Origin of the sequence: Pseudoalteromonas sp. T1lg122, assembly GCF_002964825.1 — a bacterium.
Lineage (GTDB): Bacteria > Pseudomonadota > Gammaproteobacteria > Enterobacterales > Alteromonadaceae > Pseudoalteromonas > Pseudoalteromonas gelatinilytica.
Map to the genome: position 1 here is coordinate 123,133 of NZ_PQCG01000031.1, position 57,671 is coordinate 180,803.

The following is a 57,671-nucleotide window of genomic DNA, read 5'->3' on the forward strand; positions in this document are numbered from 1 at the left end:
TTGACCGTCTAGCATCCAAGGTAGTTCCGTAAAATAAAGGCCATCTAAATCGCCTTTATCGGTTCTATCGATTTGTTTACTGTGGCTTTTTGAGCTGGCATAAAGCGGAATACGCTCAGCAAAAGTACTCACGTTAACGTCTAAATAAGGTTTGATTAAGCGCGTTTCGGTTGCATCACCTAAAATATAAATCACATCAACATCGCTGCGAGAGCGAGTTTCGCTTTCAACTTCTTGCTTAAATAAAGACTTAACTACATTGATGCGCTCTTTACTTTGGTCTACTTCTAATAAGCCCGTAATGGTTTTTGGCATATCTTCTTTGCCAGCGTAAAAGCCAATTTGCGGTTTTACTTCGCTGTAACGTTGCCATTGTGTATTGAAGTATTCAACTAAGCGTTGCCCATTACTGTTATTTGGGGCCAATAGCATCGGCTTTTGATAGCCTGCCGTTAAAAATCGCTCTAATGCTTGCTGAACTTCATGTTCAGGACTTAAAGCGAAGAAAAAGTGCTGCTGTGAAATACGCTCACCATCAAAGGTGTTTAAATGCATTACCGGGTAATCAACCAGTGTTTGTGCGCTAGTCAGCTTTTCGATATTGCTTTTTAGTAGTGGGCCAATAACAAAATCAGCATTAAATTCACTGAGCTTAAGTGAAATTTCAGCGGCTGATAGCGACTCATCAATAAATAATGTTTGCTCTAATGACTGTCCATCTAGGGCCGCAAGCACACCGGCTTTTAAGGCATCACCTAAACGTTCATTAGCGCCAGATTGAGGAATAAGCACAGCTAAACGGTTTACATTTAATGGCTCAATCTGAACTAGCTCAGTTACTTTTTTTGGCAGTACTTCAGCAGCTGGGTGGCCTGGATAACGACGCAGCCAGTTATTCATTGCTTGATGAAGCTCAACAGGCGCACCTAAATACACTTGATGATAAAGCGCTAGGTTAACCCAACCTTGCTGCACAACAGAGCCACGATTAAAGCGCTCAAGTGCATACGAAGAAAGTTGAGTTAGGCTTTGCCATAAATCTTTGTTTAAATTCGCAACGGTAAAGTTATTTTCGCTGCTAAGTGTTGATGCTTTAAAGAAAAAAGGCATCGCTTGTTTTGGCATCCCTTGCGAGGCATAAACGCGCGCGGTTAAGTATTGGTGCCAAGCTTGATGCTCAGGTTGGCTCAATTGTGGCTCTAGTTGTTGTAACTGAGCTAAAGCTAAGTCGCTTTTGCCTTGATGCTCTTGCGCAAGGGCAATGTAAAGCTTGTTTTGAATTTGGTCGACACTAGGAGTCGCTTCAAGCTCAAGGCAAATTTTTTCGAGTAGCGGCCAACGTTCTTCACTAATTGCTGCATCACGTGCAGTGTATAAAAGCTGGATTTTATCGGCGCCTTGTCGATTTAGCGCCGCTTGGTACATAGATTGTGCGTCGGTTAGCTGTGATAGCGCAATACTCGATTGGCTCGATTGATTTTCTGCACTATTTCGAGGTTTTTCGGTTGTGCTACAAGCCGATAACCCTGACAATACAATTAATAGACTAACAAGTTTAAGTCGCACAATGATTTCCCGATACGTTAACGCGATTTGCTTATATTACTGACTGACGCAGGAGACCTCAATGTTAAATGAGGACAATTCAGATAAAATCGGCACTCTTTACATTGTTGCCACGCCTATTGGTAACTTTGATGACATCAGCCAGCGTGCCATCCAAACCCTATCTGAGGTTGACTTAATAGCCGCTGAAGATACTCGTCACACAGGAAAGTTGTTAAGCCATTTTAATATCAAAGCAAAAACCTTTGCTTTACATGACCATAACGAGAAACAAAAAGCGCAACAAATTGTTGATTGGTTAGAGCAAGGAATGAATATTGCGCTGGTATCTGACGCCGGCACGCCACTGATTAGCGACCCAGGTTATGCGGTGGTTAATTTATGCCGTGAACAAGGCGCGCATGTTACTCCGGTGCCGGGAGCATGTGCTGCAATTACCGCTGTGTGCTGTTCTGGTTTGCCGACTGATCGTTTTCAGTTTATTGGTTTTACACCAGCAAAGAGTAAAGCAAGACAGAGCTTTTTTATCGAAGCGGTAAACTCAGGTATTACTAGCATCATGTATGAAAGTACCCACCGTATCATGGCGAGCCTTGATGATTTAGAAGAAGCACTCGGTGCAGAACAGCTAGTAGTGTTTGCTAAAGAACTGACTAAAACTTTCGAAACCTTTTTCAATGGTACGGTTGCCGAGTTAAAACAGTTTTTAACGGATGATCCAACTAAGCAACGCGGTGAAATCGTATTGATGCTACCGGGTAAAGCGAAGCAAAGTGACGATATTCCAGAAGATGCGCGCCGCATGCTCGGTTTACTCGAGGCCGAAATGCCACTGAAAAAAGCTTGTGGTGTTGTGGCTGAGTATTTTGGTTTGAAGAAAAACGCACTTTATAAAGCAATTATTGACGAAAAAGGCTAATTCTTTACTGCATAGACGTGCGCGCTCAGGTATACTGCGCGCCGAGTCAGCCGAGATAATCGCTGCCTGCAACGAAAATGCGCAGGGGGAGGAAAGTCCGGGCTCCACAGGGCAGGGTGCCAGCTAACGGCTGGGGGGCGCGAGCCTACGACAAGTGCAGCAGAGAGGAGACCGCCAACTTCGGTTGGTAAGGGTGAAAGGGTGCGGTAAGAGCGCACCGGGCCACTGGTAACAGTTGGTTGCAAGGTAAACTCCACCCGGAGCAAGACCAAATAGGGTTCCTTATGGCGTGGCCCACGTTGGAACCGGGTAGGTTGCTTGAGCCATAGAGCGATTTATGGCCTAGACGAATGATTATCCACGACAGAACCCGGCTTATTGGCTGACTCACCAAATTACTCAAGAGCCTCGGTAAATACCGAGGCTTTTTGCTTTCTAAACCTTTACGTAATTAAGAAAACCCACTCCGCTCATACAAAACAGCGGCTTATTGGCTGACTCATCAAATTAAAGAAAGCCCACAGTGAAAACTGTGGGCTTTTTGCTTTTTAGGCGGAGAAAATCCACTCCGCGCATATAAAACAGCGGCTTACTGGCTGACTCACCAAACTACATAAAAGCCTCGCAGCAATGCGGGGCTTTTTGCTATCTACATGGACACAAAATTAAGAAAATCCACTCCGCGCATATAAAACAGCGGCTTATTGGCTGACTCACCAAATTACATAAAAAGCCTCGCAGCAATGCGGGGCTTTTTGCTTATTGCATGGACACAAAATTAAGAAAATCCACTCCGCTCATACAAAACAGCGGCTTATTGGCTGACTCACCAAATTAAAGAAAGCCCACAGTGAAAACTGTGGGCTTTTTGCTATCTGCATGCTTTGCTACTTAAGACTGAGCTCGATTCTCCAGACATATTCAAAATGAGGAATTATGAGCAGTCGTTGTTAATAAACTTACGGCTGATATCTATGAAATCATCGAAATTACTTCAAACCATTTACTTCTAATAATAAAGAAGGTTGATTTAGTTTTTGAGCTCAACTGTTTGATTAGCCGCCTTTCTTAAGGGAGTCTTCGCTTGCTTTTTGGGAGCGAACTAATTTTTTATATTGCCCAGGTGTTTGGTCAGAATGTTTCTTAAATTCGGTATAAAATGAAGATTTACTATTAAAGCCTACCTCATATGCAATATCGATTATTGCCATGTCAGTTTCACTTAAAAGGCGCTTGGCTTCCGTTATTCTAAACATGTTTACTAACTCATAATAGTTCCCTTGAGTTTGCTGATTAATTATTTGTGATAAGTGGTGCGTAGTTAGGTTGAGCTTTGACGCAAGTAGCTTTAATGAAATGGTTGCATCTTTATAAATTCCGGTTTCCAGCAGGGCTGTTAAATCACAAATAACCTCAGATGCCTTTTTATTTGTTACTGAAGAACGGTATGGTTTATTTAGTTTCGAGCCTTGTTCCGTTGATTGAAAGTCATTGATGTTGTGATGTTCTTTATATGACTTGTTTGTAGAAGCTTGTGACCATGGGTGTCCCCAAATTGGTAGGTATTCATAGATAATAATTGCCAGAATAAGCATGGCAATGGTGACTATAGATAAAGCCCAAGTGAATTCACCTGGCAGCCTGATAAGGAAAAAAACAAATACGAGGGAAATGCACACACACATACTAATAAGTGCAGTTTTTAACTTGGTAATTTCCCTAAGCACATCCGTTTTCTTTTGATTTAGTTTGGTGTTTAGCTCCCGCCAGATTAATTGGAAGTAGAAAACTCCAATAGTCGCGATAATCCCAAAACGAGTAAAGCGCATTGGCGTCATTGAAAGTAGCCAGGATCTGTTCGTATTATCTAAAAATTCTATTTTTTCGTGATAATCAAGTACGTTATAAGGCAGCATAAGTGCAAGGTAAATCAATGGTAACAATAAATGCTTTAAGTCATTCTTATTGAATTCACTGTTAAGCCTAACGGATGATTTAAAAAATAAATAAAAAAATATCGGAATAGAGGCTGACAAAGGCCCAGAGAAAGAGAGAACGTATACTTTCCACTCCCTTATATTTTCTTCGAATAAAGCAAGCTCCAGCAGCAGGCTAATAAAGCCTAGCATCATCATCGTAAACATGGCTTTGGCTTTACTATTTTGGTGCGTACTTACTATTGCTCTTGCAATCATAAAGCAGCCAACGGCAATAGCTAGACATAAAATTATGGTTATTAGCTTCATCGTAGTTCAGCACGCTTATGCATTCTAATGCCTGTTTGATTAATGCTCATTTTGTGTCGTTTATAAATAGTTACTAAGGTCTGAATTTATCGGGGTGGTTCAACACTTTGTTTTTAAAGTGAATTTACTTGGTGTTTGCCGATTGAAACGGTCGAGTATTTTACTTCACCTTTATAAGATAACTGAGCTGTATTTAAAATAAAAGTGTGATAATTAATGAATAGTAATCTGAATTCGTCTAAAAATTTTACTTGGTTGTTTTCTGTGCTAATGATAGTGCTGGCTATTTTTGTGGCGTTCTCTGCACAATTGCCTTCGGCGGACAATTACCAAAGTGGCAATGAAAAAGAGTTCTCCCAGCAAAATGCATTGAAGCATCTTAAAGTTATCAGTGCCGAGGCACATTATGTCGGGGCACCTGCTCATACTAAAGTGCGTAAATACTTAGTGGATGAATTAGAAGCACTTGGCTTAGAGGTTGAAACTTTCAAGCACCTATCGACCCACGGTCGCAGAACTGTTGCTGCATATACTAATAATATTATTACTAAAATTAAGGGTACTACTGAGGGGAAAGCTCTCGCACTTGTATCACATTATGACTCTGGTACTCACTCATCTTTAGGTGCCAGTGACGCAGGGAGTGGTGTGGTAACTATACTCGAAGCTGTTCGTACCTTTCTTGCCAATGGAAAACAACCAACTAACGATATAATCATCGTTTTGACAGATGCAGAAGAGCAAGGCTTATTGGGTGCTGGTGCCTTTGTTAATTTTCATCCTTGGGCGAAAGATATCGGCTTAGTGCTTAATTTTGAAGCCAGAGGGTCAGGTGGACCAAGCTATATGCTGATCGAAACCAATGGTGGTAATAAAAGGCTTATCCAAGCGTTTAGAGAAGCTGATATTAACATACCCGTCGCTAATTCTTTGATGTATGCCTTGTATAAGTTGTTACCCAACTCGACTGATTTAACGGTATTTAGAAAACAAGCGGATATTGATGGTTTAAACTTTGCCTTTATCGATGATCACTTCGATTATCATACAGTCCAAGACTCTTGGGAAAGAATCGATAGGGAGAGCCTTAATCATCAAGCTGATTACTTGATGTCATCACTCAACTACTTTGCGTATGCAGATCTTAGCCAGTTGAAATCTGAACAAGACATGGTTTATTTCAACTTCCCTGGCTTAAACATGGTGATATACCCTAATTCATGGGTTACACCTATGTTGTTATTTGCAACACTGTTATTTGTATTACTCTGCTATTACGGATTTAAACAAAATTCGCTAACGATTAAGCAAGTGGCCCTTGGCTTTGCGCCTCTTTTCACATCATTGGTCCTCGCAGGTTCTATAGGATATTTTGGTTGGCAATTACTATTGTCGCTTTTTCCTCAGTATGCCGATATTCCACACGGCTTTACTTATAATGGCCATTGGATTTTAGCCTGTTTTGTCACTTTCACCTGCGCTACAACACTTTTCATTTATCAACTGTTTAGTAAAAAACTGTCGAGTAGTAACCTGTTCGTTGCCCCTTTAGTGCTTTGGCAATGCGTGAATGTAATGATTGCTCTTATGCTACCTGGCGCAGGATTTTTTATTCTGCCACTCTATTTAGCTCTAGCCTGCTTTGGATTAAATATTTTTAGTCAGATTGAACGACCTAAGCAGCTCATGTTAGCAACTTTATTAGTAATACCTTCAGTTATGCTTTTAGCTCCTTTGATTCCTCTACTTGTTATTGGGTTAGGACTAAAGATGAGTGTGATAGGTACCCTACTAACCAGTATGACTCTTATTTTACTGGGACCGGTTTTTTGCAACTACCCTAAAGGGAATAGACTAGCCATTGTTTTTAGTATGTTATCTCTACTCTTTTTAGTTATATCGGTCGCTCAGTCTGATTATACAGAGGAACGCAAAAAGCCAAATAGCGTGAATTATGTCTATGATCAAGATACCGATAGTGCCTTTATGATCAGCTACAATCGTACCCTAGATGCATTTACAAACCAGTTTTTTGATAAAGAGTCATCAGCAACAACTTGGGATGAATCGATCTATCCACAAAGCAGGCGAACAAAGGTGCGCTTTTACCAAGCAACGGACAAACTCGACGTTAAGGCAGCTAAAGTTGAAGTTATAAAGGATGAACTTACCGATAAATCACGAAAATTAGAGTTATTAATTAGCCCACAGCGAGAGGTTAATATTATTCAACTTGCCAGCAATAACGAAATGCCTATAAGTAAGTTGTCGGTTAATGGCCAAGCATTTAATAGCCAAGCTTTCAGTAGCGAACCAGGAGCAGTAAAAGAAATTAAAAAAGGCTTTTTCTTTAAGTATGTATTAACTCACTCTCATGAAAAAGTAAGTGTAGAGCTCGTTGTTCCTAAAAATACAGAGGTATCATTAAAGGTATTCGAAACATCATTCGATTTGCTTGAGAGACTAGATGATGTTCAAGCAAGGGATTCAATATATATGCCAGAGCCTTTTGTGATAAATGATGCCGTTATTATTGGCCAGTCTGTGAAAATTTAAACTTAAGATATTGAAAAATTTATTTTAAATTATTTTGATAGAAGCTGTTAATGGGTTGGTTTACTCACTAATTTTCAAAGAAGCCTCGGTATTTACCGAGGCTTTTTGCTTTCTAAAAGAACTATGCTTAGCGAAACCTTCAAACCAAGTCGAAATTTTTGCTCTTTATTTTGTGAGGGCACTCTTAAGTTGTTTGATTATTATTTGCAAACTAGGAATTTTTCTTAGCCACACTAAGAAAGTCACTCATTACCATAACGGCTTGTTCTTTATATCCTTTAAATCTAATTTACTTATACTTAAAGGATTAAAAATGAGTGTTATTGAGGGAAGTACTAAGGAATTTGGCAATACCACTATTCTACTTCATAGCTTGGGCTCTTCTTGTTACAGAATTGAATGGTATAGCCGAATGACGGGGGCATCGACGAGTTTAGCAAGGCTCAAGCAAGACAAATACGTTGTTATTCGAAAATGGGCGCAAGTTAAAAATATGGCTGATGTCTCGAGTGAATTTAGTAGTCGAAATAGCGCCTTGATACATTTTCTAAATAACGTTGATATTGTTAAATCCAATGATGACTGGATCAGTGCCGCTAAGCAGCATTGTCTTAACTGTTTGTTGAAAATGAAGGACTAAAGCCAGTAACTAAAGCGAGCTTCCCTAAACCGAGGTTACAAGGGGCAATTGGTAAAGAAGTTGTAGTTAAATCAAAGTTGGGAGAAAGGGAGATAGCGCATGGCTTGTTGTTACAGCTTATAGGCAATCAAGCTGAAATACAGCTTGCGAACATTAAGAAAAAATATCTTACCAAGCAGGTTTATTTAAGGTAACTAGTTGTATTCAAATATCAAAATACACTTCAATTTTAAATCCATCTATTTCAGTAATTGTGTATGTACCGCCAAGAGCAATAACTCGCTCTTCAATAAATGATAACCCGTAACCACCAGACTCCTGCTGTGTGGTCTTGGTTTTTCCATTATCCATAATCGTAAGGCGAATATAACGTTCGTGAGCCGCCAATCTGAGCCTTAGCTCTGTGGCTGTACTGTGTTTGATGCAGTTTGTGACCGCTTCTTGGCAAATTCTGTAAACAGCTGTTTGATGTTCATCTGATATTGCTGAATTTAAGTTTATTTCAGCTACGTATTTGATCGATGCTTTACTTAGCAGAGACTTAAAGCGTCCTTCTTTAAGAGCTTGTTCTAGCCCAAGCTCATCAAGCTCTCTAGGTCTTAGGTGATGCATAATTTGATAGACAGAGTCATACATCGCTTTTGCATTTTCTTTTAGGCCTTCAACGAGGGCATTTTCATTATTTCGTTGCGCTATCGAAAGCACTGTCAGATCAGTTTTAAGTGCAGTTAGATTTTGGCCTAATTCGTCATGGAGTTCTTGAGATAAGTACTTTCGCTCATTTTCTTGAACAGTCACCATACGTTTAGCGAGCTGCTTATTTTTCTTAAGCAGCGCCGTTAGTTTTTCGTTGCTGGCTTGTAGCTGATTATTTTTGATCTTTAATTCGTTAGTGGCGGTGCCGATTAGCAAGCCAGTTACGGAATTAGCTAAGATAAATAATTGGCTAATGTAAGTATTGGTCGCATCTTGTGTGAGGCCTGCTTGTGCAACGATCAGCACATTACTTACCAAGGCACTTGCTATCGCCCCTTTAATGCCAAATTTATAAGAGAACCAAATTACCGGCAGAAGGGAGCATAGGCGTAGCAAGGGGTAAAGATCTGAGTGATTTAGGTAACTCACTATGTAAATAAGCGCCAGTGCGAATAAGCTTAATAAAATAACCGCATGATGCCGAGAAAACATACGGCTATAACTTTGGCTAAGTAACAATAATGCTGGAGCGACTAACAATGTACCCGTCAGGTCACCTAAAGTCATATTGAGTTGATATTGTAATACTTGCTTGCCTTTCAACCAGGTTGTGAATTCAAAAGCGCTCGAGAATAAAAACCATTTAAAAGAAGCTGAAATAACGGCAAGTAAAATTAGCGACAATGCACCTGAATTAGAGGTCACTTTTGGCGGCCAGCGGCTTTTCTTAAAGCTGTAGACAATAGCCATATAGGTTAATTCTTGGAAGAAGCCGTGAAATAAATCAAAGCTCCATCCGCCATTGTAATAGACACTTAAATACGACGCATAAAGTCGAGAAGCAATCCAAAGCATTGGCCATAATCGCACAGGCAAAATTACAAAGAATGCAAGCTTCACCCCCGCTGGCAGGTAAATAGCGCTACTTTGGGTGACGGTTTCTAAATGATTACTCACCCAAGAGGATAAATATAAAGCAAGAAAGTAAAGCGCAAACACCAATAACTGGTTAAATACTTCAGTTAAAAAACTACGTGAAGCGTACTCTTTTGAGACGAGCTTATGCCAGTTCATCAAGCGTGATCATCCCGGAATCTATGGCAATTTTTAATAATTCAAATGAATTACTGACTTCAAGTTTGTTGTATATATTCGTTTTATGTACGTGGGCTGTTTTTGGCATCATATCAAGTTGTTGGGCAACTTGTTTAGCATTTAACCCTTTAGCAAATAAGGGGAGTGCTTCTTTCTCTCTTGGCGTTAAGAAAGAAAGTTTGCTTGCTGGGGAAGTGGTATTAAATTTCACATCTTCACTGATATAGCGCCCTCCATTGATGACGGCATTAACCGCATCAATCAAAGCATCAGATGCTGAGCGTTTAGATACATAACCTTGAGCACCGAGTTTTAATGCGTTGCTAACATAAGGTTCGTAGTCATACATAGAGGCGACGATGGTTTTTATGTCGGGGAAATAGGTGTTTAAATAAGCAAGAAATGCGAGCCCATTTTCACCGTCATGCATTGATATATCAACAATAAATACATGGGGTTGCTCTAAGTTAACAGCAAGTTTTGCTTCAGTGACTGAGCAGGCTTCTATGACAACTTGCCATCCGGCTTGTAGCTCTAATAGTTTTTTAAAGCTATCTCTAACCAGTTGATGATCTTCAATGATTCCAATTCGCATAATCCCTCCATAGATTTTTATTATATCCTCAATTCAATGAGTTATGTCTAGGAATTATTCTTATATAAATGAAACACTGGTTCATATGCAGTGACTAAAACAGGACTACACAGTAGGAATAGTTCTAGTTTAAACGCTATATTTTCTGAATCGTTGTGATTATTGATCTCGGACAAGGTTGCTGCGTTGACTCTGTTTGTTGCAGTGGTACAGTGAAATTGAACTTAAATTCTAGCTAAAGGAGTTGCCCATGCTAGGCGAAAAACACTCGTTATTGAATGAATTCCCTGAGTTTAATGAATTAATCCATAGCCTCGCGAAACACGACGCTCATTTCAAGAAAACCATGCAGCGTTATGATGATATGGATAAAGAAATTCGTGAGCTTGAATTGCAAAATTCGCCGATTGAAGATGCGGATATGCATGAAAAGAAGCATCAACGCGCCGTGCTAAAAGATGAACTTTATGACTTTTTAAAAGCCAATGCTTAATTATTGAATCGAAGCTAATGCCCCTTGCTCTAATGACTCTCGCTGACAAGGGGCATTATATCAACTCGCAATAATAGTTAACCGTATTGATGTTATTTAAAAGCCGATAAGCACCGAAACCTGCAATAAAAGCACCGCTAAAACGATATATACCAACCACAATGGGAAAATAAATTTAGCCCATTCTCCCCATCCCACTCGCGCTGTCGCAAGATACGCAAGTAAAGTTCCTGACGTTGGGGTGAGAATATTCGTGATGCCATTACCAAATAAAAACGCCACTATCGTGGTTTGCTCAGAGACACCCGCTAAACTACCAACTGGGCCTAAAATTGGCATACTGACTGCTGCTTGGCCTGACGTTGAGGGGATCAAAAAGTCTAACAATAATTGCGATACAAACATACCTGTGGCAGCAACATAGGCATTGCCTTCGCCAATAAATGACATTAAAAAGTGCACAATGGAATCAAGTATCATGCCTTGCTTTAAAACAACAGCAACCGCAGTGGCTACGCCTATCAGTATGCTTGCAAGTAGTACTTTTTTCATGCCATCAACAAATGCTTGAGCCGCTTGGTTTGCCGTTAATCCAGACATGGCGGCAAGCACCATGCTAAGGGCAATATAATAAGCACTTAAGGCATGATGTTTCCAATGCCAATGGGTTGATGCATAAACTAATAATGCAATACCTCCAGCCAGTGTGAGTAGCATAGAAACATGGCGTGTTGATAATTTCTCGGCATGAAAATGCACTTGGGCATTGTTAAAACCATGACGCTTGATCATTAAGAGTACAAAGCTAATACCAACCGCTAAAAAAGCCAGGTAAAAGAAAAATCGCACACTTGCACCACTAAATATTTGTAAACCAAGCAGTGGTTGCGCAATTGTGAGTGGTAAAGGGTTCGTCACTGATGATAAATAACCGGCTTTCACGGCAACACAGACAATCGCAAAACCAATGATATTCGGCAGCCCTAAGCGATTGGCCATGCCAACCATTAAAGGAATAATCAAAAGGTACTCAGACGCTAAGCCCAAAAAGGTGCTACCTGCTGAAAAGGCGATCATGAGAATTATCACCAGCACATAAATATTGCCTTGAACTAGGCTTAATAGCCGCTCAAGGCCCGCATCTACCGTGCCTGCTTTGGTCAAGATACCAAACATACCGCCAATAATAAGCACCATAAATATCAAGCCAGCGCCTTGCTCTAGGCCTGTTGGAATTGCCATAAATGCGCCAATAATACTGACGGGTTCGGCTTTTATTTGATCTGCATTTTCATAATTAAATAAATTGCCGAGGGATTTATCTTTCTCGATAACTTTGTAGCTATTGGCTACAACAACATTGCCTTGCCTATCGTAAGAGCCTGAATCAACAAGGTATGTTAGCAACATGGCTAAAAACAAAATACTGAGCAATATAATTATCGGGTTCATGCCCTTTTTACTGGTGCTGGGATTTTGCGTGCTCATTATTATTGTCCTATTTGAGCCGACACATACGCCGCTAATTGTTTTGCGACAAACGCCGCATCCGATTTAAACGTTTGATAGTTTTCGCTCTTTTCAAACGCTTGTTCATTCATATATAACGCTCGGTTGATTTCAATCTGCACCGAATGACGATTTTGCGCTACATCAGCATAGTTACTGACTAGGTAGCCGCCCTTATAAGGGGTATTTTTTACCACTTTATAGCCTTTGCTAGTAAATGCCTTTGCAATCACATCAACAAACTCAGCGCTGGCTGAAGTGCCATCTTTATCGCCCAAAATAATATCAGGACGAGCCAAACCTGCATCTATGTTCATCCCATTTCCAACGGATTTCATCGAATGGCAATCAACATGCCACACACCCTGATGTTGATTATATAAATCATCAAGCAATTGATTGAGTTGTTGATGATAGGGGTTGTAATAATGACTAATTCGGTGAGCAATCTCTTGTTTAGTCAATGTTTTTTCATACATAGGTTTGCCAGGTAAGGCATAGCGACGAATAAGTCCCATACCACGCTCGCTGTACTTTGTTGGTTTACAAAGCTCCCAAGGCGTATCTAATAGTTCGGGATCAATATCTGTCGGGGCACGGTTAGGATCAATATACATCCGCGAGAAGTGTGCATGTAATAAGTACCCACCTTGCTCTACAACGGGTTGCCAAATATCATCAATAAATGCATCCCAACCGGTTTTTATAAATTCAACAGGCACTTGGGTATTAAAATCCGAAGGACAATGAATACCGCTGTGTGGTGAATCAAACACTAACGGTAAGGCTGCTGTTTGGCTTGGGGTTAATAAACTGAAAGCCGGCTCCATAGGTTATTCTCCTAACTACTTCATAAAGTTGCCTGCCACTTCGGCAGGCATCGCGACTTTCATTACAGTGAGTAAGTCAGCTGTAAATACATATAACGGCCCGTTGGGTTATAGGTATTTTGATCAAAGTTAATGTTTAAATTAGTCAATGAAGCGGGTGGCTGCTTATCAGCTAAATTATTAATCCCTAATTTCACCGCTAAGTTATTCTCAAACTGATATCCGCCCGAAATATTATGATACGTCACAGAGCCAATATCGCGTGGTTCGCCTGATACTTGCTCGGTTGTTGAACCGATATAACGGAGATTATAGTTGGCTGACCAGGCATCATGTTTCCAAGTGCTAGAGAAGGTGCCGCGCCACTCAGGATATGATTCCCTCGAAGCTGCTGTGCCTGCTAAATCTTCACGTTCAACAGAACCATCAGACAAGGTCGTGTATTCGGTTAATTCATTTAGTTTAGAAACATTGGCGTTAAACGACCAATCACCATGATCTGTTTGTAAGCTGTAGTAAGTGACAAAGTCGACCCCAGAAACGCGAGTTGCGTTTAAGTTGACTGGGCCATCTAAAATATCAAGGATTTCACCACTGCTATCACGGGTTATGGTGTCGCAGTTTTTGTTTTGATAGGCACATAAGTCTAGGTTGTTTTGTGCGCCAAATTCACTGATGGTGTCGTTTATTTTTATTTCGTACCAATCTAAGCTAAAGCTCAGGTTTTCGATTAAATTAGATTCGTAAACCAAGCCAACGGTCTTATTTTTAGAGGTTTCAGGCACTAACTGACGATTGCCGCCCGTGGTTACTTGAACATTCGTAAACGGTTGCGTGTAGCCACTAGGTACACCGCTACAACCGGGTAGGCTGGCATCTGTTGAGCACGGATCTGTGACAGCGCTGTAGGTCAAACGCTCACCTTCAAACAGCTCTAAAATTGACGGTGCTCTAAAGCCTTCAGCCCAGTTTGCGCGCAGTGTCAGTTGCTCAAAGGGAGTGTAAAGTAAGCCCACTTTGCTGTTAGTTGTTGAGCCAAAGGTGCTGTAGTCTGAGTAACGTGTCGCTAAGCTCAGTTCTAGGTAGTCAACAAGTGGCAGATCAGCGAGCAACGGGATACTAAATTCAGCATAGGCTTCTTTTAAATCGTACTCACCAATCGTCCCTTCGCGTGGCGAAGAGGTGGTGGTTCTGTAGGTATTAATACGAGGATCAGCGTTAATTGTGCTGTCTGGTGTGTCTTTACCTTTTTCTTTTCGGTATTCAATACCAAAGGCTGCACCAATGTAACCGGCTGGTAGTTCGTAAAGGGTGCCTGTAATATTTGCCGTAAAGTCGACTTGGCTGGCTTCGTTTTTGTCGTGACCGGTAAAGTTAACGTACTCGACCATCTCGTCGGTCAAAGGGTTAAAAATATTAACAGGCACACAACCGACTGCAATATCAGACACATCGCCATCAATTCCACTGGTATCACAGGCACGTAAACCCAGCGCTAGTTTGTCTAAATCCATTTGATTATTAGAGGTAAACTCGCCTTTGTTTTTTGCCCAAGACACAAATGTATCCCAGCTCCAATCATCAAACACTTCGCCTTCAAGGCCTATTGCAAAGCGTGTCGTTTCAACTTTTTGGTCGTTCACACGATAGCCATTGTTCATAAAAAATGAGCTGTGTTTAAAGTCGCTACCCGAAAACTCAACCCCGAATGGGTTCACACTTTCGTCATCAACTATGACAAAGCCACGACTACCACGAATAGATGAAAGGGCAGGTGAAAACTGCTGATCAGACTCTCGTTTGTTATAAAGTGCTTCGGCTTTAAAGTTTACCGAGCCAATCGGTACGACGAGCTGTGTATATAAAGATGAGCGCTCACTCGGACCTGTAACATAGTTATTGTAATAGCGGTTAAAGGTGTCATCGCTGTTAACTGCACGCCAGCTATCGATACTACTGCCATCACTATTTGGATCGCGGGTGATCCCTGCTGATGGAATTGTAAAATCAACAACATCGGCTAAGTTATCTTCAACAAAATAACCTTCAGGTGTTGATGCTGTTATGCCATTTAGCGGCACCGCAGTTAATTTACGGTCTTGGGTGTAAATTGGCTTTTGATCCACATAGCTGGCTGCAAACATAAGGTTGGCTTCGCCAATATTTGTGCCTGATAACAAATCAAGACTAAAGGTTTCTTTATCACCTTCAGATGTTTCACCGTAGCTGGTTTTGACTTCTAGGCCTTCGTAATCGTCATAGGTATATAAGTTCACAACCCCAGCAATCGCATCCGCGCCATAAATCGCAGTTGCGCCGTCTTGTAATACTTCTACACGTTTAACAATATTTTGAGGAATGGTATTCATGTCAACAAAATCACGGAAACCACGGGTGCCGGCACCATTTACCCAGCGATGGCCATTCACCAATACTAATGAGCGATTAGCCCCTAAGTTTCTTAAATTTAAGCTTGATGCTCCGTGACTTGTTCCGGCTGAGCCATTGCCATTTAGGCTTGAACCTACTGAAGGAAGCTCCTGTAATGCCTCTCCGAGTGATAACGAACCATTTGCCTGCAGGGCTTCTAAGTCGATATTTTGCACTGGGCTTGCTGTTGCTTCTTGGCGCTTAATGCGCGAGCCGGTGACGGCAATAACTTCGACGTTTTTTTCTGCTGATGTTTCTTCTGCGAGTACGTGTTGTGATGTGCTCATACAAGCTGTAGCAACAGCAAGCGATATCACTGAATGCTTAAATCTTGAATATTCCATTTGTTACACTCCGAGAGGTTATAGTTATTTTGTTGTTGTCAGCTAAGCACTTTACTCACTCCTAAAAGCTATGCAATATTATGAAATATCATCATTAAGCTATAACAAATTGTTATGAATGGACCGACGCAAACCACCCAAAAAATAACCTTAAATAGTATGGAAGCCTTTGATGCAGTTATGAAAACTGGCTCAGCAACGGGGGCTGCAAAGCAACTTGGAGTCACGCAGCCTGGGATTAGCCGTTTGATTGCTCAGCTTGAAAATAATGTTGGCTTTTCATTGTTTTATAGAGAGAAAGCGCGATTATTTCCGACCGATGAAGCAATTGCATTACATAAACAAATCGAAATTTCGTTAGCCAGTGTGTACCGCGTAGAGCAACTTGCTAAGAACATTCATCAATCACATGTTGGTGAGCTTAATATCGTTGCCCCGAGCAGCTTTGTAGCAGGTCCGTTAGCAGAGGCGGTGGCGTCATTTGTTAAATTACACCCGAATGTAAAAATTAGTTTAGATAGTCATAGTCCAGCCAGAGCATGTGAGCTTGTCGCAAATAAAGCCTTCGATTGTGGCTTTATACAGTTTCCTGAAAATCACGAGGGATTGTGGTGTGAACCCATTGTCACCAGTCATTTAGTATGTGCGGTATCAAGCAGTCATCCATTTGCAGATGCAAAGCAGCTTACAGCGCAAGATTTGCGTGATGAAAGCTTAGTGTTATTAGGTCGAGGCCGTCATTCGCGTAAGCAAATAGAGCATGCTTTTTTACAAGATAATATCCGTGTTAATGTACGTGTTGAAACACATACCGTGACAACAGCCTGCACTTTGGTAAAGCACAATGTGGGTATATCGATAGTGAATGAGTTGCTGGCTATGCAGTACCAAGATGACGCGCTTAAATTAGTGCCATTTATACCAAAAATAGAATTAACCTATGGGTTTATTACGTCGGCATCAACGCCCATGAATCGATTAACCAATGCGTTTTACAATCATTGCAAAGCACATTTCGATGAATTTGCGGCAGCTAACTAAGCAAGCTGTCGTTAATCGCAATATGTCTTGAGTCAATCAAGGTTATGGTAGTCTTAGCGCGATTTTTTCAGGCAACAATGGAATAGTGCTTTGCACTGACTAGGATTAACATGACTAAAAAAAATATGATTACAACTTCATTAGCACTCATGGGTGTTGTCGCTGTCGGTAGCGCGCACGCTGATGAAGGGCAGTGGCAACCGCATCAATTAAAACAATTACAAAGCGAGTTTGACCGCGTTGGTATCGAATTACCGGCTTCGCAAGTGGCAGATCTTAACCAATATCCACTCAATGCAGTGGTTGGTTTAGGCTATTGCTCTGCGTCATTTGTGTCACCAAAAGGCTTAGCGGTAACTAATCATCACTGTGCTTATGGCGCGATTCAAAATAACAGCACACCAGAAAACAACTTAATTGAAAAAGGCTTTTTAGCAGCTGATTTATCAAAAGAGCTACCTGCAGGCCCACAAGAGCGTTTGTATGTCACTGAACAAGTGGATGATGTCACTGAGCGAGTACTGGGTAACCTACCTGCAGAACTACACGGCAAAGCGCGTTATGAAGCGATTCAAGCAAATCGCAAAGCCTTGATCAGCGAGTGTGAGTCAGATCCTAACTATCGTTGTACAGTGCGTGATTTCCACCATGGCTTAGAGTACTTCATGATCAAACAATTGATGATCAAAGATGTGCGCTTAGTGTATGCCCCGGCAGAAGCGCTGGGTAACTTTGGTGGTGACATCGATAACTTTGAATACCCACGTCACACAGCTGATTTTACCTTTGTACGTGGTTATGTTGGTAAAGATGGAAAACCTGCCTCATATAGTGAAGATAACGTCCCCTATGAGCCTGTTTCATTCTTAAAAGTGAACACCAGCGGCGTAAGCTTAGGTGATGGTGTGCTGGTGGCCGGTTATCCGGGTCGTACTAGCCGCTATAAGCTTGCAGACGAAGTAAATTATTCTGCGAGTTGGTATTACCCAACATTGCTTAATACTTACAACACGACTCTCGATGTGATTGCCAAGCAGAGCAAAGGTGATGAGCAAGCACAAGTAAAATATGCCTCTCGTGTAAAAAGCACTAACAACCGTTTAAAGAAACTGGAAGGCTTACAAGATGGCTTTAAAGTAACGGATATTCCGGGTATTAAAGCCGCACAAGAGCAAGAGTACCTAGCTTGGTTTGCACAAAGTGCTGAACGTAAAGCGTACGCAGATTCATATCACGCATTAAAGTCATTGTTAGTTGAAGCACACGCACAGCAACAAAGTCACTTTTACTTTGACTATGCAAAACAGGCGGATCTACTAAGCACCGCGATTCGTTTATATCGCTTAGCAAAAGAGAGCGAAAAACCTAATGCAGAGCGCGAAATGGGCTACCAAGAGCGTGACCTTCCTATGCTTAAAGCGCGTTTAGAGCGCTTACAAAAACAGTTTACGCCTGAGGTTGATAAAGCCTTATGGTTAAGTTACTTAGGTAACTATTTAGCGCAAGACAAAGCAGCGCAAGTTGCGGCATTAAACAACGGCTTAGGTATCACTGATACCACTACACAGGCTGAGCTTGATGCGATTATTGCTTCTTTTTACGCTAAAACAGAACTTACAGATACAGCAACGCGCGTTAGCTGGATAGGTAAATCTGTTGCAGAGTTTGAAGTATCAAACGACCCATTCATAAAGCTTGCTGTTGCTCTATACGAGACCAACATGGCACAAGAAGCTGACGAAAAAGAAATGGCGGGGCGTTTAGCTGAAATTCGTCCGCAATATATGCAAGCCGTGATCGCCTTTAATACAGCCAAAGGTAAGCCAGTTTACCCAGATGCAAATGGCACATTACGCGTAAGCTATGCACAAGTTGATGGTTACCCAGCAGCTGATGCTGTGTATAAAACGCCATTTACATCACTACGTGGTTTAGTAGCTAAACACACTGGCGAAAAGCCATTTGTTGTTACCGATAAAGTACTTGAAGCATACAAAAAGCAAGCGTTTGGCGCGTACTACCGCGGTGACTTAGGTTTGCCAGGTGTAAGCTGTAGCCTATTTAGTTTTGGTTGTGAGCCACAAGCGGCTAAACCTCTTGAAGTTAACTCAGTACCAGTCAACTTTTTGAGCAGTGCTGATACCACTGGGGGTAACTCAGGTTCGCCAGTCATGAATGGTAAAGGTGAATTAGTGGGTCTTAATTTTGACTCGACTTATGAATCAATCACCAAAGATTGGTACTTTAACGCCAAGATCACCCGTGCTATTCACGTTGATATTCGATACATGCTTTGGTTAATGGAAGAAGTTGATAACGCAGGTTACCTACTTGATGAAATGACCTTAGTTAAATAGCCCTGCTATTTTGAAAATAACCGCAGCAATTGCTGCGGTTATTTTATGTCTTTAATTTTTGCCAATCTAACGTTTTTAATTTGTTTATTTTCAATACTTTTGTAATGTACAAAGCAGATACTTTTACTTGGGAAAAATAATGAGCGCCAAACAAATAATAAAAGCCATTTCAGTGAGTGTTGTGGCAATAACGGCAAGCTTTAATGCCAGTGCAGCGAATACCGAAGCAATGTGGCCGGGCACGGCTTATAATCAGCAAATACCAACATTTAAACAAGTACTTGGATACGATGTAGGTGAGCGCATTACTAATTACAACGATATGCGTCGTTATTTAAGCGCCCTTGAACAAGCTGCGCCTGATCGTATTAAAGTGTTTAAGTACGCAAACAGCTGGGAAGGTCGTGAACTGGTTTATGCGGTGGTTGGCACAGCGGAGCATATTCGCTCATTAGAAACCCTCGCCAATAACACCCAAGCCTTGGCTGATCCGCGTATCACCTCTGAAAAAGAAGCTAAGTCGCTAATTAAAAATTTACCGACGTCTGTGTGGCTTCAGTATGCCGTGCACGGTAATGAAATTAGCTCAACCGATGCTGCACTATTCACTGCATATCACTTACTAGCAGCCCCGAATGATGCCGTTAATAGCAAAATTTTAGACAACACCGTGGTGTTTATCGACCCATTGCAAAACCCTGATGGCCGTGAGCGCTTTGTTACTCGTTATTATGCGACCGTGGGTCTTGAGCACAGTGCAGATAGGTTAAGTGCAGAGCATAATGAGCCGTGGCCAAGAGGCCGAACTAATCATTATCTGTTTGATATGAACCGTGATTGGTTAGCGCTTACTCAGCCTGAAAGTAAAGGTAAAGTTGCGGCAATCAATAAATATAAACCACAAGTGGTGGTTGATATTCACGAAATGGGCGGCGACCAATCTTACTACTTTGCACCGGCTGCTCAGCCATTTAATCCGCATATGACGAAAACCCAAATCGCAAACATGGATGCAATTGGGCAAAATCATGCAAAGTATTTTGATGAATTTGGCTTTGATTACTTTACCCGTGAAATTTTTGATGCCTTTTACCCAGGCTACGGTGATAGCTGGCCTGTTTTTTATGGTGCATCAGCATCAACTTACGAAGTAGGCTCTGCGCGAGGCCATGTTTTTGAGAAAAATACCGGTGAACTACTGACGTATTTTAATACTGTAAAGCGTCAGTTTGTGGCCTCAATTTCGACTGCCGAAGGAGCTGCTAATCAACGTGAAAAACTACTAGGTGATTTTTATCAATATCAAATTGATGCGATTGACAGTGGTAAGAAAAGCAAAGAGCGTGTTTATATCTTACCTAAGCAAAGCAATCGTGAAGGCACGCACAAGCTTGCTACCCTAATGGCTGAACATGGTGTTGAAGTTAAACAAGCAACCGAAGACTTCAAAGCCTGTGGTGTTAAGTACAAAGCGGGTAGTTATTTTATTGATACCGCACAGCCGCGTGGTGTCTTTGTGCGTACCACGTTTACAGACCAAGTTGATATGGCTGAGGCATTTGTCAAAGAGCAAGAAAGACGTCGCGCTCGTAACCTAGGTGATGAAATTTACGATGTCACAGGTTGGTCACTGCCGATGATGTTTAATGTTGATAGCGACAGCTGTGGTAAGGCGGTGAGTGCCGACAGTAAAGCCGTTCAGGCCAACGACACATTGCTTGGCAAAGTGAATAACCCAGAAGCCTCTGTGGCTTATATCGTTGCGTGGGGCGACACGGCTGCAGCACGCTTTTTAACTGCAGCGCTTCAAGCAGGGGTTAAACTGAAAAGTGTTGACCAAGCATTTGTATTAGGTGATAAAACTAGCTACCCAGCGGGCAGCTTAGTCATTGAAAAGCGCCTAAACGATAAAGACTTACTGACTAAAATTAGTCAAATTGCCGAGCAAACAGGGGCAATTGTCGATGGTGTTGATTCAAGTTGGGTGATTGAAGGCCCAAGTTTTGGTAGCAACAAAACCGTGCCAATGGTAGCGCCAAAAGTGGCGATTGCATGGGATGCACCAACCAGTGAGCTAAGCGCCGGTAGCACCCGTTTTGTAATCGAAAGACAGCTTGGCTACCCAGTCACGGCGATTCGTACGCCAATGCTTGCATGGGCTGATTTAAGTGACTATCAAGTCGTAATTTTACCAGAAGGTAATTACGAGCAAGCATTAGGTAAATCGGGCGCAGCTAATTTAAAAAGCTGGGTTGAGGCAGGCGGCGTATTGATTGCCTTAGGTAATGCTAACCGCTTTACTACTAATGCTGATTACGGCTTATTAGATGTGAAGCGCGAGCAAGCTTATCGAGAAGATAAAGCCGACAGCAGCGATGATAAAAGCAGTAAAGTGGCAGGGCAGTTATTCGCTTCTCGCGATGATTTAAAAGCAGCGAGCATTGAGCCACATACATCGCCAGACTATGTAGCCGGTGTACTTGCTAATGTTGAAGTAGACCAAGAGCATTGGTTAACCGCAGGGGTTGATAAAGACCTTGTTGCAGTAGCTTACGGTAATGATATTTACACGCCTATAAAACTGAACTCAGGTAAAAACCTAGCGTGGTTTACAGGTAAGGATGATGTGCTAGCAAGTGGTTATTTATGGCAGCAAAATAAAGCACAGCTTGCATATAAGCCATTGCTTGTTCATCAACCGCAAGGCAAAGGCATGGTAATAGGCTTTACACAATCACCAACCTACCGTGCCTACCTTGAAGGCATGAATGTACTGTTAACTAACACGATTTTCCGCGCTGCAGCTCATGCTCAGTAAGGTTAAATTCTAAACGAATAGCCCGCCGATGTTGCGGGCTTTTTTGTGTTTAGATATTTATAAAACACAATTCCAAAAAGAGTGGGCAATAAAAAAGCCCGCAGGGCAAAGAGCGGGCTTTTTAGTGTTCCATGGAGAGGAAGTGTTAAGACACAATCCCTAGTGGCTTACCTGTTTGCCAAGCGCCACGGGTAAAGTCTGGAATTGTTTTGCTGTTACTTCTATCAGCAACTGATGCCATACTTTGCGGGAAGATTGATGACCATGCTGCGGCATCGTATACATCTTGATCGAGTGGCTCATTGTTGCGTAAGCAGTAGATCATGCGCCAAAGCATAATGAAGTCCATACCGCCGTGGCCGCCGTTACGTACTGCTTCTTCACCCATGCGTTTCCACAGTGGGTGATCAAACTCAGCACGCCATTTTTCCATATCTTGATCCCAGCTATGGAAGTTTTGCATATGTGGCTTACGGCCCTGTGAACCAGCTTTTTCCCACGCAGCGAGCTCAGCTTCATATTGCTGTTGGTAAATTTTCGCGATGGCTGGTGGCACATCTTCAAGAGCAATACGATTAGGGAATCCAGCAAATGTGCCATTAGTACCTTGAATTAGGTTATGGCGGCTGTATGGGCGTGGGCTTGTGGTGTCGTGCTGAACCATAATGCTACGACCTTTCACTGTTTTAATAATGCTGGTGTTCATGTCGCCAGCGGTAAATTTCAGCGAGCGGCGTTCGTGGCCTGCAGGGAATTCGCGCTCTGCATAGGCGGCGCGGCCAAGTGCTGGTGAGCTGACTGAGGTAACAAAGTCAAAGCGGTCACCACGGTTGATGTTCATATACTGAGAAACTGGGCCTAAACCATGGGTTGGGTATAAGTTACCGTTTACCTTGGTATGCCAGTAAGTACGCCATGAGCCTGTACTACGGTCAATCTCTTTCATTTGCCAACGCAGGTCATGAATATAAGCAGCTTCACCATGCAATAACTCACCAAATACGCCTTTACGAACCATGTTTAAAACCATTAACTCGTCACGGCCGTAGTTAACGTTTTCCATCATCATACAGTTCTTTTGCGTGCGTTCAGCAGTGTTTACTAGTTGCCAACACTCTTCCATCGTGGTTGCTGCAGGTACTTCAACAAAGGCATGTTTACCGCTTTCCATGGTCGCGACGCTCATTGGTGTATGCCAACGCCAAGGTGTTGAAATGATCACAATGTCGATGTCATCGCGAGCAAGCATGTCTAAATAGGCTTTATCAGAACCCGTATAAGCAGTTGGTTTAGGTAAGCCTTTTTCAACAACATAATTAACAGACTTATCTAGCATCAGCTGATCAGTGTCACAAATAGCTTTAATTTCAACACCTTCAATATGGCAAAGGTGTTTTACATGACCGCTACCACGTTGACCAACCCCAATAAAACCAACACGTACCACATCCATTGCTGGCACAGCTAAGCCCATTACGCTTTTACCTTGTGCTGCAAGTGGTGTGCTTTGATTATCACCTTGTTGGCTTTTCGCACAGCCAGTCACGACTGTCGCGGCGGTAATGGCTGCGGCAGATTTTAAAAAACTACGTCTATCTATTGTCATAACGATACCTAAATCACTGAGATTGTTTTAATAGTGGGTTTCAGTTGTTTCTGTTATATCGCAACTCAAAGTCAATTACAATTAAATGCTTTCAAATTCTTTCGTAACTTTGGGTTTTATCATTTTTACCCTTATAAAATACCGTGAGAAGTGTGTTTTTAACTTATTTTACGACTTTCGTTGTCTTTCGTTTTGTTGCGCAGCGTTTCGCGCTGTGCTAATGTAATTTCAAATCACGTATCTAACCATTAGCGTAAGCTGCTTGGAGAAAACCATGAATGCATTAAAAACGATTATAAATAACAATCGAGTAGGGCAAGCGCAGGGTATTTATTCTGTGTGTTGTGCACACCCGCTCGTTATCGAAGCAGCAATGTTGCAAGCTCTAAATGATGACACCGAAATTTTAATTGAAGCGACAGCGAATCAAGTCAATCAGTTTGGTGGTTACACAGGAATGAAGCCCCATAACTTCGTTGAGTTTGTTCATGCAATAGCGGAAAAAGTAGGGTTAGATACCCAGCGCATTATTTTAGGTGGTGATCATTTAGGCCCAGTGTGTTGGGTAAATGAGCCTGCAGACGTTGCGATGGTTAAAGCTGTTGAACTAGTAAAAGCCTATGCAAGTGCGGGTTTTAAGAAAATTCATTTAGATGCCAGTATGCCATGCGCTGACGATGGAGAGCGTTTAGCTGATGCCGAAATTGCCAAGCGTGCCGCATTGATGTGCCAAGCCGCTGAGTCAGCAGCAAAAGATAACGATATTCTGTATGTAGTGGGCACTGAGGTCCCTCCTCCGGGTGGCGCAACACAAGAGCATGAAATTATTGAGGTATCGCATGTTGAGGGAGTGCAACAAACAATCGAATTACATCAGGCTGCATTTGCTAACTTAAACATAAGCGATGTCTGGTCACGTGTTATTGCTGTTGTTGTGCAGCCAGGAGTTGAATTTGATAACCATCAAGTTTTTGATTACCAACGTAATGAAGCGCAAAAACTGAAAGAGTTTATCACCACTGTCGAGAATCTTGTTTATGAAGCTCACTCTACCGACTATCAGCCAGATCATTGCTATCACGAGTTGGTGCAAGATCACTTTGCCATATTAAAAGTGGGTCCTCAGCTTACCTATGCACTACGCGAAGGGTTGTTTGCGTTATCTTATATTGAAGATCAATTAGTCGAAGCGGCTAAGCGTTCAAATTTACGTGATGTATGTGAGCGCATCATGCTAGAAAAGCCACATTACTGGAATAAGTTTTACCCAACACAAGGTGCTGAAGCTAAGCTGTTTAGAGCTTATAGTTATAGCGACCGTATTCGTTACTACTGGCCTGAAGATGAAATAAAGCAAACAGTAGAAACTTTATTTGCCAACTTAGAAGGGCAAATTATTCCACAAACTTTACTTAGCCAATTTATGCCAGCGCAATATAAGGCATTGATCAATGGCCAAATTAACTCATCACCCCGTGAGTTAGTAATTAATAAAATAATGGAAGTCACGAATACCTATTCGCGTGCTTGTAATCAATAAGTGGTGTTGAGAGAGAATTAATTATGACGCAGTTTTTATCATTAAACGAAACAGAGCTTAAGCAACAAAACGCTTATTGGACAGCAAGAGAAATCTCTCAGCAGCCAGAGTCATGGTGCAATACGGCGGCTATTATTGAAACGCATCGAGCAGAAATAAACGCATTTTTAGCGCCAATTTTGGCATTAAAAGAATTACAAATCGTATTAACGGGGGCTGGCACATCAGCCTATGTTGGCGAGGCATTAGCACCTCACTTAACAGCTAAAACTGATTTAAATGTGCGCGCAGTTAGCACCACCGACATTGTGTCTAACCCCCATGGTTTTTTACAAAAGAGCACACCCACTTTACTTATTTCTTATGCGCGTTCAGGTAATAGCCCTGAAAGTGTCGCGGCGGTTGATATCGCAGAGCAAGTTGTTGAAAAGTGCTATCACTTAGTCATTACCTGTAATGAAAATGGTGAATTAGCTAAAAGGGCGGCAGCTAAAAAAAATAGTTTTAGTGTACTTATGCCAAAAGAAACCTTAGATGAAAGCTTTGCAATGACCAGCAGTTTCACCTCAATGCTGCTTTCAACCTTATGTATTTTTACCCCTGATGTTAACCAGCTTGCACAAGTGGCTACGCAGACAGAGCTGCTACTCGACACTCAACTTGAAGAGATCAAAGGCTTTGCGCAAACTGATATTGAACGTTTGGTGTTTTTAGGGGCAGGCTCGTTACTTGGCTATGCGAAAGAAGCGGCCTTAAAGTGCTTAGAGCTGACCAATGGGGATTTAATTAGTTACTTTGAAACCCCTCTTGGCTTTCGTCATGGTCCTAAAACCATCATTAATGATAAAACCGCAGTGTTGTTAATGGCCTCAAGTGATTTTTATAGCAGTTTGTATGATACTGATTTATTTAATGAACTATTAAATGACCAACAATGTTTAGCGGTTAAAAAGCTGGCGTTAAATACTGAACTGGTCGAGCTAGATGATGTTTGGCAAGGTCTGTATTATATTGTCTATTGTCAGATTTTTGCATTTTATAAATCAATGTCACTCGGTTTAACACCTGATAATCCTTGTCCTACGGGCGAAGTTAACCGTGTTGTAAAAGGGGTAACTATTTACCCATTAACTTCTCGCTAAGTAGTGTTGGGTAAAATATGGCTGTTTACGGACTCGATATTGGTGGTACAAAAATAGAGACCGCCATTTTTAATGATAATTTAGAGCAACAGCAAAGTTGGCGTATTACTACGCCAACGGATGACTATCAGCAATTTTTGCACGCAATTTATCAGCAGGTAATTAAAGCCGATGAGCTGACAGGTTGCCAAGGTGCGGTGGGCATCGGTATGCCAGGTATCGTTAATGATGAAGGTAAAGTGCTGTCGGCTAATGTGCCGTGTGCCACAGGCAAAGTGATTGCCAACGATCTTCAAGCATTATTAAAACGCCCTGTTGCGATATTAAATGACACCCGATGTTTCGCCTTATCAGAAGCTAATGGCGGAGCAGGTGAAGGTTATAGCCGAGTATTCGGTGCCATTGTTGGCACTGGTGCGGCGGGGGGGATGTGCATTGATGGAACCTTGTTTAACCAAGGCCTGGGTATGTCGGGAGAGTACGGCCATTTACCACTGTCTGCATATTTGCAGCAAAAATACCAGCTACCGGTTTTAAAATGTGGCTGTGGTTTAAATGGCTGTGTCGAAAGTTATATTGCGGGGCCTGGTGTACAAACCTTGTATCAACATATTACGCAATCTCCTAAATCTGCGATTGAATGGGCAAACGATATTAAACTAGGTGATGAGCAAGCCTTAAAGGTGCTCGCTTGTTACTTAGATATTCTTGGCGAAACCTTTGCTGCCATTAGTAAAAGTTTGCACCCAGAAGTTATCGTACTGGGGGGCGGGCTGTCGCTCATTGATGCAATTGTAGAGAAACTCCCTGACGCGATTCAAACTCATTTATTTTCAGGTTTTGCCGTGCCCGACGTGAAGCGTGCAAAATTTGGTGATTCTAGCGGCGTAAGAGGCGCTGCAATAATAGGAAGTGTTCATGCTAATTCCAACGCATCTTAATCGCTATTACTTAAAAGCCGCAAAAGTGGTGACTGCTGATGCGGTTTTACTCGATCATGTGGTCTTGGTCGAGCAAGGTAAAATTACTGCCATTACTACGCAAATGGCGCCCGAGATCGAAGTAATAGATTTAGGTGAGCACAGTTTATTTCCAGGCTTTATTGATTTACATATTCATGGCCGTGAAGGCTGCGATATTATGGACGGCACCCCAGAATCACTAGAGATTATTTCTCGTTCTTTAGCAAAGCATGGCGTAACGGGGTTTGTTGGCACAACGGTGACTGCAGACTGGGACGTCTCAATTCAAGCTTATAAAAATATGGCGAGTGCCTATCAAAAAGGCTTGGCTGGGGCGCAGTTGCTAGGGGCTTATAACGAAGGTTTATTCTTTGCAGAAGCGCATAAAGGCGCGCATAACGAGTCATTTTTTTTAGAGCTTACTAAACAGCGATTTGATGAAATTTATGCCGCATGTGAAGGTTGCTTAAGCTCATTTGCGTTGGCGCCAGAACTACTTAAATCCCCCGACATGATCCGCTATATCACCGATAAAGGCGTGCGTGTGATGCTGGGTCATACAGATGCTAATTTTGAGCAAACAACACAAGCTCTTGCCCATGGTGCTTGCGGTGGTGTGCATATTTTTAATGGTATGCGCGGTATTCATCATCGTGATCCTGGTTGTACTGGCGCACTGTTGATGGACAAGGATGCCATGGTTGAGCTTATTCCTGATGGTATTCATTTGCACCCGAGCATCATGAACATGGTTTACCGTTTAAAAGGGGCAGATAAAATTGCTCTGATCACAGACTGCGTGAGTGCCGGAGGCTTACAAGATGGTCGCTACCGTTTAGGTGAGCTTCCTATTGTGGTTGAGCAAGGTGTTGCACGAACTGAGAGCGGTTCTTTAGCGGGCAGTACATTAACCATGGAAGTTGGCGTTGAGCGTTTTTATAACCTAACCGACGCAAGCCTAGTTGAAGCAACTAAAATGGCCAGTTTAGTACCCGCTGAGTTTTTAAATAAAGCGGAGCAAATAGGCAGTATTGCGGTAGGTAAGCAGGCTAATTTTGCCCTGCTCGATAAAGACTTTTCTGTGCAAGCAACGATCTGTGCGGGTAAGCAAATCTTTTAAAAGTTAAGTGAGAATGCAGGCAAAAGTATTCGATGCCATTGTTATTGGCAGTGGCATTACTGGCGGCTGGGCTGCTAAAGAACTGACCGAAAAAGGGCTCAATGTACTGCTACTGGAACGTGGTAGGCAGGTTGTGCACGGTACTGACTATATCACTGCCTTTAAAGATGATTGGCAACTGCCATTTCGCGACAGGCCCAGCTTACTAGAAAAACAGAATCAAGCTAAACAAGCACGCACTGGCTATGCCACCAAGCAATCAATAAAACACTGGTTTGTGAATGATTTGCAGCACCCTTATCAAGAATCACAGCGTTTTGATTGGATCAGAGGGTATCATCTTGGTGGGCGCTCATTAACTTGGGGGCGGCAATGCTTGCGCCTCAGTGATATAGATTTTGCAGCCAACAAACAAGATGGTCACGGCGTTGATTGGCCTGTGCGCTATCAAGATATTGCGCCTTGGTACGATAAAGTCGAAGCCTACATCGGGGTTATTGGCGAAGCGCTGAACTTACCTCAGCTACCAGATGGACCTTACTTACCTCCTTTTGCGCTTAATGCCGTAGAGCAGCAGCTTAAACAAAGTTTATTAACTCACTACACTAATCGGCACCTCACCATCGGGCGAGTTGCGCATTTAACTAAGGCAAAGCCTGAGCAAGGTCGTGCTCCATGCAGCAAGCGCAACCGCTGTATGCGAGGTTGTCCAACCGGTAGTTATTTTAGTAGTTTAGCCTCGACCTTACCTGCAGCGATGCGTACTGGACGACTCACTATTCAGACTCACTCCATTGCTAAAGAGATTATTTACAATCCAGAAAGCGGGCAGGCCACAGGTGTGAAAGTAATTGATGCTGAATCTAAAAAAGAGCGTATCGCGCAAGCGAAGATTATTTTTTGCTGCGCATCAACGGTGGCTACAACAGCCTTGTTATTAAATTCAACCTCTGCACGTTTTCCTAATGGCTTAGGGAACGATAGTGGAGAGCTTGGGCATAACCTCATGGATCACCATTTTAGGGTTGGCGCAACGGGTGAACCAAAAGGTTTTGCTGATGACTTTAATGATGGCGACAGACCCGTTGGCTTTCATATTCCGCGTTTTCGAAATCTTAATGATAGTGAGCAGCATAGCTTTATTCGCGGCTATGGCTATCAAGGATACGCAACACGCAAAGATTGGCGACGGGGCTTTAAAGAACTTAGCTTTGGTAAGGCTTTTCGAGAAGAGCTTGCCAAACCTGGGCCTTGGCAAGTTGCATTAATAGGCTTTGGTGAATGCCTGCCTTATCATCGTAATAAAATGAGCTTAGATCCGGTATTAAAAGATCAATGGGGATTACCTTTAGTTAATTTTGATTGTCAATTTGCTGAAAACGAGCAGCGCATGCGCGAGGATATGAAAGCGCAAGCCGTCGAGATGCTCAGCAAAGCTGGTTATCAAAATGTGCAAGCGTACGATAAAGACTCAGCGCCGGGGCAAGCCATCCACGAAATGGGAACTGCGCGCATGGGACATGATGCTACAACCTCAGTGCTTAATCGTTACAACCAAATTCATAGTGTGCGTAACGTCTATGTCACTGACGGCTCGTTTATGTGCTCGTCGGGTTATCAGAACCCTTCGTTAACCTATATGGCATTTACTGCAAGAGCCGCCGATCATGCTGCACGACATTATCAAAATGGGGTGTTCAATGGCTGATCTACAAAGGCGAAATGCGATTAAATGTTTAGCAGCATTATTCGGTGCGGCTATTACGCCAGTGGCTGCGACTCAGCTATTTGATAAAGTGGATGACAATCATTTTGAGGTGCTTAAAACAGCGGCTCACCGGGATGTGGTCACGCAAATGCAGGCGGTTATTTTGGAACTGGAGCCAAATGAACAGCTGTATTTTAATTTAGTCGCTTTCACAGATTTAATGCTAGCAAATACACTAACTACGACTGAGCGTACGGCATGCTTAAAAGGCGCAGAGCTGATTGCAGAAGGTGCTCTTTCATCGTCGCAATTAGCAGATAAACTCACAGGTTTATTTACTATTTCTTCACTGCAGCAACAGCGCATAATAGCGCAGCAAGCCTTACCTCTTTCAGAAGTGAGCCTTGATAAGCGTGACGAGTATTTAATTTATAAGTGTATTTTTACCGTGCGTGAATTTTTGCTACTGGGCTATTTCACATCAGAAAAATTGCAGGCTAGTTAAATAGTAAAACAACTAAGCCTGCCCATGTCGTTACTTACGCCAACTTGTTAGTTTGTGACCAATCAGTGCGTAATAAAGAATAAACGCATAGCAAGGGATCAACAGATAATAAGCTTGTTGTGCATTGCCTGTATATTCTGCAAATACACCGTATACCAAAGGCAATAGCGCGCCACCAGAAATCCCCATAATCAGTAATGCCGCGCCGGTTTGAGTTTTATCGCCAAGATTTGCAAGGGCCATAGGCCAAATGGTCGGCCATACCAGCGCATTCGATAAGCCAAGTAATGCAACAAATAACACGGTATCAGGAAAACTGTTATCAGCAAGCCAAAAGAGCACTAAATTCGAAATCGCAGTTTGTTGCGGATCAATCAAAATGATACCAAGTGAAAACACACAACCACTTAACGCAGAAAATATCAGCGCCTGTTGCTGACTAAAAAAGCGAGGAATTAATACGATACCTAAAACATAACCTAGCACCATAAAGCCCATGGTGTAAGAGGTGAGTTCTGCGAACTGCAATACCCCTTGTTCTTTGCCGTAAAGGCCAATAGTGTCGCCGGCAATGACTTCTGCACCTATGTAAAAGAATAGGGCTATCACGCCTAAAACTAAGTGTGGAAATTGCAGTACTGATTTGCTCTCGCTATTGTTGCTGGTTTTTGGTTGCTCAATATCAGGTAGCGGGGCCAGCATGATTAACGCCGCTAATATTGCTAATGCGATTGCCATTACAAAGTAAGGAGTAATTAAACGATTAGCCAGTTCTTGTAACTGTAATTGCTTTTGAATGCTGTTTAATTGGGCCAAAGCCTCTGGGCTAAAGCTGGCAATGTCGCTAAATACAATCGCTGAGAAGAGCAATGGAGCCACCACACCAGCACTCTTATTGAGAATACCCATAATGCTAATGCGCACGGCTGCCGTGTCTTTAGAGCCTATTAGCACGATGTAAGGATTCGCAGCAGTTTGTAATAAGGTGAGGCCGCTACCTAACGTAAATAAGGCAACCAAAAATAACCAATACGCTTGAATTTGTGCCGCAGGAATAAACAACAATGCACCAAATGCCATGGTACCTAAACCAAACGACATACCGTGCTTATAGCTGAATATTTGCAAAATCTTAGCGCTTGGCAGTGCCATCACGGTATAGGCGATATAAAACACCAGTGTCACCATATAAGCTTCAATATGGTTGAGATCGCAGACCATTTGTAAAAATGGGATCAAGGAGCCGTTAAGCCAAGTTATAAAACCAAATAAGAAAAACAACCCGCCTATGATCATCATAGGCAGTAATTGCGTGCGATTGGTGTGTTCTGTTTGCTCTAACAGTGAGCTTTGTGTTGTCATTTTTGTCACCAAAGAAGATTGTTGTGAAATAATCATAAAACAAAATTCGTAAGTTTTGAAAGTTTTATTTTATTTCGAAACTAAATTTGGCTTTGAAACTGTAAATTGTGTAATATTGAACTACAAATTTGAAAGCAGCTATTAAAACAACAGGCCAGCTATGCTAACCACAATAGAAAGAAGACAAAAAATCGTCCTGATGACCGAGGAAAATGGCAAAGTAAATGTTAAAGATCTTGCTAAAACCTTTGATATTTCGGAGGTTAGCATTCGCCATGATCTTAACGAGCTCGGTAAACGAGGCTTAGTTGTCCGTTCACGTGGTGGGGCAATTGCCTGCGATAAATTGGCTAAAGAGCTTTCGGTAAAAGATAAGCATAACGAAAACTATGCTGTGAAAGTGTTATTAGCGAAAGCTGTGGCAAGTTTGGTTGATGATGGCGATTCATTGATTATTGATTCTGGCACCACCACAGAAGAAGTTGCCAAAGCATTAACCAATAAGCAGGGCCTCACAGTGATGACAAACGGCCTTAATATTGCTCATGTACTGGCTGATATTGAAGATGCAAATGTGTTTATGCTGGGTGGGCAATTACGAAAAAAATCAATGTCTTTTTACTCAAATGAAGTCGAGCAAGCACTTAGTAAATATAACTTTAAAAAGGTTATTTTAGGGGTTGATGGTATCGACTCAGAAGCAGGGATCACCACCCATTATGAGCCCGAGGCAATGCTGAATCGCACCATGTGCACCCGCGCAGATAAAGTCATTGCAGTCACAGATTCAAGTAAATTTGGTAAGCGTGCTTTGTATAATGTATTGCCGCTTAAATCAATCGATGTGCTGGTCACCGACAAAAATATGCCAGCAGAGTTTGTTGAATCATTAACGAGCTTAGGTATTGAGGTGATTACTGTTTAACTCTCTAGTTAAATAGGATTGATGAAAGGTGGCTTTTGCCGCCTTTTTTATTATCCAAAATAAATCGTACCAGCCCACCGAAAGAAAATCTTTTCAAAAAAATCATTATCGTAACTTTCGAAATTAAAGTCCCATATTTAAAGGCATTCGAAGCCATTTTTTTCATATATAAAACAAATTTCGTAACTATCGAAAGTTTCACAAGGTAATTTATTGTTGCTAGATTGTTTCATTTTGTTATAGATTAAATATAAGGCCTTACTCATTACCATTTTTATGGTGAAAAAATCTGAACATTTAAAAACAGGAAATCATCATGGCAACAACAACTAGAAAAACATATTTGAGCGTGCTGATAAGCTCGATTCTGGCCTCATCAGTCAGTTTCGCTGCAACGGCCCAACAACAAGAAAACGATAGTAAGGCCGAAGAGGATGTTGAGGTTATTGAAGTTACAGGGATCCGTAGCAGTATTAAAGAATCAAACTTTCGAAAGAAAGAAGCAACGACGGTTGTTGATGTCGTTGTCGCTGATGACATCGGTAAGTTCCCCGATGAAAACTTAGCGGAAGCATTGCAGCGTATTCCGGGTATCACCATTACTCGTAATGGCGGTGAGGGGCAAAATATTTTAGTCCGTGGTTTAGGTGGCGGCTACAACATTACCACGTTGAATGGTCGTAAACTGGCTTCTGAAAACTCAGGCCGCGACTTTAACTTTGACACCATTGCTTCAGAGTTAGTGGGTGCACTACAAGTGTATAAGTCACCAGAAGCACGCTTAATTGAAGGGGGCATTGGTGCGGTTGTTGATATCGAAACGCGTAAACCACTAGATCAAGATGGCTTTACCTTGAGCGCTTCAGCAAAAGGGATTTATGAATCTCGAACAGGCGATGTACACCCGCATGCTTCATTCATCATCGGTGACAACTTTAATGATGATACTTTTGGTGTGCTTTTCTCGGGTGCGTATTCTAAGAAAACCTTACGTGCAGACACATACTCTGCAAGCGGCTTTTTTGACGAAGAAGAAGGTTGGGGGGCAGACAGCGCAGGTGTGCCAGTCGACATGAACGGTAACGGAGAAATTGATGGGCAAAGTGAAATATTTGCCTCAAAAATCCCGAGTTACATGTATTTTGCGAACGCGCAGGATGTGCGTGAACGCGTCGGTGCGACGTTAGCAATGCAATGGCGTCCAACAGATACCCTAGATATTAACTTTGATGCTCTTTATTCTCGTTACAATACTGACGGCCATCGCTATCAAATTGGTTTTGTTAACTATGATGAAAGCTGGACGCCAGGCACGCCAGTGTTTACTGATGCAGAATTTGATGACACAGGCCGTGTAGTATCAATGACGCAAACCGGTAACACCATGGTGGAGCTACTCAACCTAACCAACCCACGTAAAACCGATACTTATCAGTTTGCCCTTAATGCTAAATGGTATCCAATGGATGGCCTAACACTGGCTGTGGATGTTGCCCATTCAAAAGCGAAAAACGAAAACGGGGGTGATAACCGCTTTATTGTTGCGCGTGGTTTTATAGATTCAATTGGGATTGATTACACCACGGGTAATATGCTGCCAGATGTTACTTTATCGCCGGGCTTAACTGCGGATCAATCATACGGTGCTCACTATAGCCGTAATACAGGTACTGGGGTTGAAGACACGGTTAATGACTTTAAGTTTACCGGTACGTTTGTGCCTGAAAGTGATTTAGTGACCCGTGTTGATTTTGGTTTAACTTACCTTGAACAAACTAAAAGTCAGCTTGAATATGCATCAAAAAATGCCAGCCAATTCAGTAATGGTGGTCAATATTTAGAGCGCGATGGCTATGAATTTGATGACAGCACCGTAGTGAATGTGGGTGACTTTAACCTCTTTGAAATCCCAAGCGATGTGTTTGTTGAAGCGAATTTCGATAACTTCTTAGAAGGCGAAAGTAGCATTACACCAGAGCCATGGCCAAGTTTCGACTACGATAAGTTACTTGCTTATTATCGCTCAATTAATGCTGAAGCAACCGATAAGAGTATTGTTGCATCGCTCAATTCATCGGGCACTTATGAGGTAACCGAAGAAGCTCTAACCGCGTATGCGCAAGTGACGCTCGAGAGCACTCTTGCAAATATGCCGTATATGTTAAACGTCGGTATCCGTGGTTCGCAAACAGAAGTGAGCTCTAAAGGATCAGTGTATGATCTATCGTTAATTGACCTACAAGAAGATGGTAAACCACTTGAAAATGGTTGGCGTGAAACTGTTGAACAATCATTTAAAGGGGACTACAGCAACATTTTACCAAGCATGAACTTCAAGCTTAGTATTACTGATGATTTGATTTACCGTTTTTCTGCGGCACAAGTGATTAGCCGCCCATCGTTAGGCTATTTACGCCCATGGCTTGCGCCAAACTTTGATACGTATCGTGAAGGGTTACCACAACTTTCGATGGGCGATTCATCGTTAACACCAGAAGAAGCTAATCAAGCCGATATGACCTTAGAGTGGTACTTTGAAGACAGCAGCTCGTTAAGTGGTGGGGTGTTTGTCAAAGACCTGAAATCATTTATCGATTACGTAGAAAGCCCAGTTGAAATTGAAGGTGTGCGTTACTTTGCATCTTACCCTGGTAAGAGTAAGTACGGTGCAACGATCAAAGGTGCTGAGTTTGCTTATCAGCAGTCGCTTGAAAACTTATTACCAGAACCTTTCAATGGCCTAGGCTTTCAGCTTAACTACACTTATGTTGACAGTAGCTACGATGAGCCAGAGCTCAAAGAGTCAGGTTTGCCATTTAGAGGCATGTCGAAAAACTCATATAACGCCGTGGTTTACTATGAGCAATATGGTTTCCAAGCACGTTTAGCGTATAACTGGCGTAGCAAATTCTTGTCGGATCCTGATGCATGGGGCGGTCCATATTGGATCTCTGATTATGGTCAGTTAGATGCCAGCATGAGCTATAACATCAGTGACCAATTCACAGTGTTTGCCGAAGCAACGAACTTAACGAATGAGCGTTATTGGGGTTACACCAAGCGTACTGACCAAGTGAGTTACCTTGAGCGTTTTGGTACTCAAGTCGCATTAGGTGTACGTGCTAGCTTTTAATCTTTGTATTCCCAGTTGTTAGTGTTGTTCAAGCGCCTGCAAAGGCGCTTTTATTTTTTTTTAAAAAAAGAGGTTGTTATGGCAGGAATTAGTGTTTGGCAATTAGCCATTATTGCCGCAATTGTGGTGCTGTTATTTGGCACAAAAAAATTATCTCGAATTGGTGGAGATTTAGGGACGTCAGTCAAAGGGTTTAAGCGTGCTATGCAAGATAAACCCAATGATGAAGCCTAGCTCTCAAGTACTTTAAATTATATTGCTACCCTGTTCAGGGTCGCGAGATTGATCCGCTTGTTCGCGAATATCATCGGCATCACTGCTAACGTCATCAAGGCTATGGTCGTCGAGTGATTTTGCTGTTTTGGGCTCTGCGCTTGCATTATTGTTTGGCTGCTCATTATCGTTCTCGCTATTTAAAATAATTCGCTCGCGAGCATCATCAGGCATGCTGATTTGCTCTGCTAAATAGGTATTGACCAATTCTCGCATTAATTGTGAAGCGACTTTGACAGTGCTGTGTTCGCGGCTATTAACCCAAAAATAAATGGTTAGATTTAAAGTCGCTGAGCCTAAAGAATCAATTAACACTTGGCTTGGGGGATCATTAATAACAGCAGGGTTTTGATTAACCACCTTCATTGCTAATTGTTGGGCGTAGCGAATGTCATTATCGTAGCCAATGCCAACATTAAAGTGACCTCGCATTTTCGGGTTTGCAGTGAGGTTTTTAATGACATTTTTATACACGGTCGCATTAGGAATTTGAATGTGATTGCCATCAAAATCCACCAAGGTGGTGGCGCGAGCCGTAACCTTTTTAACCACCCCTAAGCGACCATCAACTTCTATCACATCATCAATACGAAAAGGGCGCTGCACACTGAGCAGCATGCTTGAAATAAAGTTTTCAGCGATATCGCGAAAAGCAAAGCCTAAAATAAGCCCAACTAAACCAGTCCCACTCATAATCGCTACAGCAAAACTGGTAAGCCCTGCAAGACGCAAAAATAAGTACACCCCAAACAAGATGATAATGATGCTAAAAAAGCGCCTCGTCACTACATGTAAAAGTTTACTTTCACTGACAAAGCCAAGCGGCTTTATTAATAAATACGATAAAGGACGAGCTAATAAGTAGCAAATGATGATGGCCGCAATACCGAGTGTCAGTGCTGGTAACATTTGCCATGCAGTATGTAAAAACTGCGTAATTTGAGAATTTAAGTCTTGCCAAGATAAGCTCGCAGGGATTGCTTGCGATGTTACCCAAATGGTGGGGCTGAACAAACTAGCCAATTGATTTTTAATAAGTAAGTAATAACTCATCGCACCGCTCCATGGATCTTTGTAGTGTTTTTATAAGCGTAGCTTAATGCAATTCAGACGCCATTATTACTGGCAAGTTGTTTGCAGCTTGAGAGTGTTAAAGGCAATTATTTAGGTCGTTTATGAGTAAGGACAATCGTGGTTACCACGCTCGCTCACCGATGGAGATCCCAATTCGCGGTTGGTGGGATATCAGTAAGCGGGTTTATCACAACCTATCACAAGACAATTTATCTTTCGTGGCGGCAGGTGTGGCGTTTTATGCCTTGTTGGCGATTTTCCCTGCGCTGGCGGCCATAGTCTCTGTGTATGCTTATTTTGCTTCGCCAACCGATATTTATGATCAACTCGATAAAGTGATTGCCATTTTACCTGCAAGTAGCCGCGACATTATTTTGCTGCAAGTGAGTGGCATCACTCAGCAATCACAAAAGGTATTAAGTGTCAGCGCCATAGGGACCTTGTTATTAACAGTTTGGAGTAGTAGTAAAGGCTGCCAAGCACTGATCACTGCCTGCAACATTACTTATCATCAGCGCAATAAGCGCCAGTTTTTTATGGCATTAGTGGTGCGTTTTTTATTTTCGTTAGGTGCTATTGTGGTTGCGCTGGTGGCGTTATTGATCATTGGTATTTTGCCAATAGTGCTTAATTTAGTTGGTTTAACTGAGCTTATCGATTTAATGATTCAGCTTATTACTTGGCCACTATTAGCCATTATTTTTAATTGCGCTTTAGCATTTTTATATCGTTATGCGCCTCACAGAACGCCTGCCAAATGGCGCTGGATCACCCCTGGCTCAATGCTTGCCACCTTACTGTGGATCATCGCATCAATCGGTTTTTCATATTATGTATCACAATTTGCAAGTTATAACGAAACCTATGGATCGTTAGGGGGTGTGGTGATCATGTTGATGTGGCTTTATATCAGCGCATACATCATTATTTTTGGTGCGGCCATTAATGCCAGTGCCGAGCAACAAACCTTAGTCGATAGCACCATAGGCCCTGACAAAGAAGTGGGAGATCGCGGGGCAACAGTCGCTGATAGGTTAACCAGGCAACAAAATGAGCATTCTCATAAATAGAATGATTAGTGCGAATTTTACTCATGGTTGTTAGTTAAATTAGCGCCTACAATCATTTCATACAATTTACGGGAGTAAAGTTATGAAAGTGATTCAACAATTAAATAGCCATGCCACACAAGATGGTGATGGTGTAAACATCAGCCGTATTCCAGGCTTTGATGGCAAGTATTTAGACCCTTTTTTAATGATCGATGAGCTGAAGTCTGATGATCACAGTGATTTTATGGGCGGCTTTCCTGCGCATCCTCACCGTGGTATTGAAACCTTTACGTACATTATTAAAGGTGGCTTTGAACACCAAGATCAAATGGGTAACAAAAAAGCGATTCGCGCTGGTGATGTGCAGTGGATGAGTACCGGTTTTGGTGTGATCCACAGTGAAATGCCATTAGCAGATGCCAAAGAAGGCATGCACGGCTTTCAAATTTGGCTCAATATGCCAAGTGCCGAGAAGCTAAGAGCGCCGCGATATCAAGATACCACTGAAGCGCCAGCGCCAACGAGTCAAAATGAGCAGGGTGTTGAGCTTAAAGCGTTGGCAGGAAGCTGGCAATTTGCCGGAGAAGAGCAGGTGTCTAGCTTACAAGACCTCGCCGCTGACGGCATGCTTGCTGATGTGACTTTACCGGCTGGTACGCAGTTTTACCATACACCGCTTACACAAACGAAGGTGATGATTTATATCCATACTGGAGAAATTCATACTGAGCAAGGCGGCCCAGTTAAAGCGGGTAGCTTATTGATTTTAGAGCCTGACAGTGACATTGAGTTTAACTCGCAAACGGGGGCTGGCGTTTTGATTTTAGCCGGTGAGCCGCTTAAGCAACCAATCGCTCATATGGGCCCGTTTGTAATGACAACCCAAGCTGAGTTACAGCAAGCTGTACGTGACTATCAGCTAGGTAAATTTGGCACACTATAGGAGGTTATTGTGGGATTACTAGTAAATGGCCAATGGCAAGATAAATGGTACGACACCGATAACAATCAAGGTGAGTTCAAACGTGAGGCAGCCCAGTTACGTAACTGGGTTAGCGCAGATGGCAGTGCAGGGCAAAGCGGTGATGCGGGCTTCAAAGCTGAAAAAGATCGTTACCATCTTTATGTCTCTTTAGCTTGCCCTTGGGCTCATCGCACTTTGATTTTTCGCCATTTAAAAGGCCTTGAAGATTATATTAGTGTGTCGGTTGTAAGCCCTGACATGTTGGAGCATGGCTGGACCTTTGATAAAGATAATCACAGCACAGGTGATGCACTTTTCGATAGCGACTTTATGCATCAAATTTATACGCGTAACAAAGCAGATTATTCAGGTCGTGTTACGGTTCCCGTGCTTTGGGATAAAAAAACGCAGCGTATTGTTAGTAACGAATCTGCTGAAATTATCAGAATGTTTAATAGCGCGTTTAATGGCTTTACAGGTAATGAACGCGACTTTTATCCGCAATCGTTGCGCTCTGAAATTGATGAAGTTAATGAGTTTGTTTATCACAATATTAATAACGGGGTGTATCGTGCTGGCTTTGCGACAACGCAAGAAGCTTATACAGAAGCCTTTGATAATCTCTTTGCCGCTCTAGATAAGATTGAGCAACGTTTAACAGCTAATCGTTATTTAGTGGGTGACACACTGACAGAGGCCGACTGGCGTTTATTTACTACTTTAATTCGCTTCGACAGTGTTTATGTGGGCCACTTTAAATGTAATTTGCGTACTATCGAGAGCTATCCGGCGATCAGCAATTATTTGCGTGAGTTATATCAAGTTGAAGGTGTAAGTAAGACCGTTGATTTTTATCATATAAAACGTCATTACTATTTTAGCCACACCATGATCAACCCAACTCAAGTTGTGCCAAAAGGGCCTGATATAGACTACGCTCGACCACATAATCGTGGTTAATAGACCTGATAACTAACAGTTTAATGGCTTGATTAAGCTGTTAGTTATAGCTATCCATGACCTTGCGGATGGTGTCGATGCCAAACATCACCTTTTGAATAAATGACTCTGAACTTTTCACTAAATTAAAGTTAGGGTGCTGAGACCAAACAGCTTGTAGTTTGTCATCAAGCAATATGGCTTGTTGATCAGATTCGTTTCTACTGGGTTATTAGAATGAATACTCTGCCCAGATTTAGCAGCCGTTTCAAAAAAGATCACTGCATCATACTGGTTAAGTTCGATTTCTAGGCTGGTGTTTAAACACTGAAAAAACTCATCTTGTTCACCAGGCCAGTAGGCAAGGCCATCTAAGCTACCACGATCGCAAAGCATTAAACGATCTGGGTGCATGGTTCGCTGAATATGTTCAAGGTGTTTTTGTAAGCTGAAGATAGCTTGTTGATGGGCTTTGATAAGATGAGCTGAATCGCCTCGTTCTATACCACCACTGAAAAGCATGGTCGCAGACTCTGGCACCACGACAATTTGTTTTGAAAACTCACGTCTTAATAAATCGATGGCTGTTGTTTTACCACCACCAGGTCCGCCTGTTAATACAATCCTTTTTTTCACCTTAGGTTTCCACAAATAGCTAGTGTGTGTTTAAAGTAATGAAAATGGCTGGAAAAGAGAAGTAAAATGCACACTTTACATGATAAAGATCACAACAAACGCAGTAACCAGCTAAAGCGACCAATTTGTTTCAGTTTGCTGCTTTTTGGCTGTGGATCATTGAGCGCTTCGTAGCCCATACCCGCCGTAAAGGCACTGGCAATACCCACCTTACTGACAGCAAAACGTTTCAGGCGGTAATTAAATGCTTGATGATGCTGGCGTTTAAGCTCATCTTGTAAATCCATTTGATGACTAAGCTCACTGACTTTGTGTTGTGGCTTATTGATAAAATAATCAATTAACATCATTCATCCTTATTTATATTCAGTAATTGACGAACGCTCTTGAGCGTATGATCAAAACCAATTTTACTGCTGACATAACCAATGTTTTTCCAAAGCCATGTAAGACAAAGCAATTGCAAAACAATCAATGAAACAGCAGATAACCACAATGATTGGCTAAAGCTAAATATCGCGATACCTACAGTGGCAAGTAAGCCAGCCCATAGCAGCACTAACCCCCCAGCAAAACAGACGAGTAAGATAATCGTTAAGGCGAGTGAGCGTGTTGATAAGCGCCACTCCGCTGCGGCAAGCTGTTTGCAAAGCCCCGTTTGCTTGCGGTAGTCAATATAAAGCTGTTTGGCATAGTCAGATAATTTGGCAAGATGATCTTGCCACTGATCAGCGTTTAACGGCTGATCATTGGCATCTTGCGTTTTCTCATCTGTAGATTGAGAAGATTGCATAACGATTACTTACGACGAATAAGTGCGGTTACTAGCATGCCTGCTGCAAATGCAATACCTGCTGTCGCAAGTGGGTTCTCTGATGCAAGCTTACGAGTTTTACCACTGTACTCATTAATTTTAGCGCGTGCTATAGCTTGCTTTTCAGAAAGCGTTTGAGCTGAGCTCGATGCACCTTGACGAACACTGTGCTCAGCACTTGCTGCACGCGATGATAATGCATCTACAGCGTGGTGTGCTGCTTCTGTTGCTTTTTCTGTGAATGGCGCCTCTACTTGAGCCGCGTTCGAGTGTGCACTGCCATTAGTTGCTGCGCTTGAGTTCGATTTTGAAGTTGCGGTAGTCATAATCATTCCTTAAAAATTGCCATTTAATTGGTAGTTAACCTGTCGCAACCTTCATACCAAATAGTAAAAGTTAATTTTTTCAATGCGTTATGTTTTTAAATCAGCCGTTGGTTGGAGAATGCTCGTAACTCTTGCAGGGTGATTAAGTAAAAATTACAGAATAAGAAATTTTTGTAATTATTCATTGGTCATTCATTAACCATTTTTCCCTAATACATAGCCAAGAAAATAGGAAAAAAATTTTTTTTCGATGTTTACCACTTTTTCCCACGTAATTCATAGGCTTTGCCCGAGCCCTTATTTTTTCTGGCTTCACAAGGCGCTTATGATGATCTGCTTACTTGACAAAAAGGCTTGTCAAGCCCTAAACTGGAGCACTGTGGTAAAAAGTGGTTTTTAGTGGATCAAACTGGATCGGAAATAATCATTAACGATTAATAACCTAATTTTTAAGGCAAGCTATGTTTCGGGGTGCGAGCTCTCTGAGTTTGGATGATAAAGGACGCTTTGCGGTACCTACAAAGTACCGAGATGCGATCTTGTCTGAAGATCAGGGAACGGTTATTTGCACTGTAGCCTTAAACGAACCGTGTTTGTGGTTATATCCGTTAGCAGAATGGCTCGAAATTGAAGAACGATTATTAAAAATTTCGAACATGAATCCACGCGCTCGCCGTATGCAACGTATGTTGCTCGGTAACGCTACAGAGTATCAACTAGATAAAAATGGCCGAATTTTGCTGGCGCCGTCGTTACGCGCACATGCAGAACTTGGAAAAAAAATCATGTTGGTTGGCTTGATGAACAAGTTTGAAATTTGGGATGAAGATCGTTGGCATGAACAAATGCGCCAAGATACTGAAATTGAACGCCTAGGCGATTTTGAGGCGAATCCTGAATTTGATAACTTTTCACTCTAACCACAATAATAAAAAGGCAAAAAATAGCTAATGACAGCGCAATTTGAACATGTCTCTGTACTGATGGACGAAACCATAGATGCTTTGGATATAAAACCCGAAGGCATTTACATGGATGGCACATTTGGTCGCGGTGGACACTCTGGACAAATTCTTGCGCGATTAAGTGAGCAAGGTCGCTTACAAGCGATTGACCAAGACCCACAAGCTATTAAAGCTGCCGAAAAATTTGCTGATGATGCACGTTTTTCGATTGCTCACACTCGCTTTTCAAATCTTAAAACGGTTGCCGAAGATAACGATTTAATCGGCAAGGTTGACGGTATTCTGTTAGATATCGGCGTTTCTTCACCACAGCTTGATGATGCTGAGCGTGGCTTTAGTTTTATGAAAGATGGCCCGCTTGATATGCGTATGGACCCAACCAGTGGTCGCAGTGCGGCACAATGGCTAGCAGAAGCTGAACTTGAAGATATTACTCATGTGATTAAAACCTACGGCGAAGAAAAATTTGGTCGTCGTATTGCTCATAAAATTATTGAAACACGTGAGCATACACCGATCATCAGCACTAAGCAGCTTGCTGACTTAGTCGATGAAGCGGTGCCAGTGAAAGATAAACATAAACACCCAGCTACACGAACATTCCAAGCGATCCGTATTTATATCAACAGTGAGCTTGAAGAAATTCAAACTGCACTGCAAGCCGCTGTTGAGGTGTTAAAACCTGGTGGACGTTTAGTGGTTATTTCGTTCCACTCGTTAGAAGATCGCATTGTTAAGCAGTTTATTAAAAAACAGAGTAAGGGAGAGGCGATACCCAGAGGTCTGCCTTTGACGGACGCACAAATAAACAAAAACCTGACGTTAAAGGCAGTGGGTAAAGCCATTAAGCCAAGTAAGGCGGAAATTGAAGCGAACCCGCGTTCACGTAGCTCAGTGTTAAGGGTAGCTCAGAGGTTGTAATGAAAGCTAAAGCGACACATCGCCAACCCAATTTATTTATCGAGATTTTTAAAGGCCTAGGAGCTAATAAGCTGACCTTGGCCTTGTTGGTTGTGATCCTCGCATCAAGCTTGAGTGTGGTTCAGGTGACGCATTTAGCGCGTCAGCAGCTGATAACACAAGACAAATTATTGCAAGAACGCGATGAGCTCGATTTAGAGTGGCGTTACTTGCTCGTAGAAGAAGAGTTTTATTCGCAGCATGCGCGCATTGAAGAAGTAGCAACCATGCAATTAGAAATGAAACGGCCAACCAGCCAAGACGAACAGGTGGTAATACTGCGATGAGAAGCAGAGGGAAAAAGCCAACTAATACCTTAATCACATGGCGCTTTTTGCTTGTGTGCTCTGTGGTATTTTTAGTCTTTATGACGCTGGTTGCGCGTGCCGCTTTTTTACAAGTGATTGAACCGGACAAAGCCCGTTCAGAAAGTGATAAACGTACTGTACGAGTTGAAAAACAACATGTGCAGCGTGGCATGATCTTCGATCGCAATGGCAAAGAATTGGCAGTGAGTGTGCCTGTAGTGAGTGTGTATGCTGATCCTAAAGCGCTACATAAATCACTGATCAGTAAAGTTCTTCGTCAAGCTCGCAAAAACGGCGAAGACCAACAAGCACTTGCAGAAAACACAGTTGAATTAGATAAACGTATTGCTGCTTATTACAGCAATGATATTCGTTGGCGTGAGCTTGCTGATGTATTACGTATTGAACCTAGTAAAATTAACTCTCGCCTACGTGATAACCCAAAACGTCGTTTTGTGTATCTAAAACGTCAGGTTACCCCTGCCGTTGCTAACTATATTGGTGACCTTCGTTTACCAGGTATTCATTTGCTGGATGAGTCAAAACGTTATTACCCAGCTGGTGAAGTGACAGCTCATGTTATTGGTTTCACCAACATTGATGGTCATGGTATCGAAGGGATTGAAAAGCTGTATGAAAAATCGTTAACCGGTGTTGAAGGGCAACGTACTATTCGTAAAGATGCGCAAGGCCGTGAAGTCGAAGTGCTCGATGAACGTGAACGTGTAGAACCAGAGAACATTCATTTAAGCATCGACCAGCGTATTCAAGCAATTGCCTACAAAGCGGTAAAATCAGCCGTTTTATCGTACAAAGCGACCTCTGGCTCGGCTATGGTTGTAGATGTTAAAACCGGCGAAGTGTTAGCCATGGTGAACAGCCCGTCGTTTAACCCAAATAACTTATCAGATGCAGCTCCACATAAGCGTCGCAACCGTGCAATTACCGATTTGTTTGAGCCTGGCTCAACTGTTAAGCCGCTAGCCATTTTGGCTGGTTTAGACTACGGCACAATTCAACCGGATTCAATCGTTGATACTTCTCCTGGCTGGATGCGCGTTGGCGGAAGCCTAGTACAAGATACCCGTAATCACGGCAAGATGACGTTAAGAGAAATCTTAAAGTATTCAAGTAATATGGGTGTAACAAAGGTGAGTCAAGAACTACCAAAAGACTACTTTGTTAGCCTGTATGAAAAAGTCGGATTTGGCAGCGACAGTGGCACGGGCATGGTTGGTGAAAGCAGTGGTTTATTTTATCCAAATCGCCGCTGGTCAGATCATGAAATTGCCGCATTATCATTTGGCTATAACCTCGCTGTAAGCACCGCACAAATGGCGCGCTTTTATGCGATGTTAGGTTCAGGTGGCGTGATGCGTCCGCTTACGGTACTTAAACAAGAGTCAATTCCTGAAGGTGAGCGAGTTTTTCAGCAAAAAGACGTTGAAGCTGTTGTTCACATGATGGAAAGCGTGTTTGAGAAAGGCGGTACCGCACAAAAGGTTCATGTTGATGGCTATCGCGCAGCAGCAAAAACAGGTACTTCTAAAAAAGCCGCGGTAGGTGGTTACGGTGACGAGTACGTCGGCTATATTGCTGGCCTTGCACCAGCGAGTAACCCACGTTTAGCGGTAGTAGTAATGATTAACGAACCGGGTGGAGATGTTTATTACGGCGGTGCGACGGCAGGTCCTGCATTTGCAGAGATTGTCTCCAATGCCTTAAGAATTCTCAACGTTGCACCGGACAAAGATGCGGTTGCGTACGTAGAAGGCAAAGATAACGATGCGTGATTTAAAACCGATTCTTAATCATATTGATGTTGAGGCCAATAGTTTAGTGGTCAATCAACTACGTCTTGATAGCCGAGATGTAAAAGCTGGCGATGTGTTTGTTGCCATAAAAGGCCATCAACTTGATGGCGGACAGTTTATTGAAAAAGCTATTGAAAATGGTGCGGTGGCAGTCATTGCCGACCGTTTATGTGAGTTCGAAAGTGATTTTGAACCACTTTATTTAGTAACCGATTTAGCGAAAAAGCTGCCTGCACTTGCAGCTGCTTTTTACCAACAGCCATCAAAGCAGCTGGATTTAGTGGGTGTGACAGGCACTAATGGTAAATCAACTACCACAGCAATGATCGCACACTTAGCGCAGCACTGTCATAAACGTGCAGCTGTGATTGGTACGCTTGGTTATGGGCATCCAGATAACCTGACTGAGCTGGCAAATACCACACCATCGAGCGTTGATTTACAACGTATTTTATCTGAACTTGTTGCAGAGCAGAATGATGTTGTGGCTATGGAAGTCTCATCTCATGGCTTAGTTCAGCAACGTGTTGAACAGTGTAAATTTAAAGCTGCAGTGTTTACTAATCTTTCACGCGATCACTTAGATTATCATGGCACGATGGATGCCTATGGTGATGCGAAGTTGATGTTAATGCGTGACCATATGCCTGAGCTTGTAGTGCTTAATCAAGACGATGCGCAAGTTGAAGCATGGTTAGATAAATACGACTTTAATAACCTGATTTGTTATGGACATAAAAATTTACCACCTGAAAACGCACGTTTTGTTTATTTCAGCGATGTAACTTATGATAACGCCGGTATTTCAGCGAAGTTCGATACTAGCTGGGGACAAGCTGAAGTTAACAGTACGCTATTTGGTGAATTTAACCTTTATAACTTAGCCGCTGCAATGGCCACTTTATTAGGTATGGGTTACCCGCTTAATTTACTTGTTGAAGGGTGTAAAACATTACAGCCTGTAGCAGGGCGTATGCAGGCATTTAGTGCGCCAGGTCAACCGACTTGTATTGTTGACTATGCCCACACTCCTGATGCATTAGCACTGGCATTACAAGCATTGCAAAAACATGTTCCAGGTGGCGTGAGCTGTGTGTTTGGCTGTGGTGGCGACCGAGATAAAGGCAAGCGCCCGATGATGGCAAAAGCTGCTGAAGGTAATGCAGACCGTATTATTATCACCAGTGATAACCCAAGAAGTGAAGACCCAGACGCTATTATCGCAGATGTAGTTGCAGGGCTTGAACAGCCTGAACGAGCACATTGTGAAGCAGACCGCGCACAAGCTATTAGCTATGCCATCGCACAAGCGGGGGCTGATGATGTCATTCTTATTGCAGGTAAAGGCCACGAAGACTATCAAATCATTGGCGACCAACGAATCGACTTCTGCGATCGTCAATATGTACAACAACAATTAAAAGAAAAATCGCAAGGGGCGCAGTTATGATCCCTATGGATTTTGATTGGCTAGCAAATGTTCTAGCAACCGATTACCAAAGTGGTAATCAAACGGTAAAAAATATTAACACTGACACCCGCACGTTGTGCGACGGTGAAGTGTTTTTAGCGCTACAAGGGCCTAATTTTGACGGGCATAAATTTGTTGCGCAAGCAAAAGAAAAAGGGGCGATAGCTGCCATTGTAGCGCGTCCTGTTAATGTCGATATTGTGCAGTTTGTGGTCAGTGACACACGTATTGCGCTTGGCCAAATTGGCGCCGCTGTGATGGCACAGGTCGCACCAAAAACAATTGCTATCACAGGTAGCGTTGGTAAAACGACCGTTAAAGAAATGTGTGCGGCGATTTTATCTGGTCACGGCGAAGTACTGGCAACAAAAGGTAACTTTAATAATGACATTGGTGTACCGCTGACATTATTACGCCTTGAACCACAACACCAATATGCGGTGATTGAGTTAGGTGCAAACCACATTGGTGAAATAGCTTACACCGTTGCAATGACAAAACCTGATGTTGCTGTGGTATGTAATGTTGCGGCTTCTCACTTAGAAGGCTTTGGCTCATTACAAGGTGTTGCAACGGCAAAAGGCGAAATCTATGACGGCTTAAAGCCTAATGGGGTTGCTATCGTCAATTGCGACAGCGACTTTGCCGATTTTTGGCTTGATAAATTAACTGAACGCAATGTAAAACGCTTTTCTACTAGCCAACAATTAGATTATTGGGCGGAAGATGTGGTGCTTGATGAACAAGCGCGCGCTTCTTTCATGCTTTGTAATAAAGATAAAAAAGTACCTGTTACGCTCGCATTACCGGGCAAACATAATATTGCTAATGCGTTAATTGCAACTGCCTTAACCACTGAGTTGGGTGTAAGCCTTGAAAGCGTTGCATCAGCGCTGGCGACCATGGGCGAAGTTAAAGGCCGCGTTAACGTCCTTAAAGTATCAGATACCTTGACGGTGATTGATGATACCTATAATGCGAATGTGCAATCGGTTAAAGCAGCAATTGATTTATTAAGTGATATGCCGGGTCGTCGTATTTTTGCGTTAGGTGATATGGGAGAGCTTGGCGAAGAAGCGCGCTTTTATCATCAACAAGTCGGTGAGTATGCACAGCAAAAAGGCATTGATGAGCTTTATAGCTTAGGCGTATTAAGTAAATCAGCCAGTGATGTATTTGAAAAGCCAAACCGCCACTTTTCAAGCCGTGAACAATTATTACAACAATTACAAAGTGTGCTTGCCCAATCGATGCAAAAAACCACGGTTGTTGTCAAAGGTTCACGCAGTTCGCGTATGGAACTTGTGGTCGAAGATTTAGTAAATAGCCAGCAAGATGGCAACAATGGAGTATCGTCATGTTAGTTTGGCTGGCAGAGTATTTAACACAGTATTACAGTGGCTTTAATGTTTTTTCTTACCTTACGCTGCGCGCGATTTTAGGTATTTTAACAGCACTGCTTATCTCACTTTATTTTGGTCCTAAGCTAATTCGTGCATTACAAAAAATGCAGATTGGTCAGGTGGTTCGTCACGATGGCCCAGAGTCTCACCTATCTAAAAAAGGCACCCCAACTATGGGCGGCATTTTGATTTTAGGGGCGATTTTTACCAGCACATTACTGTGGGCAGACCTTTCAAATAAATATGTTTGGGCAACCTTATTTGTTGTGGGCTCGTTAGGTGTGGTTGGTTTTATTGATGACTACCGTAAAGTGATCCGCAAAGACCCTAAAGGCTTAATTGCGAAGTGGAAATACTTTTGGCAATCAGTGATTGCGTTAGTGGTTGCCAGTGCGCTTTATTTTACCTCGCAGCAAGGCAGCGAAACCTCGTTAGTTGTGCCGTTTTTCAAAGACGTGTTACCACAGCTTGGCTTGTTTTATATCGTGATGACTTACTTTGTAATTGTAGGTACGTCGAACGCGGTAAACCTGACAGATGGCCTTGATGGTTTAGCGATTGTGCCAACCATTTTAGTGGCGGCAGCACTTGCCATTATTGCTTACTTAACTGGTAACGTTAATTTCTCAAGCTACCTACATATTCCGCATTTACCGCTCGCCAGTGAGCTTGTGGTTGTGTGTACTGCGATTGTCGGGGCTGGACTTGGTTTCTTATGGTTTAACACCTACCCAGCACAGGTATTTATGGGTGATGTAGGCTCATTAGCACTCGGTGGTGCTTTGGGTATTATTGCGGTGCTGGTTCGCCAAGAACTGGTACTTATCATCATGGGAGGTGTGTTTGTAATGGAAGCATTATCGGTGATTTTACAAGTAGGCTCATACAAATTACGTGGCCAACGTATTTTTAGAATGGCGCCTATTCACCACCATTATGAATTAAAGGGTTGGCCTGAGCCGCGCGTTATTGTGCGCTTTTGGATTATTTCAATCGTGCTAGTACTTGCTGGCCTTGCGACATTAAAGATCAGGTAAATGACTGTAATTAACGAGATTAAAAACAAACAAATTTCAGTGCTCGGACTCGGTGTAACCGGTCTGGGCATTGTGCGTTTTTTATTGTCTCAGAATATTAAGCCAATTGTTGTTGATAGCCGCACAGCGCCGCCGGGTGCTGATTGGCTAAATGAGCATGCCAGTGAGTTAACGACTCACTTTGGTGACTTAGAGCAGGCAGACTTAGCCAGCAATGACATTATTATCATCAGCCCAGGTTTAAGCCTCGCTACACCCGCTGTAGCAAAGGCAATTGATGCTGGTGTTGAAGTGATTGGTGATGTTGAGCTTTTTGCTCGATTGACGGATAAGCCGATTGTCGCGGTGACTGGCTCAAATGGTAAGTCGACAGTGGTTACATTGGCGTTTGAAGTGCTTAAAGCGGCTGGTTATAAAGTAGGCCTTGGTGGCAACATTGGTACTGCGGTGCTTGATTTACTCTCGCAAGACTACGATGTGTATGTACTTGAGCTGTCGAGTTTTCAACTTGATACCACGCACAGCTTAAAAGCAAAAAGTGCCTGTGTCTTGAATGTGAGTGAAGATCACCTTGATCGTTACCCAAGCTACCAAGCATACATTGACTCTAAGCAAAGTATTTATAACGGCTCTGAACTTGCGGTAGTCAATGCCATTGATGTGGCAACGCACACTGCAAAGCAACCTCAAGTGAGCTTTGCACTTGCCAATGCAGATTTTGCCTTGGTTGAACATCACGGTGAGCAATACTTTGCAGCACACGGTAAACCTGTGTTGCCTGCAAGCTGTTTGCAAGTTGTTGGCTCGCACAACCAACAAAATGCGCTCGCGGTGATGGCGTTATTGAGCCCGTTTAGCATCTCTACAGCGCATTATCAGCAAGCGTTTAGTACATTTACTGGACTTGCCCATCGTTGCCAGTTTGTCGCCGAAATTAATGAAGTGAAATACTTTAACGATTCAAAGGCGACCAATGTTGGTGCGACTATCGCTGCGATTGAAAGCTTAGCTGATCAAGCAAAGCAACTAGTTGTGATTGCCGGTGGTGATGCAAAAGGGGCCGATTTAGATGCCTTGAAGCCTTATTTAAATGACAAAGTGAAAGCGCTTATTTGTTTTGGTAAGGATGCTAAAGCACTTGTGGCATTAACCGAAAAAGGCCACCTAACCAGCAACATGCATGAAGCTGTGCAGTTAGCTAAACAACTAAGCAGCAGCGGCGATATCGTTTTATTAGCACCTGCTTGTGCCAGCATCGATATGTATAACAACTATATGCAACGTGGCGATGACTTTGCGCAGTGCGTATTGGCGGAGGCAGTATGATCGCATTTGCTGACATCCGTGAAGCATTAACACCAAAGCAATCGCCACAACTTTATGATGTGCCGTTGCTGTATTGCATGTTTATGTTGATAGGTGTTGGTTTTGTGATGGTAACCAGTGCGTCAATGCCAACTGCCGAGCGAATTTTTGATAATCCGTACCACATTATTATTCGTCATAGCATGTTTTTAATCATGGGCTTTTTCTTGTTTTGGATTGCCACTAATGTGCCTATGGATTGGTGGAAACGCAGTAACGCTTATTTATTATTACTGGGTTTAGGTTTACTCGTTTTGGTGCTGATTGTTGGCCGTGAAGTGAATGGCGCAAAACGTTGGATACCAATCGGCCCAGTTGGTTTTCAGGTAGCCGAGGCTGCGAAGTTGTATTTCTTTAGTTACATTGCTGGTTACTTAGTGCGTAAACGTGAAGAAGTGCAAGAGAACTTAAAAGGTTTCTTTAAGCCATTAGCTGTGTTTGGTGTGTATGCGTTTTTGATTTTAATGCAACCAGACTTAGGCACCGTGGTGGTGTTGTTTGTGACTACTGTAGGCTTACTGTTTTTAGCCGGTGCTAAGTTATGGCAGTTTTTTGGTCTTATCTTAACGGGTATAGCAGCCGTTGTGGTTTTGATTATTGCTGAACCATACCGTATGGCTCGTGTTACAGGCTTTTTAGAGCCATGGGAAGATCCATTCGGTAAAGGTTATCAGTTAGTACAATCGCTAATGGCATACAGCCAAGGTGGCTGGTTTGGTCAAGGCTTAGGTAATAGCGTACAAAAACTGCAATATCTACCAGAAGCACATAATGATTTTATCTTTGCTGTGATTGGTGAAGAGCTCGGCTTTTTTGGCGTAGTGAGTATCTTGATGGTACTCGGTGTGTTTGTATTCAGAGCCTTGCTGATTGGTCAAAAAGCGCTTAAATGTGGCAAAGAGTACGAAGGCTATTTTGCCTTTGCTATTGGTATCTGGTTTGCGTTTCAAACCATGGTAAATATTGGCGCAAGTGCAGGTATTTTACCAACAAAAGGCTTAACGCTACCGTTTATTTCGTACGGTGGTTCAAGCTTATTAATTATGACCATAGCAACAGGTGTACTTTTGCGAATAGATTTTGAGACAAAAATGGCGACTAAGCAGGCTACCTCTCGTGGAGGTAAGCGATGAGTAAAAAATTACTTGTAGTTGCAGGTGGTACCGGTGGCCATATTTTCCCAGGTATTGCTGTTGCTGACTTTTTAAAGCAACAAGGCTGGCAAGTTAGCTGGATTGGTACGCCAGATAGAATGGAAGCCACTGTGGTTCCTAAACACAACATTGAGATTGATTTTATCAATGTGAAAGGTGTGCGTGGTAATGGAATTAAACGCTTGATTAAAGCGCCATTTATGGTGATGAATGCGATTTTTCAAGCACGTAAAATTTTAAAAGCACAAAAGCCTGATGTTGTTCTTGCTATGGGTGGCTATGTGACCGGGCCTACGGGGATTGCAGCAAAGAGCTTAGGTATTCCTTTGGTTATTCATGAGCAAAATGCGGTTGCAGGTATGAGTAACCGCTGGTTAGCAAAGTTTGCCAATAAAGTGTTAGCCGCTTTTCCATCGGCTTTTGCAAAAGAACAATGTGAAGTGGTGGGTAATCCGGTCAGAGCCAGTGTTGCAAATGTCACCGCCAAGCAAACAACGACACCGATCAATGTGCTTGTAGTGGGTGGTTCACTTGGTGCGCAGGTACTTAATGAGACTTTACCTGCTGTATTCAGTGAACTTTCAGCGCTAACAACGCTTAATATATGGCACCAAACAGGTAAAAATAATGAACCGAATGTGACTGCGAGCTATCAACAGTTAGGATTAGCTGAAAATAGCAAAGTTGCTGAATTCATTGATGATATGGATAGTGCATATCAATGGGCCGATTTGGTAATTTGCCGCGCTGGTGCGTTAACGGTCAGTGAGATTGCCGCAGCGGGTCGAATGGCATTATTTGTGCCTTTCCCACATGCTGTCGACGACCATCAAACTGCCAATGCAAAATATTTAGTGACAGAACAGGCCGCGCTGATTATGCAGCAAAGCGAGTTCAACAAAACAGCGGTCGTTGAGTTATTAACACCCTACGTAAACGCACCAGAAAAAATTTCAACAATGGCAAGTAAAGCAAAACAACTTGCTATTTTAGATGCCACAGCCAATGTAGCAAAACGCTGTGAGCAACTAGCAGATAGAAGAGATTAGTAGTGAAAGAAAGCACGATGAAAGAAAACAACACTCGTCCTGCGATGCGTCGTATCGACACCATCCATTTTGTTGGGATTGGTGGTGCAGGCATGGGTGGAATTGCCGAAGTACTTGCTTTTGAAGGCTACCGCATCACAGGCTCAGATATTGCGCACAGTGCAATGACTGAGCGCTTAATTCAAGTGGGTGCAGAAGTATTTATTGGTCATGATGAAAACAATGTAAAAGATGCCAGCGTTGTGGTGGTATCAAGTGCTATAAATGAGCAAAACCCTGAGATTAAAGCGGCTAAAGCGGCGCGTATTCCTATTGTTCGCCGTGCTGAGATGCTGGCTGAACTAATGCGTTTTCGCCACGGAATTGCGGTAGCAGGCACTCATGGTAAAACCACAACCACGAGTTTAATCGCGAGCATTTATGCGCAAGCTGGCCTTGATCCAACATTTATTATTGGTGGCTTGTTAAATAGTGCAGGAAGTAATGCCAAGGTTGGTAAAAGTGACTTTTTAATTGCAGAAGCTGATGAGAGTGATGCGTCATTCTTACATTTACAGCCTATGGTATCGGTGATCACGAATATCGAAGAAGATCACATGGATACGTACGGCGGTAGCTTAGAAAAAATGAAAGACACCTATGTCGATTTCATTCATAACTTACCGTTTTATGGTTTAGCTGTGGTGTGTATTGATTCTGAGGTTGCGGCAGAGCTGATCCCGCGCTTTGGACGTCCTGTTATTACCTATGGTGAATCGGCCGAAGCTGATTACCGTATGCTTGATTTTAGCCAAACAGCGAATACCTGCTCATTTAGTGTAGTGAATAAGCAAGGTGAAAGCTTAGCTGTCACGCTTAATATGCCGGGCAAACACAATGCGCTTAACGCGACAGCGGCGATTGCAGTGGCTAAAGATCAAAACATTGCGAACCATGCAATTTTAGAGGCACTTGCAAAGTTTGAAGGTGTAGGCCGCCGCTTCCAACATTATGGTACGTTTGAAAATGAGCGCGGCAATGTGATGTTAGTTGATGACTATGGCCATCATCCATCTGAAGTTGCAGCGACAATTGCTGCGGTTCGTGAGGGTTGGCCAGATAAACGTTTAGTGATGGTTTACCAGCCGCACCGTTATAGTCGTACTCGCGACTTGTACGAAGATTTTGTCAAAGTACTTGCTGATGTTGATCAGCTATTACTCCTTGATGTGTACTCAGCGGGCGAAGAGCCAATTGTGGGTGCTGATAGTAAGAGTTTATGTCGTAGTTTACGCCAGCGTGGCAAAGAGCCACTGCATGTTGCTAGTAGCTCTGAGCTTGCCGGTGTCCTTGCTGATATTATGCAAGATAATGATTTAGTTTTAACACAAGGCGCTGGTAACATAGGCCAGTTAGTGAAAAAGTTAGCAGCAACCAACTTGTCTATTGAACAACTAAAGCAGGTAAATGTATGAGCCAGTTAAGCGACAAATTTGGCAAAGTAGCGGTACTTTTTGGTGGCACATCTGCCGAACGAGAAGTTTCTCTTAAATCTGGCCAAGCCGTATTGAACGCTTTGCAAAGTGTTGGCGTTGACGCCATTGCTTTTGATCCAAAAGATCAGCCGTTATGGCAATTAAAAGAATTAAACATTGAACGTGTATTCATTGCCCTTCATGGTCGTGGTGGTGAAGATGGCACCATTCAAGGTGCGCTTGAATTTATGGGTATTCCTTATACCGGTAGTGATGTACTTGGCTCTGCACTTGCGATGGACAAAGTGCGTTGTAAACACTTGTTCAAAGCGATGGGCTTAAGCACCTCGCCTTATACCGTTGTTGATAGCCGTTATGAATTTGATAGCCAAGCGATTATTAATGAATTTGGCAAAGTGATGGTCAAACCGTCACATGAAGGTTCAAGCATTGGTATGGCAGAAGCAAGTAGCGCAGAGCAACTCGATGCTGCATTAAATGCTGCATTTAAGTTTGATAGCCAAGTGCTTGTAGAGCAGTGGATCACTGGCCGTGAATTTACTGTTGCGGTACTTGGACAAGATGTTCAGCCAGTGATTGAAATGACGACGCCGAATGGTTTTTATGACTATCAAGCTAAGTACCAATCAACTACAACTCAGTACCATTGCCCAGCAGATTTATCTGCGCAAGAAACTGAATTGTTGCAAGATATGGCATTAAAAGCGTTTGATTTAGTCGGTGCAAGTGGTTGGGGCCGTGTTGATGCAATGCGTGATCAGCAAGGAAACTTTTACTTATTAGAAGTAAATACGGTACCAGGCATGACAGAAAAGTCTTTAGTACCAATGGCGGCAAAAGCAAATGGTGCAAGCTTTGAGCAATTAGTTGTTCGCATTTTGGAGCAAACACTTTAATATGCATCCTTTTTTAGAAAAAGCGCAACAATTAAAACAACAGCTAAATTGGTCGTTGATTTTTGGTGTGAGCTTTTTTCTAGTGGTGATTTTTGCATTAGTGAAAATCACCACGGGCGTCTCTGATTGGTTGGTCGAAAATAAAGACGCACAAATAAAGCATTTATCAGTACTTGGTCAGCCCCAATATACTGATGAAAAAGCAATTATTGGTGCAATAAAAAAAGCCGACTTATCGAGTTTTTTTGAATTAGACGTAAAACATGTGCAACGCTTAGTGCAAAGCTTACCTTGGGTGGCAACAGCCTCGGTCAGAAAACAATGGCCAGATACCTTACAGGTCTATGTTGTTGAACACCAAGCTGTAGCGCACTGGAACAGTGATTTACTGCTAAACCAAGCAGGCGAAGTGTTTCAGGCCAGTAGTGAAAAATTACCTACTACTTTGCCGCAGCTTTACGGCCCTGAAGGCAGTGAAATCGAAGCGTGGACTGCATTTCGTCAATTTCAAGAAATGCTTAAAGTGAATAATTTAGAGCTGACAAGTTTAGCGCTATCAGAGCGTTTTTCGTGGCAGTTATGGCTTGATAACGGCATTCGCCTGAACTTAGGCCGCAAAGAAAAAGCAAAGCGTGTACAACGTTTTATTGACGTGTATCCGCGCATGGAACAACGTGCAGATGCACAAATCGATGTTGTTGATTTACGGTATGATACCGGTCTTGCGGTGAGCTGGAAGCCAGTGCAAGAAGAACAATTAGAAAATAAGAGTAAGGCATGACCAAGTCAGCAGAAAGAAACCTAGTGATTGGATTAGACGTTGGCACATCGAAAGTTGTGGCCACCGTTGGTGAAATCACCGCAGATAACAAACTAAGCATTGTGGGTGTTGGCAGCCAAGTATCGCATGGTATGGATAAAGGCGGCGTTAACGACCTTAACCTTGTTTCTGAATCGATTCGTCGCGCAATAGACGAAGCAGAGTTGATGGCTGATTGCCGTATCAGCTCTGTTTATTTAGGTATTTCTGGAAAACACATCCAGTGCCAAAACGAAAGCGGTGTCGTTGCGATTAACAACACTGAAGTAACTGATGAAGATATCGAAAATGTGATTCACATTGCTCGCTCTGTGCCAATTTCAGCAGAGCGCAAAATGCTGCATGCACTGCCACAAGAGTACAGCATTGATATGCAAGAGGGGATTAAAAACCCACTTGGAATGAGCGGTGTTCGTATGGAAGCTCGCGCGCACATCATTACTTGCTCAAATGATATGGCAAAGAATATCGAAAAGTGCGTTGAGCGTTGTGGTCTCGAAGTCGATCAGTTGATCTTTACAGCACTGGCATCATGTTATTCAGTACTTACAGATGATGAAAAAGAACTGGGTGTGGCTGTGTTAGATATTGGTGGCGGCACTATGGATATCACCATTTATATTAATGGTGCGCTTCGTCACTCAGCCGTTATTCCGGTAGCTGGTAACCAAGTGACTGGTGATATTGCAAAAATATTTAGAACACCTATATCACATGCTGAGTCACTCAAAGTACAAT

General features: G+C 42.6%; 47 protein-coding genes and 1 other RNA gene (2 of these 48 only partly in view). 34 read left to right on the top strand and 14 right to left on the bottom strand.

Annotation, left to right across the window (positions count from 1 at the left end; all coding sequences use genetic code 11):
- Window positions 1-1,566, bottom strand: partial view of a penicillin-binding protein activator gene (locus C2M33_RS11430; protein ID WP_105174488.1) — the 5' portion only. 312 nt of this gene lie to the left of the window's left edge; only the first 1,566 of its 1,878 coding nucleotides appear in the window; the start codon lies at window positions 1,564-1,566; its stop codon lies beyond the left edge, outside the window.
- Between the two features lie 61 nt (window positions 1,567-1,627).
- On the opposite strand from C2M33_RS11430, the gene rsmI reads away from it, so the two are divergent.
- Together rsmI and rnpB are read left to right on the top strand one after the other, a co-directional pair.
- The gene (rsmI, locus tag C2M33_RS11435; protein WP_063702673.1) at window positions 1,628-2,485 is read left to right on the top strand and encodes a 16S rRNA (cytidine(1402)-2'-O)-methyltransferase; all 858 of its coding nucleotides are present in this window, start codon (window positions 1,628-1,630) and stop codon (window positions 2,483-2,485) included.
- A gap of 42 nt (window positions 2,486-2,527) precedes the next feature.
- Window positions 2,528-2,879: RNase P RNA component class A (gene rnpB / locus C2M33_RS11440), an RNA gene on the top strand.
- A 661-nt stretch (window positions 2,880-3,540) separates the two neighbouring features.
- Here rnpB and C2M33_RS11445 read toward each other — a convergent pair.
- Complete coding sequence (locus C2M33_RS11445; RefSeq protein WP_233999169.1) at window positions 3,541-4,680, bottom strand: helix-turn-helix domain-containing protein; 1,140 nt, start codon at window positions 4,678-4,680, stop codon at window positions 3,541-3,543.
- A 267-nt stretch (window positions 4,681-4,947) separates the two neighbouring features.
- Between C2M33_RS11445 and C2M33_RS11450 the strand changes: the two genes are divergently transcribed.
- Together C2M33_RS11450 and C2M33_RS21345 are read left to right on the top strand one after the other, a co-directional pair.
- Window positions 4,948-7,287, top strand: coding sequence for a M20/M25/M40 family metallo-hydrolase (locus C2M33_RS11450; RefSeq protein ID WP_105174490.1), 2,340 nt, complete (start codon window positions 4,948-4,950; stop codon window positions 7,285-7,287).
- A 313-nt stretch (window positions 7,288-7,600) separates the two neighbouring features.
- The gene (locus C2M33_RS21345) at window positions 7,601-7,927 is read left to right on the top strand and encodes a hypothetical protein (RefSeq protein WP_233999171.1); all 327 of its coding nucleotides are present in this window, start codon (window positions 7,601-7,603) and stop codon (window positions 7,925-7,927) included.
- 204 nt (window positions 7,928-8,131) lie between these two features.
- On the opposite strand, the gene C2M33_RS11460 is transcribed toward C2M33_RS21345, so the two are convergent.
- Entirely contained in the window at window positions 8,132-9,697 is a 1,566-nt protein-coding gene (locus tag C2M33_RS11460; protein WP_105174491.1) for an MASE1 domain-containing protein, read from the bottom strand.
- The gene (locus C2M33_RS11465; protein ID WP_063702666.1) at window positions 9,684-10,313 is read right to left on the bottom strand and encodes a response regulator transcription factor; all 630 of its coding nucleotides are present in this window, start codon (window positions 10,311-10,313) and stop codon (window positions 9,684-9,686) included. The genes C2M33_RS11460 and C2M33_RS11465 overlap by 14 nt, the downstream gene beginning before the upstream one ends.
- 250 nt (window positions 10,314-10,563) lie before the next feature.
- Between C2M33_RS11465 and C2M33_RS11470 the strand changes: the two genes are divergently transcribed.
- Window positions 10,564-10,806 carry a YdcH family protein gene (locus C2M33_RS11470; RefSeq protein WP_063702664.1) on the top strand — a complete coding sequence of 81 codons (243 nt, stop codon included), beginning with the start codon at window positions 10,564-10,566 and terminating at the stop codon, window positions 10,804-10,806.
- Between the two features lie 96 nt (window positions 10,807-10,902).
- Here the strand turns inward: C2M33_RS11470 and C2M33_RS11475 are convergent, their stop codons facing one another.
- From C2M33_RS11475 to C2M33_RS11485, 3 genes are all read right to left on the bottom strand, one after another.
- The gene (locus tag C2M33_RS11475; protein ID WP_063702662.1) at window positions 10,903-12,294 is read right to left on the bottom strand and encodes a YfcC family protein; all 1,392 of its coding nucleotides are present in this window, start codon (window positions 12,292-12,294) and stop codon (window positions 10,903-10,905) included.
- A gap of 2 nt (window positions 12,295-12,296) precedes the next feature.
- Window positions 12,297-13,145: an N-formylglutamate amidohydrolase gene (locus C2M33_RS11480; protein WP_105174492.1), complete on the bottom strand. Its 849-nt coding sequence runs from the start codon at window positions 13,143-13,145 to the stop codon at window positions 12,297-12,299.
- Window positions 13,146-13,207: 62 nt separating this feature from the next.
- Entirely contained in the window at window positions 13,208-15,919 is a 2,712-nt protein-coding gene (locus C2M33_RS11485; protein WP_105174493.1) for a TonB-dependent receptor, read from the bottom strand.
- A 114-nt stretch (window positions 15,920-16,033) separates the two neighbouring features.
- On the opposite strand from C2M33_RS11485, the gene C2M33_RS11490 reads away from it, so the two are divergent.
- The 3 genes from C2M33_RS11490 to C2M33_RS11500 all read left to right on the top strand — a co-directional run bounded on the left by C2M33_RS11490 (window position 16,034) and on the right by C2M33_RS11500 (window position 22,135).
- The gene (locus tag C2M33_RS11490) at window positions 16,034-16,960 is read left to right on the top strand and encodes a LysR family transcriptional regulator (RefSeq protein WP_105174494.1); all 927 of its coding nucleotides are present in this window, start codon (window positions 16,034-16,036) and stop codon (window positions 16,958-16,960) included.
- Window positions 16,961-17,070: 110 nt separating this feature from the next.
- Complete coding sequence (locus tag C2M33_RS11495; RefSeq protein WP_233999173.1) at window positions 17,071-19,317, top strand: S46 family peptidase; 2,247 nt, start codon at window positions 17,071-17,073, stop codon at window positions 19,315-19,317.
- Window positions 19,318-19,456: 139 nt separating this feature from the next.
- Complete coding sequence (locus tag C2M33_RS11500; protein WP_105174495.1) at window positions 19,457-22,135, top strand: M14 family metallopeptidase; 2,679 nt, start codon at window positions 19,457-19,459, stop codon at window positions 22,133-22,135.
- A gap of 145 nt (window positions 22,136-22,280) precedes the next feature.
- On the opposite strand, the gene C2M33_RS11505 is transcribed toward C2M33_RS11500, so the two are convergent.
- Window positions 22,281-23,741: a Gfo/Idh/MocA family protein gene (locus C2M33_RS11505; RefSeq protein WP_063702650.1), complete on the bottom strand. Its 1,461-nt coding sequence runs from the start codon at window positions 23,739-23,741 to the stop codon at window positions 22,281-22,283.
- Between the two features lie 274 nt (window positions 23,742-24,015).
- On the opposite strand from C2M33_RS11505, the gene C2M33_RS11510 reads away from it, so the two are divergent.
- From C2M33_RS11510 to C2M33_RS11535, 6 genes are read left to right on the top strand one after another with little or no spacing between them, the layout of a single operon-like run.
- Window positions 24,016-25,281 (top strand): D-tagatose-bisphosphate aldolase, class II, non-catalytic subunit, encoded by a 1,266-nt coding sequence (locus C2M33_RS11510; protein ID WP_105174496.1) that lies wholly within the window; start codon window positions 24,016-24,018, stop codon window positions 25,279-25,281.
- A gap of 23 nt (window positions 25,282-25,304) precedes the next feature.
- Window positions 25,305-26,423, top strand: a complete 1,119-nt coding sequence (locus C2M33_RS11515; protein ID WP_105174497.1) for an SIS domain-containing protein — start codon at window positions 25,305-25,307, stop codon at window positions 26,421-26,423.
- Between the two features lie 17 nt (window positions 26,424-26,440).
- Window positions 26,441-27,364: an ROK family protein gene (locus C2M33_RS11520; RefSeq protein WP_105174498.1), complete on the top strand. Its 924-nt coding sequence runs from the start codon at window positions 26,441-26,443 to the stop codon at window positions 27,362-27,364.
- Window positions 27,342-28,505, top strand: coding sequence for an N-acetylglucosamine-6-phosphate deacetylase (gene nagA, locus C2M33_RS11525; protein WP_105174499.1), 1,164 nt, complete (start codon window positions 27,342-27,344; stop codon window positions 28,503-28,505). The genes C2M33_RS11520 and nagA overlap by 23 nt, the downstream gene beginning before the upstream one ends.
- 13 nt (window positions 28,506-28,518) lie before the next feature.
- Complete coding sequence (locus C2M33_RS11530; protein WP_105174500.1) at window positions 28,519-30,213, top strand: GMC oxidoreductase; 1,695 nt, start codon at window positions 28,519-28,521, stop codon at window positions 30,211-30,213.
- Entirely contained in the window at window positions 30,206-30,718 is a 513-nt protein-coding gene (locus C2M33_RS11535) for a hypothetical protein (protein WP_105174501.1), read from the top strand. Before C2M33_RS11530 ends, C2M33_RS11535 begins: the two co-directional genes overlap by 8 nt.
- Before the next feature lie 30 nt (window positions 30,719-30,748).
- Here the strand turns inward: C2M33_RS11535 and C2M33_RS11540 are convergent, their stop codons facing one another.
- Window positions 30,749-32,080, bottom strand: a complete 1,332-nt coding sequence (locus C2M33_RS11540; protein ID WP_199776362.1) for a sugar MFS transporter — start codon at window positions 32,078-32,080, stop codon at window positions 30,749-30,751.
- A gap of 160 nt (window positions 32,081-32,240) precedes the next feature.
- Here C2M33_RS11540 and agaR point away from each other — a divergent pair, with 160 nt between their 5' ends.
- From agaR to tatA, 3 genes are all read left to right on the top strand, one after another.
- Window positions 32,241-33,005 (top strand): transcriptional repressor AgaR, encoded by a 765-nt coding sequence (agaR, locus tag C2M33_RS11545; protein ID WP_054561067.1) that lies wholly within the window; start codon window positions 32,241-32,243, stop codon window positions 33,003-33,005.
- A gap of 316 nt (window positions 33,006-33,321) precedes the next feature.
- On the top strand, window positions 33,322-36,138 hold the full coding sequence (locus tag C2M33_RS11550; RefSeq protein ID WP_105174502.1) for a TonB-dependent receptor: 2,817 nt from the start codon (window positions 33,322-33,324) through the stop codon (window positions 36,136-36,138).
- A gap of 78 nt (window positions 36,139-36,216) precedes the next feature.
- Window positions 36,217-36,372 carry a twin-arginine translocase TatA/TatE family subunit gene (gene tatA / locus C2M33_RS11555; protein WP_082401550.1) on the top strand — a complete coding sequence of 52 codons (156 nt, stop codon included), beginning with the start codon at window positions 36,217-36,219 and terminating at the stop codon, window positions 36,370-36,372.
- A 12-nt stretch (window positions 36,373-36,384) separates the two neighbouring features.
- On the opposite strand, the gene C2M33_RS11560 is transcribed toward tatA, so the two are convergent.
- Window positions 36,385-37,464 (bottom strand): mechanosensitive ion channel family protein, encoded by a 1,080-nt coding sequence (locus C2M33_RS11560; protein ID WP_063702636.1) that lies wholly within the window; start codon window positions 37,462-37,464, stop codon window positions 36,385-36,387.
- 122 nt (window positions 37,465-37,586) lie between these two features.
- Here C2M33_RS11560 and C2M33_RS11565 point away from each other — a divergent pair, with 122 nt between their 5' ends.
- The 3 genes from C2M33_RS11565 to C2M33_RS11575 all read left to right on the top strand — a co-directional run bounded on the left by C2M33_RS11565 (window position 37,587) and on the right by C2M33_RS11575 (window position 40,461).
- Window positions 37,587-38,555 carry a YihY/virulence factor BrkB family protein gene (locus C2M33_RS11565; protein ID WP_063702634.1) on the top strand — a complete coding sequence of 323 codons (969 nt, stop codon included), beginning with the start codon at window positions 37,587-37,589 and terminating at the stop codon, window positions 38,553-38,555.
- Between the two features lie 82 nt (window positions 38,556-38,637).
- A complete protein-coding gene (locus C2M33_RS11570; protein ID WP_063702632.1) occupies window positions 38,638-39,480 on the top strand; it encodes a pirin family protein in 843 nt (280 codons plus the stop codon).
- A gap of 9 nt (window positions 39,481-39,489) precedes the next feature.
- On the top strand, window positions 39,490-40,461 hold the full coding sequence (locus tag C2M33_RS11575; protein ID WP_063702630.1) for a glutathione S-transferase family protein: 972 nt from the start codon (window positions 39,490-39,492) through the stop codon (window positions 40,459-40,461).
- A 120-nt stretch (window positions 40,462-40,581) separates the two neighbouring features.
- Here C2M33_RS11575 and C2M33_RS11580 read toward each other — a convergent pair whose 3' ends face one another.
- The 4 genes from C2M33_RS11580 to C2M33_RS11595 form a co-directional block, all read right to left on the bottom strand.
- Window positions 40,582-41,076, bottom strand: coding sequence for an AAA family ATPase (locus tag C2M33_RS11580; RefSeq protein ID WP_233999175.1), 495 nt, complete (start codon window positions 41,074-41,076; stop codon window positions 40,582-40,584).
- 89 nt (window positions 41,077-41,165) lie between these two features.
- On the bottom strand, window positions 41,166-41,423 hold the full coding sequence (locus tag C2M33_RS11585) for a hypothetical protein (protein ID WP_063702626.1): 258 nt from the start codon (window positions 41,421-41,423) through the stop codon (window positions 41,166-41,168).
- Window positions 41,423-41,869: a hypothetical protein gene (locus C2M33_RS11590; RefSeq protein ID WP_063702624.1), complete on the bottom strand. Its 447-nt coding sequence runs from the start codon at window positions 41,867-41,869 to the stop codon at window positions 41,423-41,425. Before C2M33_RS11590 ends, C2M33_RS11585 begins: the two co-directional genes overlap by 1 nt.
- Window positions 41,870-41,874: 5 nt before the next feature.
- On the bottom strand, window positions 41,875-42,216 hold the full coding sequence (locus C2M33_RS11595) for a hypothetical protein (RefSeq protein WP_063702622.1): 342 nt from the start codon (window positions 42,214-42,216) through the stop codon (window positions 41,875-41,877).
- 461 nt (window positions 42,217-42,677) lie between these two features.
- Here C2M33_RS11595 and mraZ point away from each other — a divergent pair, with 461 nt between their 5' ends.
- The 14 genes in view from mraZ to ftsA are tightly spaced (at most 30 nt apart) and all read left to right on the top strand, a layout consistent with a single transcriptional unit that may run on beyond the window.
- Window positions 42,678-43,136 (top strand): division/cell wall cluster transcriptional repressor MraZ, encoded by a 459-nt coding sequence (mraZ, locus tag C2M33_RS11600; RefSeq protein WP_054552739.1) that lies wholly within the window; start codon window positions 42,678-42,680, stop codon window positions 43,134-43,136.
- A gap of 30 nt (window positions 43,137-43,166) precedes the next feature.
- Window positions 43,167-44,102 carry a 16S rRNA (cytosine(1402)-N(4))-methyltransferase RsmH gene (rsmH, locus tag C2M33_RS11605; RefSeq protein WP_063702620.1) on the top strand — a complete coding sequence of 312 codons (936 nt, stop codon included), beginning with the start codon at window positions 43,167-43,169 and terminating at the stop codon, window positions 44,100-44,102.
- Window positions 44,102-44,428, top strand: a complete 327-nt coding sequence (gene ftsL, locus C2M33_RS11610; RefSeq protein WP_063702618.1) for a cell division protein FtsL — start codon at window positions 44,102-44,104, stop codon at window positions 44,426-44,428. Before rsmH ends, ftsL begins: the two co-directional genes overlap by 1 nt.
- Window positions 44,425-46,242 carry a penicillin-binding transpeptidase domain-containing protein gene (locus C2M33_RS11615; RefSeq protein ID WP_063702616.1) on the top strand — a complete coding sequence of 606 codons (1,818 nt, stop codon included), beginning with the start codon at window positions 44,425-44,427 and terminating at the stop codon, window positions 46,240-46,242. The genes ftsL and C2M33_RS11615 overlap by 4 nt, the downstream gene beginning before the upstream one ends.
- The gene (gene murE / locus C2M33_RS11620) at window positions 46,235-47,713 is read left to right on the top strand and encodes a UDP-N-acetylmuramoyl-L-alanyl-D-glutamate--2,6-diaminopimelate ligase (RefSeq protein WP_105174503.1); all 1,479 of its coding nucleotides are present in this window, start codon (window positions 46,235-46,237) and stop codon (window positions 47,711-47,713) included. Before C2M33_RS11615 ends, murE begins: the two co-directional genes overlap by 8 nt.
- Window positions 47,710-49,098, top strand: a complete 1,389-nt coding sequence (locus tag C2M33_RS11625) for a UDP-N-acetylmuramoyl-tripeptide--D-alanyl-D-alanine ligase (protein ID WP_105174504.1) — start codon at window positions 47,710-47,712, stop codon at window positions 49,096-49,098. The genes murE and C2M33_RS11625 overlap by 4 nt, the downstream gene beginning before the upstream one ends.
- Window positions 49,092-50,174, top strand: coding sequence for a phospho-N-acetylmuramoyl-pentapeptide-transferase (mraY, locus tag C2M33_RS11630; RefSeq protein WP_054552733.1), 1,083 nt, complete (start codon window positions 49,092-49,094; stop codon window positions 50,172-50,174). Before C2M33_RS11625 ends, mraY begins: the two co-directional genes overlap by 7 nt.
- Window positions 50,175-51,500: a UDP-N-acetylmuramoyl-L-alanine--D-glutamate ligase gene (gene murD / locus C2M33_RS11635; protein ID WP_105174505.1), complete on the top strand. Its 1,326-nt coding sequence runs from the start codon at window positions 50,175-50,177 to the stop codon at window positions 51,498-51,500.
- The gene (gene ftsW / locus C2M33_RS11640) at window positions 51,497-52,672 is read left to right on the top strand and encodes a cell division protein FtsW (protein WP_063702606.1); all 1,176 of its coding nucleotides are present in this window, start codon (window positions 51,497-51,499) and stop codon (window positions 52,670-52,672) included. Before murD ends, ftsW begins: the two co-directional genes overlap by 4 nt.
- Entirely contained in the window at window positions 52,669-53,742 is a 1,074-nt protein-coding gene (gene murG, locus C2M33_RS11645) for an undecaprenyldiphospho-muramoylpentapeptide beta-N-acetylglucosaminyltransferase (RefSeq protein WP_063702604.1), read from the top strand. Before ftsW ends, murG begins: the two co-directional genes overlap by 4 nt.
- 17 nt (window positions 53,743-53,759) lie before the next feature.
- Window positions 53,760-55,196, top strand: coding sequence for a UDP-N-acetylmuramate--L-alanine ligase (gene murC / locus C2M33_RS11650; RefSeq protein ID WP_370626057.1), 1,437 nt, complete (start codon window positions 53,760-53,762; stop codon window positions 55,194-55,196).
- Window positions 55,193-56,113, top strand: coding sequence for a D-alanine--D-alanine ligase (locus C2M33_RS11655; protein WP_105174506.1), 921 nt, complete (start codon window positions 55,193-55,195; stop codon window positions 56,111-56,113). Before murC ends, C2M33_RS11655 begins: the two co-directional genes overlap by 4 nt.
- Before the next feature lies 1 nt (window position 56,114).
- Entirely contained in the window at window positions 56,115-56,894 is a 780-nt protein-coding gene (locus C2M33_RS11660) for a cell division protein FtsQ/DivIB (protein WP_063702598.1), read from the top strand.
- A protein-coding gene (gene ftsA / locus C2M33_RS11665; RefSeq protein WP_063702596.1) for a cell division protein FtsA crosses the window boundary here: on the top strand, window positions 56,891-57,671 show its 5' portion. The gene runs 452 nt beyond the window's last position; only the first 781 of its 1,233 coding nucleotides appear in the window; it begins with the start codon at window positions 56,891-56,893; its stop codon lies off the right edge, out of view. The genes C2M33_RS11660 and ftsA overlap by 4 nt, the downstream gene beginning before the upstream one ends.

Coding starts and splice junctions, on each gene's coding strand:
- rsmI (WP_063702673.1), top strand. CDS start 1,628: ATGTTAAATGAGGACAATTCAGATAAAATCGGCACTCTTTACATTGTT.
- C2M33_RS11445 (WP_233999169.1), bottom strand. CDS start 4,680: ATGATTGCAAGAGCAATAGTAAGTACGCACCAAAATAGTAAAGCCAAA.
- C2M33_RS11450 (WP_105174490.1), top strand. CDS start 4,948: ATGAATAGTAATCTGAATTCGTCTAAAAATTTTACTTGGTTGTTTTCT.
- C2M33_RS21345 (WP_233999171.1), top strand. CDS start 7,601: ATGAGTGTTATTGAGGGAAGTACTAAGGAATTTGGCAATACCACTATT.
- C2M33_RS11460 (WP_105174491.1), bottom strand. CDS start 9,697: ATGAACTGGCATAAGCTCGTCTCAAAAGAGTACGCTTCACGTAGTTTT.
- C2M33_RS11465 (WP_063702666.1), bottom strand. CDS start 10,313: ATGCGAATTGGAATCATTGAAGATCATCAACTGGTTAGAGATAGCTTT.
- C2M33_RS11470 (WP_063702664.1), top strand. CDS start 10,564: ATGCTAGGCGAAAAACACTCGTTATTGAATGAATTCCCTGAGTTTAAT.
- C2M33_RS11475 (WP_063702662.1), bottom strand. CDS start 12,294: ATGAGCACGCAAAATCCCAGCACCAGTAAAAAGGGCATGAACCCGATA.
- C2M33_RS11480 (WP_105174492.1), bottom strand. CDS start 13,145: ATGGAGCCGGCTTTCAGTTTATTAACCCCAAGCCAAACAGCAGCCTTA.
- C2M33_RS11485 (WP_105174493.1), bottom strand. CDS start 15,919: ATGGAATATTCAAGATTTAAGCATTCAGTGATATCGCTTGCTGTTGCT.
- C2M33_RS11490 (WP_105174494.1), top strand. CDS start 16,034: ATGAATGGACCGACGCAAACCACCCAAAAAATAACCTTAAATAGTATG.
- C2M33_RS11495 (WP_233999173.1), top strand. CDS start 17,071: ATGACTAAAAAAAATATGATTACAACTTCATTAGCACTCATGGGTGTT.
- C2M33_RS11500 (WP_105174495.1), top strand. CDS start 19,457: ATGAGCGCCAAACAAATAATAAAAGCCATTTCAGTGAGTGTTGTGGCA.
- C2M33_RS11505 (WP_063702650.1), bottom strand. CDS start 23,741: ATGACAATAGATAGACGTAGTTTTTTAAAATCTGCCGCAGCCATTACC.
- C2M33_RS11510 (WP_105174496.1), top strand. CDS start 24,016: ATGAATGCATTAAAAACGATTATAAATAACAATCGAGTAGGGCAAGCG.
- C2M33_RS11515 (WP_105174497.1), top strand. CDS start 25,305: ATGACGCAGTTTTTATCATTAAACGAAACAGAGCTTAAGCAACAAAAC.
- C2M33_RS11520 (WP_105174498.1), top strand. CDS start 26,441: ATGGCTGTTTACGGACTCGATATTGGTGGTACAAAAATAGAGACCGCC.
- nagA (WP_105174499.1), top strand. CDS start 27,342: ATGCTAATTCCAACGCATCTTAATCGCTATTACTTAAAAGCCGCAAAA.
- C2M33_RS11530 (WP_105174500.1), top strand. CDS start 28,519: ATGCAGGCAAAAGTATTCGATGCCATTGTTATTGGCAGTGGCATTACT.
- C2M33_RS11535 (WP_105174501.1), top strand. CDS start 30,206: ATGGCTGATCTACAAAGGCGAAATGCGATTAAATGTTTAGCAGCATTA.
- C2M33_RS11540 (WP_199776362.1), bottom strand. CDS start 32,080: ATGACAACACAAAGCTCACTGTTAGAGCAAACAGAACACACCAATCGC.
- agaR (WP_054561067.1), top strand. CDS start 32,241: ATGCTAACCACAATAGAAAGAAGACAAAAAATCGTCCTGATGACCGAG.
- C2M33_RS11550 (WP_105174502.1), top strand. CDS start 33,322: ATGGCAACAACAACTAGAAAAACATATTTGAGCGTGCTGATAAGCTCG.
- tatA (WP_082401550.1), top strand. CDS start 36,217: ATGGCAGGAATTAGTGTTTGGCAATTAGCCATTATTGCCGCAATTGTG.
- C2M33_RS11560 (WP_063702636.1), bottom strand. CDS start 37,464: ATGAGTTATTACTTACTTATTAAAAATCAATTGGCTAGTTTGTTCAGC.
- C2M33_RS11565 (WP_063702634.1), top strand. CDS start 37,587: ATGAGTAAGGACAATCGTGGTTACCACGCTCGCTCACCGATGGAGATC.
- C2M33_RS11570 (WP_063702632.1), top strand. CDS start 38,638: ATGAAAGTGATTCAACAATTAAATAGCCATGCCACACAAGATGGTGAT.
- C2M33_RS11585 (WP_063702626.1), bottom strand. CDS start 41,423: ATGTTAATTGATTATTTTATCAATAAGCCACAACACAAAGTCAGTGAG.
- C2M33_RS11590 (WP_063702624.1), bottom strand. CDS start 41,869: ATGCAATCTTCTCAATCTACAGATGAGAAAACGCAAGATGCCAATGAT.
- C2M33_RS11595 (WP_063702622.1), bottom strand. CDS start 42,216: ATGACTACCGCAACTTCAAAATCGAACTCAAGCGCAGCAACTAATGGC.
- mraZ (WP_054552739.1), top strand. CDS start 42,678: ATGTTTCGGGGTGCGAGCTCTCTGAGTTTGGATGATAAAGGACGCTTT.
- rsmH (WP_063702620.1), top strand. CDS start 43,167: ATGACAGCGCAATTTGAACATGTCTCTGTACTGATGGACGAAACCATA.
- ftsL (WP_063702618.1), top strand. CDS start 44,102: ATGAAAGCTAAAGCGACACATCGCCAACCCAATTTATTTATCGAGATT.
- C2M33_RS11615 (WP_063702616.1), top strand. CDS start 44,425: ATGAGAAGCAGAGGGAAAAAGCCAACTAATACCTTAATCACATGGCGC.
- murE (WP_105174503.1), top strand. CDS start 46,235: ATGCGTGATTTAAAACCGATTCTTAATCATATTGATGTTGAGGCCAAT.
- C2M33_RS11625 (WP_105174504.1), top strand. CDS start 47,710: ATGATCCCTATGGATTTTGATTGGCTAGCAAATGTTCTAGCAACCGAT.
- mraY (WP_054552733.1), top strand. CDS start 49,092: ATGTTAGTTTGGCTGGCAGAGTATTTAACACAGTATTACAGTGGCTTT.
- murD (WP_105174505.1), top strand. CDS start 50,175: ATGACTGTAATTAACGAGATTAAAAACAAACAAATTTCAGTGCTCGGA.
- ftsW (WP_063702606.1), top strand. CDS start 51,497: ATGATCGCATTTGCTGACATCCGTGAAGCATTAACACCAAAGCAATCG.
- murG (WP_063702604.1), top strand. CDS start 52,669: ATGAGTAAAAAATTACTTGTAGTTGCAGGTGGTACCGGTGGCCATATT.
- murC (WP_370626057.1), top strand. CDS start 53,760: ATGAAAGAAAACAACACTCGTCCTGCGATGCGTCGTATCGACACCATC.
- C2M33_RS11655 (WP_105174506.1), top strand. CDS start 55,193: ATGAGCCAGTTAAGCGACAAATTTGGCAAAGTAGCGGTACTTTTTGGT.
- C2M33_RS11660 (WP_063702598.1), top strand. CDS start 56,115: ATGCATCCTTTTTTAGAAAAAGCGCAACAATTAAAACAACAGCTAAAT.